Annotated in this window: 54 protein-coding genes (2 of these 54 only partly in view); 26 read left to right on the forward strand and 28 right to left on the reverse strand. The window is 66.0% G+C overall.

Annotation, left to right across the window (positions count from 1 at the left end; all coding sequences use genetic code 11):
* The 3 genes in view from ACYVG8_RS12070 to ACYVG8_RS12080 are tightly spaced (each overlapping or abutting the next) and all read left to right on the forward strand, a layout consistent with a single transcriptional unit that may run on beyond the window.
* Positions 1-1328 carry the 3' portion of a dipeptide ABC transporter ATP-binding protein gene (locus ACYVG8_RS12070; protein ID WP_460745890.1) on the forward strand. Its footprint begins 316 nt before the window's first position, so 1328 of the gene's 1644 nt are visible here — the last part of the coding sequence; the start codon falls outside the window, past its left edge; it ends in the stop codon at positions 1326-1328.
* Positions 1325-1951: a CMD domain protein gene (locus ACYVG8_RS12075; RefSeq protein WP_460745892.1), complete on the forward strand. Its 627-nt coding sequence runs from the start codon at positions 1325-1327 to the stop codon at positions 1949-1951. The genes ACYVG8_RS12070 and ACYVG8_RS12075 overlap by 4 nt, the downstream gene beginning before the upstream one ends.
* Positions 1948-2556 carry an alkylhydroperoxidase domain protein gene (locus tag ACYVG8_RS12080; RefSeq protein ID WP_112691972.1) on the forward strand — a complete coding sequence of 203 codons (609 nt, stop codon included), beginning with the start codon at positions 1948-1950 and terminating at the stop codon, positions 2554-2556. The genes ACYVG8_RS12075 and ACYVG8_RS12080 overlap by 4 nt, the downstream gene beginning before the upstream one ends.
* A 76-nt stretch (positions 2557-2632) precedes the next feature.
* Here ACYVG8_RS12080 and ACYVG8_RS12085 read toward each other — a convergent pair whose 3' ends face one another.
* Entirely contained in the window at positions 2633-4135 is a 1503-nt protein-coding gene (locus tag ACYVG8_RS12085) for a SidA/IucD/PvdA family monooxygenase (protein WP_112691971.1), read from the reverse strand.
* 182 nt (positions 4136-4317) lie between these two features.
* On the opposite strand from ACYVG8_RS12085, the gene ACYVG8_RS12090 reads away from it, so the two are divergent.
* Positions 4318-4638: a hypothetical protein gene (locus tag ACYVG8_RS12090; RefSeq protein WP_028498544.1), complete on the forward strand. Its 321-nt coding sequence runs from the start codon at positions 4318-4320 to the stop codon at positions 4636-4638.
* 9 nt (positions 4639-4647) lie between these two features.
* Here ACYVG8_RS12090 and ACYVG8_RS12095 read toward each other — a convergent pair whose 3' ends face one another.
* Positions 4648-5544: a LysR family transcriptional regulator gene (locus tag ACYVG8_RS12095; RefSeq protein WP_028498543.1), complete on the reverse strand. Its 897-nt coding sequence runs from the start codon at positions 5542-5544 to the stop codon at positions 4648-4650.
* A 101-nt stretch (positions 5545-5645) separates the two neighbouring features.
* Here ACYVG8_RS12095 and ACYVG8_RS12100 point away from each other — a divergent pair, with 101 nt between their 5' ends.
* Positions 5646-6287: an NAD(P)-dependent oxidoreductase gene (locus tag ACYVG8_RS12100; protein WP_331638703.1), complete on the forward strand. Its 642-nt coding sequence runs from the start codon at positions 5646-5648 to the stop codon at positions 6285-6287.
* On the opposite strand, the gene ACYVG8_RS12105 is transcribed toward ACYVG8_RS12100, so the two are convergent.
* Positions 6281-6877, reverse strand: coding sequence for a TetR/AcrR family transcriptional regulator (locus ACYVG8_RS12105; RefSeq protein WP_028498541.1), 597 nt, complete (start codon positions 6875-6877; stop codon positions 6281-6283). The two genes, ACYVG8_RS12100 and ACYVG8_RS12105, sit on opposite strands and share 7 nt — an antisense overlap.
* Before the next feature lie 67 nt (positions 6878-6944).
* On the opposite strand from ACYVG8_RS12105, the gene ACYVG8_RS12110 reads away from it, so the two are divergent.
* Positions 6945-7400 (forward strand): acyl-CoA thioesterase, encoded by a 456-nt coding sequence (locus ACYVG8_RS12110; protein ID WP_028498540.1) that lies wholly within the window; start codon positions 6945-6947, stop codon positions 7398-7400.
* Here the strand turns inward: ACYVG8_RS12110 and ACYVG8_RS12115 are convergent.
* Positions 7390-8337, reverse strand: a complete 948-nt coding sequence (locus ACYVG8_RS12115; protein WP_460745895.1) for a hypothetical protein — start codon at positions 8335-8337, stop codon at positions 7390-7392. The genes ACYVG8_RS12110 and ACYVG8_RS12115 overlap by 11 nt on opposite strands.
* Positions 8338-8420: 83 nt before the next feature.
* A complete protein-coding gene (locus ACYVG8_RS12120) occupies positions 8421-8720 on the reverse strand; it encodes an Rdx family protein (protein ID WP_028498538.1) in 300 nt (99 codons plus the stop codon).
* 131 nt (positions 8721-8851) lie between these two features.
* Here ACYVG8_RS12120 and ACYVG8_RS12125 point away from each other — a divergent pair, with 131 nt between their 5' ends.
* A complete protein-coding gene (locus ACYVG8_RS12125; RefSeq protein WP_028498537.1) occupies positions 8852-9406 on the forward strand; it encodes a YaeQ family protein in 555 nt (184 codons plus the stop codon).
* A gap of 33 nt (positions 9407-9439) precedes the next feature.
* Positions 9440-10078, forward strand: coding sequence for an alanyl-tRNA editing protein (locus ACYVG8_RS12130; protein WP_107888883.1), 639 nt, complete (start codon positions 9440-9442; stop codon positions 10076-10078).
* Positions 10079-10108: 30 nt separating this feature from the next.
* Here the strand turns inward: ACYVG8_RS12130 and ACYVG8_RS12135 are convergent, their stop codons facing one another.
* Positions 10109-13972 (reverse strand): DUF3683 domain-containing protein, encoded by a 3864-nt coding sequence (locus ACYVG8_RS12135; RefSeq protein ID WP_028498535.1) that lies wholly within the window; start codon positions 13970-13972, stop codon positions 10109-10111.
* A 225-nt stretch (positions 13973-14197) separates the two neighbouring features.
* Here ACYVG8_RS12135 and hemA point away from each other — a divergent pair, with 225 nt between their 5' ends.
* From hemA to prfA, 3 genes are all read left to right on the forward strand, one after another.
* On the forward strand, positions 14198-15448 hold the full coding sequence (hemA, locus tag ACYVG8_RS12140; protein ID WP_107888881.1) for a glutamyl-tRNA reductase: 1251 nt from the start codon (positions 14198-14200) through the stop codon (positions 15446-15448).
* 18 nt (positions 15449-15466) lie between these two features.
* Entirely contained in the window at positions 15467-16630 is a 1164-nt protein-coding gene (locus tag ACYVG8_RS12145) for a hypothetical protein (RefSeq protein WP_107888880.1), read from the forward strand.
* A gap of 97 nt (positions 16631-16727) precedes the next feature.
* Positions 16728-17804: a peptide chain release factor 1 gene (gene prfA / locus ACYVG8_RS12150; protein WP_107888879.1), complete on the forward strand. Its 1077-nt coding sequence runs from the start codon at positions 16728-16730 to the stop codon at positions 17802-17804.
* Positions 17805-17806: 2 nt separating this feature from the next.
* Here prfA and ACYVG8_RS12155 read toward each other — a convergent pair whose 3' ends face one another.
* The gene (locus ACYVG8_RS12155; RefSeq protein WP_199905570.1) at positions 17807-18211 is read right to left on the reverse strand and encodes a YbaN family protein; all 405 of its coding nucleotides are present in this window, start codon (positions 18209-18211) and stop codon (positions 17807-17809) included.
* Positions 18212-18345: 134 nt separating this feature from the next.
* Here ACYVG8_RS12155 and ACYVG8_RS12160 point away from each other — a divergent pair, with 134 nt between their 5' ends.
* The gene (locus tag ACYVG8_RS12160; RefSeq protein ID WP_107888878.1) at positions 18346-19179 is read left to right on the forward strand and encodes a dienelactone hydrolase family protein; all 834 of its coding nucleotides are present in this window, start codon (positions 18346-18348) and stop codon (positions 19177-19179) included.
* Position 19180: 1 nt separating this feature from the next.
* Here ACYVG8_RS12160 and ACYVG8_RS12165 read toward each other — a convergent pair whose 3' ends face one another.
* Positions 19181-20383: a class I SAM-dependent methyltransferase gene (locus ACYVG8_RS12165; protein WP_460745897.1), complete on the reverse strand. Its 1203-nt coding sequence runs from the start codon at positions 20381-20383 to the stop codon at positions 19181-19183.
* Positions 20384-20730: 347 nt separating this feature from the next.
* Here ACYVG8_RS12165 and ACYVG8_RS12170 point away from each other — a divergent pair, with 347 nt between their 5' ends.
* Complete coding sequence (locus ACYVG8_RS12170) at positions 20731-21219, forward strand: universal stress protein (RefSeq protein WP_028498529.1); 489 nt, start codon at positions 20731-20733, stop codon at positions 21217-21219.
* A gap of 59 nt (positions 21220-21278) precedes the next feature.
* Here the strand turns inward: ACYVG8_RS12170 and ACYVG8_RS12175 are convergent, their stop codons facing one another.
* Positions 21279-22067: a DeoR/GlpR family DNA-binding transcription regulator gene (locus tag ACYVG8_RS12175; protein WP_028498528.1), complete on the reverse strand. Its 789-nt coding sequence runs from the start codon at positions 22065-22067 to the stop codon at positions 21279-21281.
* A 229-nt stretch (positions 22068-22296) separates the two neighbouring features.
* Between ACYVG8_RS12175 and glpK the strand changes: the two genes are divergently transcribed.
* Entirely contained in the window at positions 22297-23769 is a 1473-nt protein-coding gene (gene glpK / locus ACYVG8_RS12180; protein WP_460745899.1) for a glycerol kinase GlpK, read from the forward strand.
* Between the two features lie 62 nt (positions 23770-23831).
* On the opposite strand, the gene ACYVG8_RS12185 is transcribed toward glpK, so the two are convergent.
* From ACYVG8_RS12185 to ACYVG8_RS12200, 4 genes are all read right to left on the reverse strand, one after another.
* Positions 23832-25034 (reverse strand): heme biosynthesis HemY N-terminal domain-containing protein, encoded by a 1203-nt coding sequence (locus ACYVG8_RS12185; protein WP_107888875.1) that lies wholly within the window; start codon positions 25032-25034, stop codon positions 23832-23834.
* Positions 25031-26080, reverse strand: a complete 1050-nt coding sequence (locus ACYVG8_RS12190; RefSeq protein WP_051528716.1) for a uroporphyrinogen-III C-methyltransferase — start codon at positions 26078-26080, stop codon at positions 25031-25033. Before ACYVG8_RS12190 ends, ACYVG8_RS12185 begins: the two co-directional genes overlap by 4 nt.
* The gene (locus ACYVG8_RS12195) at positions 26073-26819 is read right to left on the reverse strand and encodes a uroporphyrinogen-III synthase (protein ID WP_028498525.1); all 747 of its coding nucleotides are present in this window, start codon (positions 26817-26819) and stop codon (positions 26073-26075) included. Before ACYVG8_RS12195 ends, ACYVG8_RS12190 begins: the two co-directional genes overlap by 8 nt.
* Positions 26820-26887: 68 nt before the next feature.
* Positions 26888-28618, reverse strand: a complete 1731-nt coding sequence (locus ACYVG8_RS12200; protein ID WP_084299889.1) for a DEAD/DEAH box helicase — start codon at positions 28616-28618, stop codon at positions 26888-26890.
* Positions 28619-28996: 378 nt separating this feature from the next.
* On the opposite strand from ACYVG8_RS12200, the gene ACYVG8_RS12205 reads away from it, so the two are divergent.
* From ACYVG8_RS12205 to ACYVG8_RS12220, 4 genes are read left to right on the forward strand one after another with little or no spacing between them, the layout of a single operon-like run.
* Positions 28997-29953, forward strand: a complete 957-nt coding sequence (locus tag ACYVG8_RS12205; RefSeq protein WP_315382482.1) for a CsgG/HfaB family protein — start codon at positions 28997-28999, stop codon at positions 29951-29953.
* A 22-nt stretch (positions 29954-29975) separates the two neighbouring features.
* A complete protein-coding gene (locus ACYVG8_RS12210) occupies positions 29976-30284 on the forward strand; it encodes a hypothetical protein (RefSeq protein ID WP_028498523.1) in 309 nt (102 codons plus the stop codon).
* On the forward strand, positions 30281-30658 hold the full coding sequence (locus ACYVG8_RS12215) for a DUF4810 domain-containing protein (RefSeq protein WP_107888874.1): 378 nt from the start codon (positions 30281-30283) through the stop codon (positions 30656-30658). Before ACYVG8_RS12210 ends, ACYVG8_RS12215 begins: the two co-directional genes overlap by 4 nt.
* Positions 30655-31311: a DUF799 domain-containing protein gene (locus ACYVG8_RS12220; RefSeq protein WP_036385461.1), complete on the forward strand. Its 657-nt coding sequence runs from the start codon at positions 30655-30657 to the stop codon at positions 31309-31311. The genes ACYVG8_RS12215 and ACYVG8_RS12220 overlap by 4 nt, the downstream gene beginning before the upstream one ends.
* 68 nt (positions 31312-31379) lie before the next feature.
* Here the strand turns inward: ACYVG8_RS12220 and ACYVG8_RS12225 are convergent, their stop codons facing one another.
* The 5 genes from ACYVG8_RS12225 to ACYVG8_RS12245 all read right to left on the reverse strand — a co-directional run bounded on the left by ACYVG8_RS12225 (position 31380) and on the right by ACYVG8_RS12245 (position 36567).
* Positions 31380-32921 (reverse strand): DHA2 family efflux MFS transporter permease subunit, encoded by a 1542-nt coding sequence (locus tag ACYVG8_RS12225; protein ID WP_028498521.1) that lies wholly within the window; start codon positions 32919-32921, stop codon positions 31380-31382.
* A 12-nt stretch (positions 32922-32933) separates the two neighbouring features.
* A complete protein-coding gene (locus tag ACYVG8_RS12230) occupies positions 32934-34079 on the reverse strand; it encodes an HlyD family secretion protein (protein WP_112691963.1) in 1146 nt (381 codons plus the stop codon).
* Between the two features lie 84 nt (positions 34080-34163).
* Complete coding sequence (locus ACYVG8_RS12235) at positions 34164-35627, reverse strand: efflux transporter outer membrane subunit (RefSeq protein WP_460745901.1); 1464 nt, start codon at positions 35625-35627, stop codon at positions 34164-34166.
* 90 nt (positions 35628-35717) lie between these two features.
* The gene (locus ACYVG8_RS12240; protein WP_028498519.1) at positions 35718-36212 is read right to left on the reverse strand and encodes a MarR family transcriptional regulator; all 495 of its coding nucleotides are present in this window, start codon (positions 36210-36212) and stop codon (positions 35718-35720) included.
* Positions 36213-36327: 115 nt separating this feature from the next.
* Complete coding sequence (locus tag ACYVG8_RS12245; RefSeq protein ID WP_028498518.1) at positions 36328-36567, reverse strand: DUF2061 domain-containing protein; 240 nt, start codon at positions 36565-36567, stop codon at positions 36328-36330.
* 195 nt (positions 36568-36762) lie between these two features.
* On the opposite strand from ACYVG8_RS12245, the gene yedA reads away from it, so the two are divergent.
* Entirely contained in the window at positions 36763-37668 is a 906-nt protein-coding gene (yedA, locus tag ACYVG8_RS12250; RefSeq protein WP_460745903.1) for a drug/metabolite exporter YedA, read from the forward strand.
* Positions 37669-37774: 106 nt separating this feature from the next.
* Here the strand turns inward: yedA and ACYVG8_RS12255 are convergent, their stop codons facing one another.
* From ACYVG8_RS12255 to ACYVG8_RS12275, 5 genes are all read right to left on the reverse strand, one after another.
* Positions 37775-38653, reverse strand: a complete 879-nt coding sequence (locus tag ACYVG8_RS12255) for a phosphoribosylaminoimidazolesuccinocarboxamide synthase (RefSeq protein WP_107888872.1) — start codon at positions 38651-38653, stop codon at positions 37775-37777.
* A gap of 63 nt (positions 38654-38716) precedes the next feature.
* A complete protein-coding gene (locus ACYVG8_RS12260) occupies positions 38717-39394 on the reverse strand; it encodes an NYN domain-containing protein (protein ID WP_028498515.1) in 678 nt (225 codons plus the stop codon).
* Positions 39395-39549: 155 nt separating this feature from the next.
* Positions 39550-40680 (reverse strand): 5-(carboxyamino)imidazole ribonucleotide synthase, encoded by a 1131-nt coding sequence (locus ACYVG8_RS12265; RefSeq protein ID WP_460745906.1) that lies wholly within the window; start codon positions 40678-40680, stop codon positions 39550-39552.
* Positions 40677-41168, reverse strand: coding sequence for a 5-(carboxyamino)imidazole ribonucleotide mutase (purE, locus tag ACYVG8_RS12270; protein ID WP_028498513.1), 492 nt, complete (start codon positions 41166-41168; stop codon positions 40677-40679). The genes ACYVG8_RS12265 and purE overlap by 4 nt, the downstream gene beginning before the upstream one ends.
* 94 nt (positions 41169-41262) lie before the next feature.
* Positions 41263-41748, reverse strand: a complete 486-nt coding sequence (locus tag ACYVG8_RS12275; RefSeq protein WP_028498512.1) for a TlpA family protein disulfide reductase — start codon at positions 41746-41748, stop codon at positions 41263-41265.
* 69 nt (positions 41749-41817) lie between these two features.
* Between ACYVG8_RS12275 and ACYVG8_RS12280 the strand changes: the two genes are divergently transcribed.
* The 4 genes from ACYVG8_RS12280 (at position 41818) to ACYVG8_RS12295 (ending at position 46178) form a co-directional block, all read left to right on the forward strand.
* The gene (locus tag ACYVG8_RS12280) at positions 41818-42762 is read left to right on the forward strand and encodes a carbohydrate kinase family protein (RefSeq protein WP_107888870.1); all 945 of its coding nucleotides are present in this window, start codon (positions 41818-41820) and stop codon (positions 42760-42762) included.
* 83 nt (positions 42763-42845) lie between these two features.
* Entirely contained in the window at positions 42846-44129 is a 1284-nt protein-coding gene (gene gshA / locus ACYVG8_RS12285; protein WP_112691960.1) for a glutamate--cysteine ligase, read from the forward strand.
* A 28-nt stretch (positions 44130-44157) separates the two neighbouring features.
* The gene (gshB, locus tag ACYVG8_RS12290) at positions 44158-45105 is read left to right on the forward strand and encodes a glutathione synthase (RefSeq protein ID WP_028498509.1); all 948 of its coding nucleotides are present in this window, start codon (positions 44158-44160) and stop codon (positions 45103-45105) included.
* Positions 45090-46178 carry an FAD:protein FMN transferase gene (locus ACYVG8_RS12295; protein ID WP_460745908.1) on the forward strand — a complete coding sequence of 363 codons (1089 nt, stop codon included), beginning with the start codon at positions 45090-45092 and terminating at the stop codon, positions 46176-46178. The genes gshB and ACYVG8_RS12295 overlap by 16 nt, the downstream gene beginning before the upstream one ends.
* A gap of 253 nt (positions 46179-46431) precedes the next feature.
* On the opposite strand, the gene yihA is transcribed toward ACYVG8_RS12295, so the two are convergent.
* Positions 46432-47079 carry a ribosome biogenesis GTP-binding protein YihA/YsxC gene (gene yihA / locus ACYVG8_RS12300; RefSeq protein ID WP_028498508.1) on the reverse strand — a complete coding sequence of 216 codons (648 nt, stop codon included), beginning with the start codon at positions 47077-47079 and terminating at the stop codon, positions 46432-46434.
* Between the two features lie 93 nt (positions 47080-47172).
* Between yihA and ACYVG8_RS12305 the strand changes: the two genes are divergently transcribed.
* From ACYVG8_RS12305 to ccsB, 3 genes are all read left to right on the forward strand, one after another.
* Positions 47173-47793 (forward strand): c-type cytochrome, encoded by a 621-nt coding sequence (locus tag ACYVG8_RS12305; RefSeq protein WP_028498507.1) that lies wholly within the window; start codon positions 47173-47175, stop codon positions 47791-47793.
* Positions 47794-47894: 101 nt separating this feature from the next.
* Entirely contained in the window at positions 47895-49907 is a 2013-nt protein-coding gene (locus ACYVG8_RS12310) for a cytochrome c biogenesis protein ResB (protein ID WP_112691959.1), read from the forward strand.
* Positions 49908-49930: 23 nt separating this feature from the next.
* Complete coding sequence (ccsB, locus tag ACYVG8_RS12315) at positions 49931-51076, forward strand: c-type cytochrome biogenesis protein CcsB (RefSeq protein ID WP_028498505.1); 1146 nt, start codon at positions 49931-49933, stop codon at positions 51074-51076.
* A 441-nt stretch (positions 51077-51517) separates the two neighbouring features.
* Here ccsB and ACYVG8_RS12320 read toward each other — a convergent pair whose 3' ends face one another.
* The 4 genes from ACYVG8_RS12320 to mrdA all read right to left on the reverse strand — a co-directional run.
* Entirely contained in the window at positions 51518-52177 is a 660-nt protein-coding gene (locus ACYVG8_RS12320; RefSeq protein WP_028498504.1) for an amino acid ABC transporter permease, read from the reverse strand.
* A gap of 61 nt (positions 52178-52238) precedes the next feature.
* Positions 52239-53021, reverse strand: coding sequence for a transporter substrate-binding domain-containing protein (locus tag ACYVG8_RS12325; protein ID WP_107888869.1), 783 nt, complete (start codon positions 53019-53021; stop codon positions 52239-52241).
* Between the two features lie 90 nt (positions 53022-53111).
* Positions 53112-54224, reverse strand: coding sequence for a rod shape-determining protein RodA (gene rodA / locus ACYVG8_RS12330; RefSeq protein WP_107888868.1), 1113 nt, complete (start codon positions 54222-54224; stop codon positions 53112-53114).
* Position 54225: 1 nt separating this feature from the next.
* Positions 54226-55033, reverse strand: partial view of a penicillin-binding protein 2 gene (gene mrdA / locus ACYVG8_RS12335; protein ID WP_051528714.1) — the end only. 1250 nt of this gene lie beyond the right edge of the window; the window shows 808 of its 2058 coding nt (coding positions 1251-2058); its start codon lies off the right edge, out of view — the gene reads right to left on this strand; the stop codon is at positions 54226-54228.

The following is a 55033-nucleotide window of genomic DNA, read 5'->3' on the forward strand; positions in this document are numbered from 1 at the left end:
CGGTACTGACCATCGGCGAGCAGGTGGCGGAAATCCTGCGCATTCACCGTCACGGCGACCGCAAGGCGATCGCCGCCCGGGTCATTGAACTGCTGGCCCACGTCGGCCTGCCACAGCCGGAGCGACGTGCCCGCCAGTACCCGCACCAGTTGTCCGGCGGCATGAAGCAGCGGGTGCTGATCGCGATTGCCATTGCGCTGCGGCCGGCGCTGATCATTGCCGACGAGCCGACCAGCGCACTGGATGTGACGGTGCAGCGGCGCATCCTCGACCTGATCGACTCCCTGCGCCGCGAGCAGGGCACCGCCGTACTGCTGGTGACCCATGACCTCGGCGTGGCGGCCGACCGCGCCGACCGGCTGGTGGTGATGCAGAACGGTCGCATCCAGGAACAGGGCCCGACGGCCGCACTGCTGCGCAATCCGCAAAGCGCCTATGCCCGCAAGCTGCTGGCCGATGCCCCGTCGTTGTCGACGACGGCGTTCCGGCCCGCCGTGTCCGGTGATGACGACGATATCGCCATCGAGGTCGATGAACTGGTGCACGAATTCGCGTCGGACGGTCGCCATGACCGCTTCCGTGCGGTCGACCGGGTGTCGTTCCGTGTCCGCCGTGGCACGACCCACGCCATTGTCGGCGAGTCCGGCTCCGGCAAGACCACCACCCTGCGCAATGTGACCGGCTTCCTGCGCCCGACATCGGGCCGGGTGCGGATCGACGGCATCGATCCGGCCACCCTGCGCGGTGAGGCGCTGCGGCAATTCCGCCGCCGGATCCAGCTGGTCTACCAGAACCCGTTTACCTCGCTCGATCCGCGTCAGACCGTGTTCCGCATTATCGAGGAGCCGCTGCTCAATTTCGAACCACTGCCGCGCGCCGTACGCGAACGCAAGGTGCGCGACATGCTGGCGCGGGTCGGCCTGCCGCCGGCGGTGCTGGCGCGCTATCCGCATGCACTGTCCGGCGGCCAGCGCCAGCGGGTGGCCATTGCCCGTGCACTGGTGCTGGACCCCCGGGTGCTGGTGCTGGACGAGGCGGTGTCGGCGCTCGATGTCACGGTGCAGGCGCAGATCCTCGACCTGCTGGAGACCCTGCAGCGCGACCTCGGCCTGACCTATCTGTTCATTTCCCACGACCTGGCAGTGGTCAGGCAGATCGCCGACACGGTGTCGGTGCTGCATGGCGGCCGCCAGGTCGACTGCGGCCGGGTCGAGGACGTGTTCCTCCGCCCCGGCAGCGACTGCACCCGCGAGCTGCTGGCCGCCATTCCCGGTCAGGGCCATCCGCGCCCTGTCCTTCATCCTTCACCTTGCCTGGAAGCCGCATGACCTTATCTCCCCCTTCCGATGTCATTGACCAGCTGGCCGGCGTCCTGCCGGGCGACGCCATCGACCGATTGCGCTCGCAGCGCCCGCAGGCGCGACTGCACGCGCAGCAGAGTTATCTGGCGCTGTTCGCGCCGGCCGCGCCGGTGCCCGGCCAGGTTGATGCCGATGAACGTTTTGCCATTGCCGCCTTTGTCGCCGCCCTGCATCGTCAGGGCGATGCTGCCCGCTTTTACGCCGACGCCCTGGCGCAACGGGATGCCGGGCTGGCGGTCGCTGTCGCGGCCATCGCGGCGCAGGCGGCAGGCCAGGGCCCGTACGGGCACTATCCGGCCGGTCCGCTGAGCGTCGAGGATGTCGACGGGCCGCGCTGGCGGGCCGACCCGGCGCAGTGCCTGCTGCTGGGCGAGCGCCTGGCGGCGGGTTTCGGGCATGCGCACCTGCTGGTGTTCCATCCGCGTGACGCGGCAGCGGCCGATCTGCAGGCACTGCTCGACACCGGCTGGTCGGCGACCGACATCGTCATCCTGGCGCAGATCGTGGCCTTCCTGGCCTTCCAGATCCGCGTCGTTTCCGGCCTGCAGGTCCTGGCCGCCCACCTTTCCCCGCAGCGAGCCCTGGCATGACCGACACCCTGCTGACCCATCCGGACAACCGGCCGCCGCTGGCCTTTACCCGTGAGCAACTGGAATGGCTGCCGTGGCTGGAGCCGCTGCCGGAAGCGGAACTGACCGATCGTCACCGCGCCGGGCTGGTCGATGCCGCCCGGGCCAGGTCGGCGTACTTCCGCCTGCTGGCGCGCGACCCGGACACCCTTGGCGCGCGCACCCGGACCGACAAGGACATTTTCTACAACCCGGATGCCGGCCTGCCGCGCGCCGAGCGCGAACTGTCGGCCGCGGCGACATCGCGCTACAACGGCTGCCTGTACTGCGCGTCGGTCCATGCGCGCTTCGCCGCCCATTTCTCGCACCGTGACGACGACGTGCAGCGTCTGCTCGATGACGGCGTGAGGGCGGATCTGGGGGAACGCTGGAACGCCATCGTCGCCGCATCGATCGCGCTGTCGGCCACCCCGTCGACCTTCGGTGCGGCGGAGACCGCACGGCTGCGCGCGGCCGGGCTGGACGACCTGGCCATTGCCGACGTCATCCATGGCGCCGCATTCTTCAACTGGGCCAACCGGCTGATGCTGAGCCTGGGCGAGCCGGAGGCGCCGGCCGTCGTCTGAGTACTGCGGCATTCACACCAATGGCCAGGCCCGCATCACCGGATGCGGGCCTGGCCATTTTTCATGCTGCGTGCGGTTACGACACCAGCTCGCTGTCGTCCTCGTAGGCCGGGAAGGTGGCCGGCGCCCATTCATTGCCGAGCAGCTCCGGATCGTCATAGTGCTGCAGCGCGGCGAAGTGCAGCGGCGCATCTTCCAGCAGCAGACTGGCGGCCAGCCCCTCGGCCAGGCGCTGGGCGCCGACACTGATCTGAGGGATGTCGCCGGCACCGGCGCCCTGGGACAGGGCGGCCGGGTAGCAGAAGGCATGGATGCGTTCCAGACCGGGGCAGGCGCCATCGGTCTTCTGCCGGAACTCGAACAGGCTGCCCACGTCCGGCGAACCGGCCAGCTCGGCGTCTTCCAGCCCGGCCGGTGGCTGGTAGCGGTCCTGCCACAGTCGCACATGCGGCGCGATGGCGGCGTATTCCGGCCGCTGCTGCCAGTCGGTGCGGAAGCCGGTGCAGAAAATCACGAAGTCGGTCGCCAGCGGTCCCCGGGCGGTGTCCAGCCGCAGGGCGCCGTCGGCCCGCTGTGACGCCGAGCGCACCGGTGTGCCGAAATGGAAATGGGCATTGGCATGGCGCGACACGCGCAGCGTGCTGTTGTGCGGTGGCGGAATCTGCTGCTCGTTGATGTAGTGACGCCAGCGCCATTTCCACTCGTCGGCCAGTTGCCAGTAGCCGTGCAGCATGCCCGGGCTGCCGGCACCCTTGCTTTTGTTGATGCGCGGCAGGTCATCGCGGCGGATCAGCAGATCGACGCGCGCGGCACCGGCTTCCAGCGCGGTGGCGGCGCTGTCCATGGCCGAGGCGCCGCCGCCGATGACCACCACCCGCCGGCCGCGCAGTGCGGCGACGTCGTAGTCGTCCGAGGAATGGGCCCGGCGGTCGCGCGGCAATTGTGCGGCCCAGTCCGGCAGCCAGGGGCCGCCGAGGCCGTCATGGCCGGTGGCCAGCACCACATGCCGGGCCAGTACTTCATACGGCCGGTCCTGCTGCTGCTCGTCGCGCAGCTGCAGCGAGACCAGCTTGCCGTCCGCGCGCGGTCGCACGTCGACCACCCGCTGGCGGTTGCGTACGTCCAGCTCCAGCACGCGGCGATACCAGCGCAGGTAATCCATCCACTGCAGGCGCGGAATCTTGTCCAGGGCCTGCCAGGCCGCCAGTCCGAACTGCGCTTCGTACCAGGCGCGGAAGGTCAGGGCCGGCAGACCGAGCGCCGGGCCGGTCAGTTCCTTTGGCGAGCGCAGGGTTTCCATGCGCGCCGTGGTTGCCCACGGCCCCTCTAAACCCTGCGGCGCACGGTCGAAGGCAATCGCCTGGATGCCCTGGTGCTTGAGCGCGGCGGCCAGCGTCAGCCCGGCCATGCCGCCACCGATGATGGCCACGTCGAGCACGCCGCGTCCGCGGGACGGTACCCAGGCTTTTGCCGGGCGGCACAGCCAGTCGAGATCCTGTCGCAGCCGGGCTTCCAGTGCGTCGAGGGAGGGGGGGTGTGGCCACGACGATGGCGTGGCGGCGGGGGAAATCGGGGTCATGACGCGTTCGGTCCGGATGCAGAATTCAGGTCCGTGATCATTCGCTGCCCCCCGGCAAACGACAAACATTTAAAAATGCTGTGCAAATGAAGGAAATGCACAAGCCGGTGGCGGCCGGGGCTGCCGATTTGTCTGCCGGCGGGGTTCTGCTACAGTGATTCCTCTTTCTCCAGGGCCCCGCCATGATCCAGAAACTTTGCCTCGCCGGACTGCTGGCCGGCGCCACGCTGGCCGTCCATGCGGCCAATCCGCCGATTGAAGACCAGATCTATCGTGCCCAGGTCGTGTTCCAGCAGGCACGCGACGGCATGAGCAATGCCGAGCGTCGCCTGCAGACCGCCACCACGGCCAAGGACACCGCCGACAAACGGCTGATCGATGCGCAGAATGCGCAACAGACGGCGCAGAACGAATTGTCCGCGGCGCAACTGCAAATGGAGCAGGCGCGCCGCAACTATGACGCGGCCTCGCAGCAAGTGAACACGCTCTGGCAGCAGCGCTGAGCGCTGGCGTCAGCCTGCCTGCCGGGCGAAATAGTCCTGCAGCGCGGCGATGGCGTGGCGGACCTTGGCCGGCTGTGCGTCCCGGCGCGGCGTGACCGCGTAGATGCCCATCTGCGGCAGGCTCCAGCCCGGCAGCACGCGCACCAGTTCGCCGCGCGCCAGCTCGTTGCGGATCTCCGTTTCCGGCTGCACCGACAGCCCGAGCCCGGCACAGGTGAAGGAACGTACCTGCAGGATATTGTTGCTGCGGACCCGGGGTTCGACCCGCAGGGTGAAGGTCTGGCCATCCGGACCGCTGAAGCCGGGCATCTGTGCGCCCTGACCGACATCCAGCAGCAGCCAGGTGTGCCGGACCAGCTGTTCCGGCGTCAGCAAGGGCGGATGGCGTGCCAGGTAGGCCGGTGAGGCCACCAGCAGGCTGTCGCAGCGCGCCAGCTGGCGGGCGATCAGGGTCGAGTCTTCCAGTTGCCCGACCCGCAGTGCGAGATCGATGCGCTCGCCGATCAGGTCGATGCGTTCATCGCTGACGATCAGGGTCAGGGTCAGGCCGGGGTTGGCCGCCAGCAGCGGCGCCAGCGCGTCGCTGATCATCCGGCCGACAAAACCGACCGGGGCAGTCATGCGCAGCTCGCCGTTCAGCGTGTCGCGCAGCTCGGCCAGCCGCGTCCGGGCCCGCCGTGCCGCCGCCAGCATGTCGGCGCAGCCGTCGTAGAACATCTGCCCGGCCTCGGTCAGGGTCAGCTTGCGCGTGGTGCGGTACAGCAGGGTGACCGCACAATCGCGCTCCAGCTGGGCGATCTGCTGACTGACTGCCGACGGCGTGATGCCGAGCACGCGCGCGGCGGCACGCATCGATCCCTGCTCGACCACGGTGGCGAAGATCGCCATGCTGCGCAGCGCGTCCATTGTTAAGTCCTGCTAAACAGATAAAGCGAATGTCGACGGCTAATCAGCCCGGTGTCAAGGGTCTACCATGCATCATCACCTGGAACTTACCGGAGACATTCATGAAAATCGCCCTGATCGGCGCCACCGGCTTTGTCGGCACCGCGCTGCTGACCGAATTGCTGCAACGTGGCCATCAGGTGACGGCCCTGGTCCGTCACCCGGAAAAGCTGCCGCAACACCCACAACTGCATGCCGTCCGTGCCGATGCGCAGGATGCGGCGCAGGTCGCCGCCGCCGTGGCCGGCCACGACGCCGTGCTCAGTGCCTTCAATCCTGGCTGGGGCAACCCGGATATCTACGCCCAGTTCGTCTCCGGTTCGCGCGCCATCGCCGCCGGCGTCAAACAGGCTGGCGTCGCGCGTTACCTGGTGGTCGGCGGCGCCGGCAGTCTGGAAATCGCCCCGGGCGTGCAACTGGTCGATACCGACGATTTTCCGGCCGAATGGAAGCAGGGTGCGCTCGGTGCGCGCGACGTGCTGACCGAATTGCGTCAGGAAAGCGTGCTCGACTGGGTGTTCCTGTCGCCGCCGGTGTTTCTGGAACCGGGCGCGCGCACCGGCCAGTACCGCGTGGGGGGCGACCAGGTGCTGATGGGCGAAGCCGGTCCGGCACGAATCAGCGTGGCCGATCTGGCAGTGGCACTGGTCGACGAGGCGGAAACGCCGCGTCACCATCGTCAGCGCTTTACCGTCGGCTACTGATCGCCAGGCCGGGCGGCGATCACTCGCTCGAAGCCGCGCTGCGCCAGGTCGATGCCGCGCGGGTCATTGAGCAGGCGCAGGTCGTGATGCGCCGCATACAGCAGCCCGCGCAGCTCGAAGGCGGCCTGCACACAGTCGAAAGCCGGCGGCAGCTCGCCGCTGGCGATCGCCAGCTCCAGGGCGCGGATCAGTGCATCACGCTGCCAGATCTGGCCGTCGACCAGTGCGGTGCGGATCGGCCCCGGCTGGTCGTCGAACTCGGAGGCGGCAGCCAGCAGCGGGCAACTGCCGGCAAACGGGCCGTGCGCAATCCACTGCAGCCAGCCATCGAACAGCGCGCGCAGGCGCACCAGACCGCGCGGATGCGCCAGTGCCGGGCGCACGATATCGTCGACAAAGCGCGCCTGCACGGCGCGGACGGTGGCCAGTTGCAGCTCTTCCTTGGACCCGAAGTGGGCGAACAGGCCGCTTTTCGACAGGCCGCTGCGTTCGGCCAGCGCACCCAGCGTCAGACCGGAGATGCCGACTTCGCTGGCCAGATCGCTGGCCTGGCGCAGAATCAGCGCCCGGGTGTCATCGCCCTTGCTCATAAATGGCTTGCCCTTTCGTTCCGTCTCACATAAAAATAGCACGACCGTTCTTTTTTGGAGGCCGTTCATGTCCCGATACCACAAACAGGTCGAGATCCGCTGGTCGGATATCGATGCCAACCAGCACATGCGGCATACCGCCTACGCCGATCTGTGCACCCATACCCGCCTGGAGTGGCTGCAGGATGCCGGCTTCGGTGCGGACCGCTTTTTCCAGCTTGGATTCGGTCCGGTCATTTTCAAGGAAACGACCGAATATCTGCGCGAAGTGAAACTCGGCATGCGACTGGATATCGACGTGGTGCTGGTGGCCTCGTCAGCGGACCATCAGCGCTGGGTGCTGCGTCAGCAGATGGTGCGCGACGACGGCAAGCTGGCGGCGCACTACGAAGTCGCCGGCGCGTGGCTGGACCTGTCGACGCGCAAGCTGACCACCCCGCCGGCCGAGCTGCAGGCCATCTTCGATGACATGCCGCGCAGCGAGGATTATCACGAACTGCCGCTGTCGCGCGTCAAGCCTTGATATTGATGCTGATGCCGGCGCCGGACATCGACTCGTTCAGCGAGGCGAGGATCTTGTCGGCATCGCGCGCCGAAGCGTCGTTCGGCGCGGCGCGGCGCACATCCTTGACCATATTGCGCAGCATCTGCATGACTTCGCGGATCTTGGCCGCATCTTCCGGCGACAGGTTCAGCTTCTTTTCACTGGACGGCGACAGCGAAATCCGCGAGGTCTGATCAGTGCCGGCGGCGCGGTTCGCGTCCTGCTCGGCCTGGGTGGCGGTGGCGCCGGCGGTGCCTGCCGCAGCCGCAGTGGCGGCTTCCTTGCCGGTGTTGTCGCCGCTGCTGCCGTCTTCCTCGCCGCCCTCGTCGCTGGTGGCGGCAGCCGGCTCGCTGTCGACCGGCACCTCGGCGGCGGCCTGCGCGGCAGCCTCATCGCCTGCGCCGGCGGACTCGCCACCGGTCTCGGCCGCTGCGGCGGCTGAGGCCGCGCCGGAGGCATCGGCACTGGCGCTGGCCGACGCCCCGCCATCGCTGCTGCCACCGGACACGCTGCCACTGCTGGCCGACGACGAGTCCCCGCTCGACTGGCCGAGCTGCTGGGCAATCTGCTTGAGCTCGCGCGCCATTTCCTTCAATTGCGGCGCCATGGCCTTCTTCTGTGCCGGCGTCATGCCGATCATCAACTGGCGCATCAGGCGCACGCGTTCCTTCAACTGCTCGAGCCGCTGGCGTGCCATGGCCTTGGACTGCTCGCTGGCCTGACTCCTGGTGGTGCGACTCAGCGTGTTCAGCGACAGACTGGCCTTGCGTGCCTCGTTGCTCAGCGTGACACGCACATCCTCGACCAGCGGCGCCAGCACACTCTGGCGTTGCGCCTGCGCCGATGCCGTCGCGTCGGTTTTGGCACTGGCGCTCTGGGCGGCGGTCGTCTGGGCGGTGTTGGTGTTGATCAGCATGGCATTCTCTAGCTGTTTCCAATATCCGCTATATCGACCACATGGCACCATTCTTGGGCGTCAACTGCTGGCCGGTCCCGATTTCAGTCGGCTTCGGCCTTGCCGGGCCGGTCGCTGTGGCCGAGCGGGCGGTCCGGAAACAGGCGGTCGCGCACGCGCTGCTTGATGGTCTTGATATCCGGAAAGCCGTCTTCTTCCTTGCGATCCCATAGCTGCTCGCCATCGAGCAGAATGCGGAACAGCCCGCCGCGCGCGGGAATCAGCGCGACTTCTGCCAGTTCGCCGTCGCTGAAGGTGGTCAGCAGTTCCTGCGCCATCCAGCCGGCGCGCAGCAGCCAGCGGCACTGGGTGCAATAGTGGATTTCCAGTCTGGGGGATGGCATGGCGGCTCCGGAATGACAATATCAGGGTGGCAAACCCTGCCACGGAAGCCGGGAACGCGCCAGCATGGCACACAAGACAAGGCGGCAAGCCGCGCGGACCGGTAAACTCGATCTTTTGCCCGGAAGTCCCCATGGCGCTCAAAGCCACCATTTTCAAAGCCGATCTCGATATTTCCGACATGGATCGGGGCTATTACGCCAGCCACAGCCTGACGCTGGCCCGTCATCCGTCGGAAACCGACGAACGGATGATGTTGCGACTGGCCGTGTTCGCGCTGCACGCCAGCGAGCGGCTGGCCTTTACCAAGGGCCTGATCGCCGATGACGAGCCCGAGTTGTGGCAGAAGAACTACGGCGACGAGATCGAACTGTGGATCGATCTGGGCGAGCCGGACGAGAAGCGGCTGAAAAAAGCCTGCGCCCGCGCCGACCGGGTCTGGCTGTACTGCTATGGCGGGCGTGCCGCCGACGTCTGGTGGCAGGGCATGCAGAGCAAGGTCAGCCGGCTGGAGAACCTGACCGTGATCAGCATCCCGCCGGACACGCTGGCCCAGCTGACCACGCTGACCCAGCGCGGGATGCAGTTGCAGGCGACAATCCAGGACGGGCAGTTGTGGCTGGCCGGCCCGGCGCATTCGGTACTGGTGGAAGGCGAAGTCTGGCAGGGCGACGCCGAACGACGATAGGAAAAAGCGGGCACAGGCCCGGCAGGAGCGAGCATGACCGTAAAGGCATTCTGGCAGGACCCGTACTGCACCGGGCTCGACACCCGCGTGGCGACGGTAAACGGCAACGAGGTGACCGTCGAGGCGACGATCTTCTACGCGGAGTCGGGCGGGCAGGAAAGCGACAGCGGCACACTGGCCGGGCTGCCGGTGCTGGCGGCACGCAAGGCCGGGCGCGACATCGTGTATACGCTGGCGGACGGGCACGGGCTGAACGCCGGCGACCCGGCCCGGATCGAGATCGACTGGGACCGGCGTTACCGGCTGATGCGACTGCATTTCGCTGCCGAGATCGTGCTGGAGCTGGTCAGCGCCCGGGTGCCGGGCATCGGCAAGATCGGCGCTCACATTGCCGCCGACAAGGCGCGCATCGACTTTCTGCATGACAGCAATATCAGCGTGCTGTTCGCCGCGCTGGAACCGGCCCTGGCGAGCCTGGTCGCGGCCGATCAGCCGATCGTCAGCGCCTTCAGCGACGAAGCGGCCGAGCGGCGCTACTGGGAAATCGCCGGCGTCGGCCGGGTGCCCTGTGGCGGCACCCACCTGCGCCGTACCGGCGAAATCGGCCGGATCACGCTGAAACGCAAAAACGTCGGCAAAGGCAAGGAACGGATCGAGATCTTCGTCGATTGAGTGGCCCGGAGGCCACCCGATCGCACCGGTCTACAGCAGCACCCGTTCCACGCCGCCATCGCGGGCCCGGGCGACATAGTCGGCCATCCAGTTGTCACCGAGCACCGCCTTGGCCATTTCCACCACGATATAGTCGGCTTCAATGCCGGTGCTGTCCTGATAGCGCGACAGCCCCTGCAGGCAGGACGGGCAACTGGTCAGGATCTTGACCTGTTGCGCCGCTTCGCCGGCCTTTTCCGCCGCGATATCGCGCGCCCGGTTGATCTCCTCTTCCTTGCGGAAGCGGAGCTGGGTCGACACGTCGGGGCGCGACACCGCCAGGGTGCCGGACTCGCCGCAGCAGCGCTCGCTCTGCACCACGCCGCCACCGAGCAGACCGTTGACGGTCTTGATCGGCTGCTGGGTCTTCATCGGCGTATGGCACGGGTCGTGGTACAGATACTGCACCCCGGCCAGTCCCTCAATGTGGACGCCCTTCTCCAGCAGGTATTCATGGATGTCGATGATGCGGCAGCCGGGGAAGATCTTGTCGAACTGGTACTTGTCGAGCTGGTCGTAGCAGGTGCCGCAGCTGACCACCACCGTCTTGATGTCGAGGTAGTTCAGCGTATTGGCGACGCGGTGGAACAGCACGCGGTTTTCCGTCGTGATGACGTCGGCCTTGTCGCCGTTGCCGGTCGCGTTCTGCGGATAGCCGCAGCACAGATAGCCGGGCGGCAGCACGGTCTGGGCGCCGACATGCCACAGCATGGCCTGGGTGGCGAGGCCGACCTGGCTGAACAGCCGCTCGGAGCCACAGCCGGGGAAGTAGAACACCGCCTCGCTGTCCTCGGCCGCCTGCTGCGGATTGCGGATCACCGGCACCACGGCCGGGTCCTCGATGTCGAGCAGCGCGCGGCTGGTCTTCTTCGGCAGATTGCCGGGCATCGGCTTGGTAAAGAAGTGCACCACCTGCGCCTTGACGTCGGGGCGGCCGACCGTGGCCGGCGGCGCCTCGATAACCGAGCGGGTCAGCCCCAGCGAACCGGCAACCTTCACGCCCAGCCGCTGCGCCTTGTAACCGAAGCCGATCATCGAACGGCGCAGGGTCTTGATCGTCGCCGGGTCCTTGGCGTTCAGGAAGGCCATGGCGGCGAAGGTGCCGGGATTGAACTTCTTCTTGCCGGTGCGGCGCAGGAAGTTGCGCATGGCGATGGTGACATCGCCGAAGTCGATCTTGACCGGACAGGGGTTCGCGCACTTGTGGCAGACGGTGCAGTGGTCGGCCACGTCGGACAGCTCGTCGAAATGCTTGAAGCTGACACCGCGCCGGGTCTGTTCCTCGTACAGGAACGCCTCGGTCAGCAGGCCGACACCGAGAATCTTGTTGCGCGGCGAGTACAGCAGATTGGCGCGCGGCACATGAGTTGCGCACACCGGCTTGCATTTGCCGCAGCGCAGACAGTCCTTGACCATGTCCGAGATCGAGCCGAGCTCGGACTGTTCGAGAATCAGGCTTTCCGCGCCGAGCAGTTCGAACGACGGCGTATAGGCGTTCTTCAGGTCGGCGCCGGGCAGCAGCTTGCCCTTGTTGAAGCGGCCGTGCGGGTCAACCCGCTGCTTGTACTCGACGAACGGGCGGATTTCCTCGTCGGACAGGAACTCCAGCTTGGTGATGCCGATGCCGTGTTCGCCGGAAATGACACCGTTCAGCCCGCGCGCCAGTGCCATGATGCGTTCGACGGCGCGATGGGCGGTCTGCAGCATCTGGTAGTCGTCGGAGTTGACTGGCAGGTTGGTGTGCACATTGCCGTCGCCGGCGTGCATGTGCAGCGCGACGAACACCCGGCCACGCAGGATGCGGGCGTGGATGGCGCGGATCGCGGCGAGAATGGACGCATCGGTGTTGCCGCCGAAATGCGCCTCGAACTCGGCCAGCAGTTCGCGCTTGAAGCTGACGCGCAGCAGGAAGTCGCGCATCGCGTGGAATACCGTATGCGGCGGTTCCGGCGGGGTGACCGGCTCCAGCGGCGCCTGCGGATAGCGCTGGCGGTAGTCGTCGAACGGGGCATCGAGATGGTCGAGGACCCACTGCCAGCGGGCGCGGGTCTCGGCAATCAGCGCCAGCGCGGTTTCACGCCGATCGCCGATCAGTTCCAGGCTCGGCAGATCGGTGCCGAGCTTGTCGACCGGCAGCCGGCTGTGGAAATACTCGGTCAGTTCGTCGAGCAGGCGCAGCTTGTTGCTCAGCGACAGCTCGATATTGATGCGTTCGATGCCGTCCGAATAATCACCGAGACGCGGCAGCGGGATCACCACGTCCTCGTTGATCTTGAAGGCATTGGTATGGCGGGCGATCGCGGCCGTGCGCGAGCGGTCGAGCCAGAATTTCTTGCGCGCTTCCGGCGTGACGGCGATGAAGCCCTCGCCGACGCGGGCATTGGCGATGCGCACGATGCGGCTGGCCATGTCGCCGACCGCGTTCTCGTCGTCGGACACGATGTCGGCCAGCAGCACCATTTTCGGCCGGCCACGACTCTTGGCCTTGGTCGCATAGCCGACGGCGCGCACATAGCGCCAGTCCAGATGTTCGAGACCGGCCAGCTTCACGCCGGCAGCGTCGCCTTCATGGCCCGGCTTGAACAGGTCGGTGATCTCGACGATGGCCGGCGTCGCCTGGGCCACGGTGCCGAAGAACTCCAGGCAGACGGTGCGGGTGTGCGCCGGCATCCGGTGCAGGATAAAGCGGGCCGAGGTGATGATGCCGTCGGTGCCTTCCTTCTGCACGCCGGGCAGGCCGGCCAGGAACTTGTCGGTCACGTCCTTGCCGAGCCCGACCTTGCGGAAGGCCTGGCCCGGGATGTCCAGTTGCTGTTCCGACAGCAACTGCTTGCCGTCCGGCGTATGGCGGGTCAGGCGGAAGCTGGCCATTTCGGCATCGTGGATCTTGCCGAGGTTGTGGCCGATACGTTCGACCAGCAGCCAGTTGCCGTCCGGGTCGACCATGCGCCACGACGCCAGGTTGTCCAGCGTGGTGCCCCACAGCACGGCCTTCTTGCCGCCGGCGTTCATCGCCACGTTGCCGCCGATACAGGACGCCTCGATCGAGGTCGGGTCGACCGCAAACACCAGCCCGGCGGCGTCGGCCGCCTCGGCCACCCGCTTGGTGACCACGCCGGCACCGCACTGAATGGTGGCGACCGGCTGGTCCAGCCCGGGCAGGGTCAGGTACTCGACGCCCTGATGGCGGTCGAGCTTCTCGGTATTGATCACTGCCGCGAACGGCGTCAGCGGAATGGCGCCGCCGGTGTAACAGGTGCCACCCCCGCGCGGGATGATGGTCAGCTCCAGCTCGATACAGGCGGCGACCAGGCGGGCGATTTCTTCCTCGCTGTCCGGATTCAGCACCACGAACGGGAATTCGACCCGCCAGTCGGTGGCGTCGGTCGCGTGCGACACGCGGGCGAGGCCATCGAAACAGATGTTGTCCTTGCGGGTGATGCCGGCCATGCGCTTCAGGATCTTGCGGCGCAGTGCGTCGGCCTGGTCGAAACCGGACTCGAACGCATCGACGGCGGCCTCGGTGCCGGTCAGCAGGCGGCCGACCTTCTCGTTGCCGGCGCGGCGCTTGGACACTTCGGCCAGCCGGTGGCGCATGGCCTCGACCAGCAGCGTCAGGCGCTGGCGGTTTTCCAGCAGGTCATCCTGCAGGTACGGGTTGCGCTGTACCACCCAGATGTCGCCGAGCACTTCGAACAGCATGCGCGCGGAACGGCCGGTGCGGCGTTCGCTGCGCAGTTCGTCGAGGATGTGCCAGCCCTCCTCGCCCAGCAGTCGGGCAACAATCTCGCGATCGGAGAACGAGGTGTAGTTGTAAGGTATTTCGCGCAATCGGTGGACTTCGGGGGCAGTCATCGGCGGGGGGGCGGCGTGGCGTGAAAAATGGGCACGATTCTAACCGATTGTTGCAGCGCGAAAAACTGCATGTGAAAAGCGGTTTCTCCGGCAACGATCAGCGACCGGGTCGATAATGACGTCAGCGCCGGCTGCCGCTGCGCGCTTCGACCGGCATAACCGGCGTGCTTACGCTAGAATGTTTGCCCTTACCCATTCGTCTTCATTCACTCAAGACCAGCGTACATGTCGCTCGTAGCCTTCGGCCTCAATCACCAGACCGCGCCTCTCGCCATCCGCGAGCAGCTCGCCTTCCCGGCCGAGCGGCTGCGGGACGCGCTGTCGGGCATGGTGGGCGCGCACGCAGCGAACGAAGTGGCGATCCTGTCCACCTGTAACCGCACCGAGATCTACTGTAACGCGCCGGATGTGCGCGATACGCTGGCCTGGGTGGCGAACTACCACCAGCTGCCGGTGGACCGGCTGGAGCCGTACCTGTACGTGTACAACACCGAGGCCGCAGCCCGGCACGCGTTCCGCGTGGCGAGCGGGCTGGACTCGATGGTGCTGGGTGAAACGCAGATTCTCGGCCAGATGAAGGACGCCGTGCGCGCGGCGGAAACCGCCGGCAGCCTCGGCACCCTGCTGAACCAGCTGTTCCAGCGTACCTTCGCCGTGGCCAAGGAAGTCCGCAGCCAGACGGCGATCGGGGCGAACTCGGTGTCGATGGCCGCCGCCGCCGTGCGGCTGGCCGAGCAGATTTTCGGCTCGATCCGCGACCTGAACGTACTGTTCATCGGCGCCGGGGAGATGATCGAACTGGTCGCGACCCACTTCGCCGCACACACGCCGCGCGGCATGACCATCGCCAACCGGACGCTGGAGCGCGGCGAAAAACTCGCACGCCAGTTCGGCGCCCGTGCCGTGGTGCTGAACGACCTGCCGGACATTCTCGCCAATCACGATGTGATCGTGACCTCGACCGCGTCGCCGCTGCCGATTCTCGGCAAGGGCCTGGCCGAGCGCGCGATCAAGCTGCGCCGCCACCGGCCGATGTTCATGCTCGATCTGGCGGTGCCGCGCGACGTCGAGGCCGAAGTCGGCGAGCTGGCGGACATTTTCCTCTATACCGTCGACGACATTGCCCAGGTGGTCGAGTCCGGTCGCGAGGAGCGGCGGATGGCAGCGGAAGCCGCCGAGGCCATCATTACCGAGAAAACCCGCGAATTCGTCAGCTGGATCGACAGTCGTCGCGCCGTCCCGGTGGTGCGCGCGCTGCGCGACCATGGCGAGCGGGTCCGCCGGCATGCGCTGGACGCGGCAATGAAGCGGCTGGCCAGGGGTGAATCGCCGGAAGCCGTGCTGGAAGCCCTGTCCAGTCAGCTGGCCAACAAGTTGCTGCATGCCCCGACCACGGCCCTGACCCAGGCCAGCGGCGGCGAGCGTGACCATCTGATCGACACCGTGTCGCGTCTTTACGATCTGCACGCCGACTAGCCCAACCGGTTTCCGCCCATGCCCAAGATTCGCTCGCTCTGGCTTCTCTGCCTGCTGCCCCTGCTGCACGCTCCGGCCATCGCCGCGCCGCTGCTGCTGGAAGGCCGCGTCGGCGATGCGCCAGTGCTGATGGAACTGGACTGGAACGCCCAGAACGAAGTCGAGGGGCGCTATTTCTATCGCAAGTTCCGCAAGGACATCGTGCTGGCCGGCCAGCGCAACGAGGCCAGCGGCGAGCTGAAACTGGTCGAGCAGGCCGGCCGCGAGGCCAGCCGCCGCCAGCCGGCGCTGGTGCTGCATCCGGCCGGCGGCAACCGCTTCCAGGGCCGCTGGCAGGACCATGGCAAGACGCACAAGGTCACGCTGGCACCGGCACGGCTGCCGGACGGCGACCGCGACAGCCCCTATCTGCACCGGCTGCGGGTCCGTTCGCCGTATGACTTCCTGCGCCTGGCCGACCACCAGTTCAACCGGGGCAGCCACGAGCGTTTCATGGGCTACGGCCTGCAGTGGTGGAAGGACCCGTGGAGCGGCAGCAGCATGTTCCAGCTGACTGACGGCTGGTCCGAAGGCGACCGCAAGCGGATCAACCGCCTGCTGATGAACCGGTTGTGGCAGAGTGTCGGCAATTATTACGAATGCCAGCTTGGCGGCGCGCGCAGCCACGGTGGCGAGATGACGCAGAAGGTCACGCCCCGCTTCATCAATCCGGCCGTGCTGAGCCTCAGCGTGTTCAGCCGGTATGATTGCGGCGGCGCGCATCCGGATTTCGCCGACAATCCGATGACGCTCGACGTCGCCAGCGGTCGCGAGCTGGATCTCGAGGACATCCTCTGGCTCGGTCGTGGCAAGCCGGTACGCTATCTGCGTGGCGGCAACGGCCATACCCGCGATTTCGATGCGTTCTCCCGCTACCGGGACAAGCAGTTCGCGCCATGGGTGGTCGACCACTTCAAGAGCCTGTATCCGAAAATGATGATGCCGACGGCGAAGGACGACGAATGCAACTACGCCGACCCGTCGGTGTGGCAGTTCGTTTCGTGGTACCTGACGCCGAAGGGCGTGTACCTCGGTCCGTCCTTCCCGCGTGTCGCCCGTGCCTGCGAGTACCCGGACTGGTCCGTTGTGCCGTACCGGCTGGTAAACCGGCATCGTGGTCCCGCCAGGGTCCGCCTGCCCTGAGCCCCCGTTTTCTTCATTCACCTGCCCGATGCCCGCATCGGGCGACGGTCCGCCGCCGGCGGGTCGTCTTTTGCGTTCACTCGCAGCAAACGCCCACATGAAACCTTCCATTGCCGCCAGACTGGCACAGCTTGCCGACCGACTCGATGAAGTGACCGGTCTGCTGGGCGAGCCGTCCGTGACCGACGACATCGACAACTACCGCAAGCTGACGCGCGAACACGCCGAGCTGACCCCGGTGGTTGAGCAGTACCTGGCCTTCCGCCAGGCCGAATCCGACATTGCCACCGCGCGCGAGCTGCTGTCCGACCCGGACATGCGCGAACTGGCCGAAGCCGAGCTGGCCGATGCCGACGCGCGGATCGATGCGCTGGAGCGCGAACTGCAACGGCTGCTGCTGCCGAAAGACCCGAACGACGAACGCAACATCTTCCTCGAAGTGCGCGCCGGCACCGGTGGCGACGAGGCCGCCCTGTTTGCCGCCGACCTGTTCCGCATGTACTCGCGCTATGCCGAACGCAACCGCTGGCAGGTCGAAATCGTCAGCGCCAGCGAGAACGACCTTGGCGGCTACAAGGAAGTCATCGCCCGCATTGCCGGTTTCGGCGCCTACTCGCGGCTGAAATTCGAGTCCGGCGGCCACCGCGTGCAGCGGGTGCCGAGCACCGAGACCCAGGGGCGCATCCACACCTCGGCCTGCACGGTGGCGGTGATTCCGGAAGCCGACGAGCTGGAAGAGGTGAACCTGAATCCGGCCGATCTGCGCATCGATACCTATCGCGCCAGCGGCGCCGGCGGTCAGCACATCAACAAGACCGACTCCGCCGTTCGCGTCACCCACTTGCCGACCGGCATCGTCGCCGAGTGCCAGGACGACCGGTCGCAGCACAAGAACAAGGCACGGGCGCTGGCCGTGCTGGCCGCCCGCATCGCCGACGTGCAGCGGCGCGCGCAACAGCAGAAGGAAGCCGCCGAGCGCAAGAGCCTGATCGGCTCCGGCGATCGCAGCGAACGCATTCGCACCTACAACTTCCCGCAGGGCCGGGTGACCGACCACCGCATCAACCTGACGCTGTACAAGCTCGATCAGGTAATGGATGGCGATCTGTCCGAACTGACCGACGCGCTGACCGCCGAGCACCAGGCTGAACTGCTGGCCGCACTGGGCGAATGACGTCAGTCATCCCGCCCGACGGCGGCGCCGGCCTGTGCCGGCGCCGCCGTCGTTTCCGGCAGGCGCCATAGCCAGCCACCGACCACGAGCCAGGTGAGCAGCAGCATCAGTACCAGCCACGGGCGCTGCTGGACGATCCACATCGACGTCCACATCGATGCCGTCATCAGCAGCAGGCCCAGCCGCTTGGCGCGGCGCGGTAGCGCGCGCCGGGTTTCCCAGGCGATGACGATCGGGCCGAAAGTGCGGTGACCGAGCAGCCAGCGATGGAAACGCGGCGAGGCACGCGCCCAGCAGGCAGCGGTCAGCAGCACGAACGGCGTGGTCGGCAGCAGCGGCAGGAAAATGCCGAGGATGCCGAGGGCGAGGCTCAGCCCGCCCGCAAGCATCAGCAGTGGGCGCAGCAGGTGTCGGGATGAAACGGGAAGCGGTCGCACGCCGTCTTTCTACCTTGGCCGGTGCGGACCGGCAAGCCGGGCTTGACGTACGCCGGCCGGAAGGCGATACCGGAAACATTGCCTGCCGCCGTGGAGTGCCCGTCATGCCCCCCTTTTCCCGTCGTGATTTCCTGACCACGCTGGCTGCCGGCGGTTTTGCGCTGGCCGTGCAGCCGGTTGCGCAGGCCACGGTCATCACCACACCGTCGGACGGACTGGTTGCCGGGCTGGTCACGATACCGGCGGCCGATGGCGTCGCGCTGCCGGCCTACCGCGCCATGCCGACCGGACCCGGTCCGTGGCCGGTCGTGCTGGTAGTACAGGAAATTTTCGGCATTCACGCCCATATCCAGGATATCTGCCGTCGGCTGGCCCGGCTCGGCTACTGCGCAGTGGCACCGGCACTGTATTTTCGCCAGGGAGACGTGTCGCGGATCAGTGACATCGCGACCATCATGGACACGGTGGTGAGCCGGGTGCCGGATGCGCAGGTGCTGTCCGACCTCGACGCGGCACTGGCCTGGGCCGCGGCCCACAGCCATGGCGATACCGGGCGTGCGGCCATTACCGGGTTCTGCTGGGGCGGGCGCATCGCCTGGCTGTACGCGGCGCACCGGCCGACGCTGAAGGCCGCTGCCGCCTGGTATGGCCGGCTGGTCGGTGAGCACACGGCGCTGACGCCGCAGCAACCGGTCGATATCGGCGCCGGGCTCAGGGTGCCGGTGCTTGGCCTGTATGGCGGGGCCGACAGCGGGATTCCGCTCGATACTGTCGAGCGCATGCGTGCGGAAATCGGTGCCAGCGGCAGCGAAATCGTCATCTATGCCGATGCGCCGCATGCCTTTTTTGCCGACTATCGGGCCAGTTACCGGGAAGGCGCCGCCACGGATGGCTGGCGCCGCATGCTGGAGTGGTTCCGTCGCCATGGCGTGGCCTGAGCTACCACAGCACCGGCTCCCCGCCGCTGTACAGGTGCGCCTGATGGCGCGGCGGATGTGCGGCCAGTCCGCGCGAGAACAGGAATTGGCCCAGATCCAGCCCGCCACCACGGAATGACGCCTCGCTGCCGCGCAGGTACAGCGTCCACATGCGCACGAAGCGTTCATCGAAACGGGCACGGACCGCATCCAGATGACGGTCGAAATTGGCGCGCCAGTGCGCCAGGGTGGCGGCGTAGTGCAGGCGCAGGCTTTCCTGCGTCAGCAGGAAGAAGCCGGTTTTTGCGGCGGTATCGGCCAGCCGCGGCAGGTACGGGATCTCGCCACCGGGAAAAATGTACTTCTCGACCCAGCGGTTGGTGTTGCCATCGTCGGTATGGCCGACGATGGTATGCAGCAGAAACAGGCCGCCCGGTTCGAGCACATCGGCGACACGGGCGAAATAGCGGGCGGCATGCCGTTCACCGACATGCTCGTACATGCCGACGCTGACCGCCTTGTCGAAACGGTCGCTGGCACCGGACAGGTCGAGGTAATCCATCTGCCGGATCTCGATCCGGTCCGACAGACCGGCTTTGGCAAGGCGTGCGCGGCCGGCGTCGGCCTGTTCCGCAGACAGGGTCAGGCCGACGCCGCAGATGCCGTGGCGCTGGGCCGCGCGGATCAGCAGGGCGCCCCAGCCGCAGCCGACGTCCAGCAGTCGTTCGCCCGGTTTCAGACACAGTTTGGCGAGGATATGGTCGATCTTGGCCTGCTGTGCCTGCTCCAGCGTCATGTCCGCTGTGGCGAAATACGCACACGAGTAGTTCATGTCCGGATCGAGCCACATGCGGTAGAAATCGTTGCCGATATCGTAATGATGGGCGATGTTTTCCTTCTGCCTCGCCCGCAGCCGCAACCGGTCGAGTGTGCGTGCCACACCGGCCACCCGCGCCAGCGGGCCGTCCAGTATCTGCCGGTTGCTGTTGATCAGCCCCAGCATGGCATCCCAGTCACCATCGAAGTCGAGCACGCCATCCATATAGGCTTCGCCCAGCGATACCATGGGATCTTCGGCGTTGAAGGCCGGTTCGGCATGGAAATTCAGGCCGAACGCAGGCTCGTCCCCGCCGTAGCGGCGGACATCACCGTCCCACCATTTCACCTGGAAGCCGGGGCCGGTCAGCCGTGCCAGAACGGCTGCGAGTGTGGACTTGGTCAACATGGCAGTCTCCTTTTCCTGCTCAAGCCGGAGGACAACGATTCGATGGTCACTTGAGCATAGTCACGGTTGGCGCTTGCTTCACGTCAAATCGTTTGCCGAATATGACAGCTGCCGTCGCGGCGGGCCGGGGGATTGCGTTATCCTCATTGCCATCATTCCCGCACGTATCGGTTTCCCTGCCGTTAATGAACCGGCCGTGACAGCGGTTGCCGGGCCCGGTCGGCCGGCAGGGGGAGAGAAGGTGTTTTCGCCTGCGGCCGGTGCAGCCCCATCATGGGAAAATGATGTGGAGACAGGGCATCGGGCCGTGCCGGCGTCCAGTCATCGTGAAAATCCAAGGAGTCCTCATGTACCAGCACATCGTTGCGTCGATCGACGAGAGCAACAACGCGTCGCAAGCGCTCGAACAGGCCATCGCAGTGGCGAAACTGGCAGGTGCGCAACTGCACCTGGTGCATATCGTCAATCTGTTCGAACTGGCACTGGAAGAAGTGGTGCTGGCTGACAAGGCCAAGCTGGCCGAACTGGCTCACCGCCACGGCGAGGCGCGGCTGGAAGGGGCCGCTGCGCAGGCTCGCGCCGCCGGTCTGGAACCGTCGCTGTTCATCGCCGAGTGCTGGGGCGGTGGCGATGAAATCGCCGACGGGCTGCTGAACTATGCGCGCAGCGTGCCGGCCGATCTGCTGGTGCTGGGCACGCATGGCCGCAGCGGACTGATGCACATGATGCTCGGCAGTGTGGCCGAGTCGGTCATGCGTCAGGCCGACATGCCGCTGCTGGTGGTGCGTTCGGAAACCAGCGAGCACACGCCGGGCAAGCGCCGTCCGGTGCTGTAAGCGGATAGCAGAACGCCGGGCATGGCCCGGCGTTCTGCTGTCCGCAATGCGCGGGGGACTTATCCGCGCACGGGAGCCGGCTGACCTTCGACCACGAACAGGCGCACGCTGTTCTCGTTCAGATGCGGCATCAGCTCGGCCGGCGGCTCGTCGTCGGTGAACAGTGCGTTCATCTCGCCGATATGGCATACCTTCATCATCGCGTTGCGGCCGAACTTGCTCGAGTCGACGACCAGGAAGCGCTGACGGGCATTGTTCATCATGGCCTTGGTTGCGCGGACTTCGCGGTAGTCGTAGTCGAGCAGCGTGCCGTCGTTGTCGATGCCGTTGGCACCCATGATCACGTAGTCGACCTTGAACTGCTCGATCATGTCGACCGGCGCCATGCCGGTCAGCCCGCCATCCTTGCTGCGCACCACGCCACCGGTAATGATGACTTCGAAGTCGGGGCGGCGGGTAATGATGGTGGCGATATTCAGGTTGTTGGTGATGACGCGCAGGTGCTGGTGATTGATGATCAGCTCGCGTGCGACAGCCTCTATCGTGGTGCCGATGCTCATGAACAGTGAACAGTCGTCCGGCACGTGCTCGGCGACCAGCTTGGCGATCCGGGTCTTTTCGGCCTGGTTCTTGACCTTGCGGGTCGCGTATTCCTCGTTTTCGACGCTGGGTCCGAGGGCGGCACCACCGTGGAAACGGCGCAGCAGGTTTTCTTCGGACAGGGTATTGATGTCGCGGCGGATGGTTTGCGGCGTGACATCGAGCAGACGGGCGAGTTCCTCGATCGGCATGAACCCGCTGGCCCGTACCAGCTTCAGGATCTGTTCATGACGCGGCAGGCGATTCATCTGGCAGGGATCTTGTGTTGCGTTTGGATCACATGTTTTTAGCATGATTGACAGGGGTGCGCAAACGAAAGCATCCGCACCATTGCCCTGCGTTCCGGTTCGGAATCGAAACAGGGCACCAGGAAAAAACCGACAGACGGCGGCAATGGCGAGGTTTGACATAAAATGACCGGCGTCCATTTCTCCACCCGGATCGGGCCTTCGCCCATCCCTGCCTGCGGCCCGAAAAATGCCTGAATACCTGCTGGCCATCGACCAGGGCACGACCAGTTCGCGTGCCATTGCCTTCACCCGCGACGGCCACGCCGCTGCCAGCAGCGGGCGGGAGCTGCCGCAGATCTATCCGGCCTCAGGCTGGGTCGAACACGACCCGGAGCGGATCTGGGACGATGTGCGCCACTGCGTGCGCGAAACCCTGTCGCAACTGGAGGACGGCAGCCGCATTGCCGCCATCGGCGTGACCAATCAGCGCGAAACCACCGTACTGTGGGATCGCCGCAGCGGCCGTCCGCTGCACAACGCCATCGTCTGGCAGGACCGGCGCACCGCCGCCGACTGCGAGGCGCTGGCCGATCACGAGGACTGGATCGCCGGGCGCACCGGTCTGCTGCTCGACCCGTATTTTTCCGCGACCAAGCTGGCATGGCTGCTGAAAACCGTGCCCGGCGCCCGTGCGGCGGCCGAGGCCGGCGAACTGGCGTTCGGCACCATCGACAGCTTTCTGCTGTGGCGGCTGACCGAGGGCCGCGTTCACGCGACCGACGCCAGCAATGCCGCCCGTACCCTGCTGTTCAATATCCATACCCAGCAGTGGGACGACGAACTGCTGGCGCTGTTCGACATCCCGCGCTCGCTGCTGCCCGAGGTGCGCGATTCGGCAACCGATTTCGGCCAGACGCGGCTGTTTGGCGACCTGATGCCGATTACCGGCATGGCCGGCGACCAGCAGGCCGCCACGGTCGGCCAGGCGTGCTTCGAGCCGGGCATGGTCAAGTCCACCTACGGCACCGGCTGCTTCATGGTGATGAATACCGGCAGCCTGGCCCTGCGTTCCCGCCACCGGCTGCTGACCACCGTGGCCTACCGGCTGGACGGCGTGCCGACCTACGCGGTCGAGGGCAGCATCTTTATTGCCGGGGCGGCGGTGCAATGGCTGCGCGATGCGCTGAAGCTGATCGAGCACGCCGGCGATACCGAAGGCCTGGCGCGGCAGGTCGACTCGACCGGCGGCGTCTATCTGGTGCCGGCCTTCACCGGCCTCGGCGCGCCGTACTGGGACCCGCTGGCGCGTGGCGCCATTACCGGCCTGACGCGGGATTCCGGCATCAGCCATATCGTGCGTGCGGCGCTGGAATCGGTCTGCTACCAGAGTCGCGACCTGCTCGATGCGATGCGCGCCGATGGCGCCTGCCCGGCATCGATCCGCGTCGATGGCGGCATGGTCGCCAATGACTGGCTGATGCAGTTTCTGGCCGACATGCTCGGCGTGGATGTCGAACGCCCGGGTACCAGCGAAACCACGGCCCTGGGCGCTGCGTGGCTGGCCGGGCTCGGCTGCGGCTGGTACCGCGACCTGGCCGAGCTGTCGGCGCTGTGGCGGCGCCAGGCCCGCTTCGTTCCGGCCATGGCCGAGGACCGGCGCGCGACGCTGTACGCCGGCTGGCTGAAGGCGGTGGCGAAGACGCGGGATACGGATGGTTGACGCCTGAAAATGAGAACAGGCCGGCATATGCCGGCCTGTTCTCATTCAGACGTGTTCCCGGCTCAGCCGGCTTGTGCCAGTGCCAGTCGCACGCATTCGTCGAAGTGGCGACGGGCCTCTTCATCGCGGTCGAGGCGCTTGAACAGCTTGGCCAGTTCGGCATGTGTCGCCAGGGCCGGGTCCAGCGTGGCGCTGGCTTCCAGATAGCCCTGTGCCTTGCCCCAGAGCTTCTGGGCGACGGCCAGCCGGCCCAGCGTCAGCAGCAGGCGCGGATCGCGGCGTTCGGTTTCCAGCCACTTCTCTGCCCGCTTGGCCAGCGCCAGACGACCCTCGTCGTCGAGGTCGGCAACGTAGCGGCCCAGTTCCCCGGCCAGTTCGCTGGAATAGCTGGCATCCAGGCGCCGGGTCAGGAAATCGACCGCCATCGGCGTGTCGCCGAGTTCATGCGCGTGCTGGGCGGCGGCGATGCGCAACTCGTCATTCTCGCGCTCCTGCGCCGGAATCTTGCTCCACCAGCGCTTGAGTTCCTCGGCGTCGATCAGGCCACCCATCTGCTGGCGCCAGGCGGCCAGCCGGTAGCGGCGTGCCTGTTCCGGGCTGATGGCCTCGGCCTTCAGCAGTTTCTCGGTCAGGGCCAGCACGGCATCCGGCGCGCCCTGGGCCAGGCTCAGCCGCAGTTCGAGCCGCAATGCGGCGGTCAGGTTCGGCGACAGCTGGCGCGCGCGGTCGATGACGGCGCGAGCCGCGACGTACTGCTTGTCCTCCAGCAGGAATTCGGCGGCGCTGACGCAGCGGGCCAGTTCGGCCGCCTCGCCCTCGTTCTCCAGCCGGACCAGATAGCTGTCGCGCTTGCCGGCATCCTTGACCGCATGGGCGGCACGGGCCGCGACCAGCAGGGCAATGGCGCGATTCTGCGCGTCGCTCTCGTTGTCGACCGACTTGATCGCCTCGCGTTCGGCCTTCTGGTAGCGGCCTTCGAACAGCGACAGCGTCGCATCGCGCAGCGCGTGGCGCGCCGCGTCGAGTTTTTTCTGGCGCTGGAAGCGCTTGACCCGTTCCGGCAGCGACAGCGCAATGCTCAGCGCACGCAGGATCAGGTAGGTTGCGATCACTGCCGCCAGCAGCAGGACCACCATCAGGTTCAGCGACAGCTCCACCCGGTACGGCGGCAGGATCAGGATCGCGTAACCCTTACTGACTTCAGCGAACAGCGCAAAGCCGACAGCGACGGCAAACAGGCCGACCAGCCACAACACCCACTTCATGACGCGCTCCCCGGCTTGGCCAGCGGCGTCAGCAGCGCCCGTGCCGCCTTCAGGCTGGCATCAAGACTGGGAATATCGGTGCTGACCGGGCTGCTGGCGACATTGTCGAGCAGTTGCAGCCATTGCGCCGTCTGCTGGGTCTGGGTGTCGAAGTAGCGGCGCGCGTAGTCCTGCGCCTGGCCCAGATCGGTCGTGTAGCCCTGCGAGTCACGCTGCAGCAGGGCCAGACGGGCATCGAGCAGGCGCAGCTTGAGGTTTTCGCGCAGGAAGAACGCCTGTTCGGGCGACAGCAGCAGCGCATCCGGCTTGTCCATGTTCTGGATGCGGATCAGACCGGTAAAGCCGTTCCACAGCTCGCGGGTGATTTCACGCCAGCGGCTGGTGGCCGGTGCCGTCGCGGGCGGCGTGGCGGCCTTGCCGTTCGCCGCCGTTTCCACCACGCGGTGGCCGTCGACGACCAGCGGCAGGGTGTCGACGCCGGAGACCAGCCGGTCCAGCTTGACCGACAGGCCGACCACGTCGACATACGGCAGCGCCTTCAGCGCTTCCAGATCGTGGCCGATGCCGCGGCGCAGCGCGATGTATTGCGGCTTGTCCTGGTTGGCCAGACGGGCGTCGATGTTTTCCAGCGCGGCGATGGCGGCCGGCACATTGCCGGCCAGTTCGAGCTGCTGGCTGGCGATGGTCAGTGCGTGTTCGATTTCAGCCTGCTGCCAGTCTTCCCGGTTCTTGGTCAGCTCGGCGTACATCGACTGCAGCGTCGCGTACTGGCCGGCGGACTCGGCGACGCGCGCTTCGGTCTGGTTCAGGCGGGTGGCGAGCTGGTCGATGGCCTGCTGGCTCTGCGATTGCGCGGCCCGCGCGGAGACGCTCAGGCCGGAGGTTTCCGCCAGCCGTTTGGCCAGGTCGAGCTCGGCGCGATCGAGAACGCGCCGGGTCTCATACCATTGCCAGCCGGAAACCCCGAGCGCGATGAGGGCGACGATCAGCGCGAGGCTGATGCGGCGCGGCGTACGGGTGACGACAGGTACAGAAGATTCAGTCATGCGTGGCAAACCATTCGATCAGCGCGGCGACGATGCCGTCGTCTCCGGCCGAAGTTGTCAGGACATCATGCACGCCAAGCTGGCGCAGGCGGTCGGCCACCCGCTCATGCGGCACGATATGCACGATTGATTGTAACGACGCCCATAGGGCCTCGCCAACCGCGTCGCGCAAGGCATTAGCGATTTCACGGCTGGTCACCACCGCGCCAGCGCGCGGATGGGCCGCGAGCGCGGCCGCCAGCGCGGCGCGATCGACCGGCCGGGGCCGGCGTTCATAAGCGTCAATAGATACCACGCGCGCACCGCGCGCAGCCAGTGTTTCCGTCAGCAGGGGACGTCCGCCACGGCCCTTGACGACAAGAAAGCGCCGATCGTGAAGATCGGCGAGTTCCGGACAGGCGAGCAGGGCTTCGCTGTCATTGCCGTGGGTCGGGAACAGCACCGGCCGGCCGGTCAGTGCCGACAGCGCGCGGGCAGTGCCGGCACCGACGGCAGCCAGTTTCAGCGCCGGTGGCAGTGTCTGCAGCACATCGGCACACACCGAGACGGCCGACGGACTGACGGCGACCAGCCAGTCACAGCCGGCCAGCTCACCGGCCAGCCGGTCAAGCCGGGCCGGGTCGGGCACGATGTCGATGACCGGCAGCGCCAGCGGGACCAGGCCCGCCTGCGCCAGCCGGTCGGTCAGCGCGGCGGACACGGTGTCCGGACGGGTCACGAGTACGAGCGGAGCGGACATGGATTCCGTTCAGAAAGAGACAACGGCCATTCTACCCCGGCGGCATCGCTCCCCGCCCTTGTCTGCGCTCAGCGACCCCGGTTCTTGTTGCCGTGACCGCCGAGCAGCGCGGCGACCGGCTTGCGTGGCGGCTTGCGGTTGCCGCCGTTGTTCAGCACATGGCTCAACAGCACCGGCTGACCGCTGTAGACCGACGGATCGCTTTCCATCGAGTTGCCGGGGGCGGCACGGTCGTTGCGCGACTGCTTGTTGCCGTTGGCTTCGCCACGATTGCTGTCCTGCGGACGGTTGTCGCGCGGCTGGGCATCGCGGTCACGCGGTTGCGCGTCGCGGTCACGCGGCTTGCCACCCTTGCCGCCATTGCGGTTGCCCGGTTGCGACGAACGGCCCTCGTGCGGCTTGCCCGGTGCACGCGGCGGGCGGGCGCTGGCTGTTGCCTGGACTTCCGGCTGCTGGCCTGCGGCCTGCTCGCCGGCCGGCTTCTTGGTGCGGCGGCGCTTCTTCCGGGCGGCGCCATCGGCGGATTCGCGCGCGGCGCTGTCCTGGCGGTCGCCTGCGGCCGGGCGTGGCTGGCGCGGCGACGCATTGTGGCGCGGTTGCTGCTGGCGGCCGCGGTTGCCACCCATCGGGATCGGTTCCGGCGGCACGCTCAGGTCGGCCTCGAAACCTTCGATGGTGAAGCGCGGGATCGACTGGCGGGTCAGCTTTTCGATATCGGCCAGGAACTTGATCTCGTCCACGCAGACCAGCGACACGGCGCAGCCGGGGCTGCCGGCGCGGCCGGTACGACCGATGCGGTGCACATAGTCTTCCGGCACGTTCGGCAGTTCGAAGTTGACGACCTGCGGCAACTGGTCGATGTCGAGACCGCGCGCGGCGATATCAGTGGCCACCAGCACCTGCAGCGAGCCGTCCTTGAATTCGGACAGCGCACGGGTACGGGCGCCCTGGCTCTTGTTGCCGTGGATCGCGGCGGCGCGGACGCCATGCTTGTCCAGCGTTTCCGCCAGGCGGTTGGCACCGTGCTTGGTACGGGTGAACACCAGCACCTGCTCCCAGTGACGTTCGCGGATCAGGTGTTCGAGCAGCTCGCGCTTCTTGTCACGGTCGACCAGGTGCACGCTCTGTTCCACCAGCTCGGTGGTGGTGTTCGGCGGCGAGACCTCGATCAGCTTCGGCGACTGCAGCAGGGTATCCGCCAGACGCTTGATCTCGTCGGAGAAGGTTGCCGAGAACAGCAGGTTCTGGCGATGGGCCGGCAGCAGCGCGAGCACCTTGCGGATGTCGCGGATAAAGCCCATGTCCAGCATGCGGTCGGCTTCGTCCAGCACCAGGATTTCGATGCCGGACAGATCGACCGCGCGTTGCGAAATCAGGTCCAGCAGCCGGCCCGGCGTTGCCACCAGGATGTCGACGCGCTTTTTCAGCGCGCTGATCTGCGGATTGATGCCGACACCGCCGAAAATCACCAGCGAGGTCAGGGGCAGGTATTTGCCATAAGTGGCCACCGATTCCTCGACCTGGGCGGCGAGTTCGCGCGTCGGGGTCAGGACCAGCGCGCGCGGCCTGCCGGGCGGGTGCGAGTTGGCGTGGGTGGACGCCAGCAGTTGCAGCAGGGGCAGCGTGAAACCGGCGGTCTTGCCGGTGCCGGTTTGCGCGGCCGCCATCAGGTCTCCGCCTGCGAGCACCTGTGGAATGGCCTCGCGCTGGATCGGGGTGGGTTCGGTATAGCCCTGGTCGGCAACGGCACGCAATAGCGGCTCGGCCAGACGCAGGTCTGCAAACGTCGTTTGGCTCATAGACTTTCCTGCATCCACACCATCAACGCGAGCGCGTGATGCCAATCCGGTGCAGATGTTGTCGGATTTCAGCCGGAGCAGGACGCTCCTGGCAGGGTCTTTTCTAGAAGGATTCCAGCCCGCGGGGACTGGCTCGACGCGGGCTGGCGGATTTTAGCGGTTGTTGGCCCGCCCGTGTAGTGATTCCTGCACGAATTGACCAATGACGGCTTCCCGCCTGTCGGATCATGCCCGTGTTTCACCTCTCTGTGCACGTATTCACAAGCTAATTTGCCCTGTCGCAAAATGCCGACATTCTGACGGCATGGGTTTCACGGGGTCCTGCATGTCATGCCAATATGGCTGCCGTTTTACCTTTTTTCACGAAAAATTTTCCCGATGACCAAAATCCACCTGGCCGTACTGGCTGCCCTGCTGGCAGGGTGCGCCACGCAGAACCCTGTTCCCAAGTCGGTCGAGTTGCCGGTGTCGCCGGTTCGCCAGGCAGAGGCCCAGGCCACCGCTGCCCAGCCGCAGCAGAAGACGCTGAAGCGCAAGCTCGCCATCGGTCGCTTCACCAATGAAACCCGCTACGGCCGCACCTTCGTCACTGACGACAACCTCGATCCGATCGGCAAGCAGGCCTCGGACATGCTGGCCAACCGGCTGGTGGCGTCCAACCGCTTCCTGGTGTTCGAGCGCCAGGACCTGAACAGGATCAAGGCCGAGCAGGCCATCCTGCAGCAGGCCGACCTGGTCGGCGTCGACACGCTGATCCTCGGCTCGGTGACCGAGTTCGGTCGCAGCACCACCGGCAAGTCCGGCTTCCTCAGCGCCACCAAGATCCAGACCGCACGGGCCAAGGTCGAAATCCGCCTGGTCGATGCCCGTACCGGGCATGTGTTCTTCTCGGCCAATGGTGCCGGCGAGGCCAGCACCGAGTCCGGCCAGGTCGCCGGTTTCGGCAGCAAGGCCGATTACGACGGCTCGCTGAATGATCGCGCAATCGGCGCCGCGCTGTCCGATGTGCAGACCGCGCTGATGAACAAGCTCGATGCGCGGCCATGGCGCACCGACATCCTGAAGGTCAGCGGTCGCCAGCTGTATATCAGCGGCGGCGAGCGGCAGGGTCTGCGCGTCGGCGACATGCTCGACGTGATGCATGAGGGCGAGAAGGTCAAGAGCGGCCAGACCGGCTTCCGCATCGCCCTGCCGGGCACGCAGGTGGCCCGGGTCCGCGTGGTGCAGCTGTTCGGCGACAACGACAGCAACGAAGGCGCCGTCGTCGAACTGGTGTCCGGCTCGCTCGGCAAGGCCAGAACCTCGGACCTGTACATCGCTGAATCGCGTCACTGATCCCCGACCTGAAGGAACCCGCATGAAACGGCTTTCCCTGGTGGCCCTGCTGGCGTTGACCGCCTGCGCGCTGCCGCATACCGATGTCCGCACCGCCACGCTTCGTCCGACGCTGAGCGTCGTGGGCGCGCCGGCCCGGGCCCAGTTGTTCGTCGACGGCATCGCTGCCGGCGATGCGTCGCAATACGATGGTGTCCGGCAGACGCTGACGGTCGAGGAAGGACCGCACCAGCTGCGCGTCGCGGCCGACGGCCAGGACCTGTACCGGCAGCAGGTGCTGCTGACCAATGGTGAGCGCCACGTGATCCGGCTGGGAGAGGCTGCCAGATGATCCATCGCCACCTCCTGCTGCCGCTGCTGGCCGCGCTGATGCTGGCCGGCTGCGCCGCCCAGCGCGACAAGTACACGTGGGGCGAGTATGAAAGCTCGCTGTACAGCTACTACAAGAACCCGGAAAACGCCGCCGCCCTGACACTGGCGCTGCAGAAAACCATCGAAGGCGCAGAAAAGGGCAAGCTGCCGCCGGCGCCCGGCCTGTATGCCGAATACGGCTACCTGCTGATGCAGCAGGGCAAGAAGCAGGAAGCCATTGCCGCATTCGAGAAGGAAAAGCAGCGCTGGCCCGAGTCCGGCAAGCTGATGGACAACATGATCAAGGCGGCTTCGGCCGGCAAGAAACCCGCCAGCCAGGAGAGTGCATCATGATCGCGCGCCGGATCGGAACCGTGCTGGTCGGCCTGATGCTGGCCGTCTCCAGCCTCGCGGCAAGGGCGGAGGACGCCGACAAGCCGTCGGCGGAAAAACTGCGCGAGGCCAACCTGCGCTCGGTGCTGGTGGTGCCGGTGGTCAACCGCAGCGTGGACGTGGATGCGCAGGACTACTTCCTGACCACCATTTCCCGCCCGCTGGCCGAACGCGGCTACTACGTTTTTCCGGTGCATCTGGTCAAGCGGATGATGGAGGACGAGGGCATGGCCGATGCCGACATGGTGCACGGGGCCGACCCGCGCCAGCTGGCCGGCCTGTTTGGCGCCGACAGCGTGCTGTACATCTCGATCGAGCGCTGGGATGCGCGCTATATCGTGCTGTCGACCACGGTCACCGTGGCGCTGGACTATACGCTGAAGAGCGGCCTGACCGGCGAGACGCTGTGGAAGAGCCACCAGCAGCTTGCCTATTCGCCGCAGAACAACAACAGCTCCGGCAATCCGCTGGTGGATCTGGTCGCCATGGCAGTGACTGCAGCCATCGCCAAGGCCTCGCCGAACTACATGCCGCTGGCGCAGCGCGCCAATCAGCAGGCGGTGTATACCGGCGGCCTGCTGCCGGGGCCGTACGACCTGCCGGCAGAAAAGTAGTCATTCAGCAGCAGTAAAAAAAGAACGCTCCGTTTCCGGAGCGTTCTCTGTTTCCGCATACTGGCTGACTAGTGGGCGCCACCGCCGTCGGACGCACTGCCACCGGATGGCCGGCTGGCGAACCAGATGGTGCCGGTCAGGATCAGGAACAGCCCGCCAGCGGCCCAGAAGATCTCGTTCGCACCGATCACGTAACCCTGGCGCACGATTTCGCGCAGCGTGACCCCCAGTGCCTGGCCGTCGGTCAGCCCGGCCAGATGGTAGTCACCCAGCGCTGCATGCCAGGCCGGGTTGTAGGTCGACACGTTCGCGCTCAGGTCGACGTGGTGGACGGCTTCGCGCCGCTCCCAGATCGACGTGATCAGCGAGGTGCCGATCGCGCCGGCCTGCACCCGCATGAAGTTCGACAGCGCCGAGGCGCCGGCGATCTGGTTCGGCTTGAGCCCGGACAGGGTGATGGCGGTCAGCGGCATGAAGAAGCATGCGATGCCGATGCCCTGGACGAACTGTGGCCAGACCACATCGGAGAAGGCCATGCCGGGCTCGAAAGTCAGCGCACGCCAGATAAAGGTGAAGGCGAACACCACGAAGCTCAGCGTGGCCAGCCAGCGGAAGTCGATCCGGTTGGAGAACTTGCCGATGATCGGTGACAGGATGACCGGCAGGATGCCGATCGGCGCTGCCGCCAGACCGGCCTGGGTCGCGGTATAGCCGAGGTGTTCCTGCAGCAGCAGCGGCAGCAGCACGATCGAGCCGAAGTACAGCATGTAGCCCAGTGCGGTCGAGACCGAACCGACCAGGAAGTTGCGCTGCCTGAACAGCGACACGTCGACCACCGGGTGGGCGTCGGTCAGCTCCCAGATCACCAGTGCGATCAGCGCCAGCCCGGACACGATGGCCAGGGTGACGATCTCGGTCGAGGCGAACCAGTCGAGATCCTTGCCCTGGTCGAGCATCACCTGCAGCGCGCCGATGCCGAGTGCGAGCAGGATCAGGCCCATGCGGTCGATCGGGATCTCGAAGCGGGCAGTTTCGCGCTCGCGCAGGATCGGCCAGGCCATCCAGCAGGCCAGAATGCCGATCGGCACGTTGATGAAGAAGATCCACGACCAGTGAATGTTGTCCGAGATCCAGCCGCCGAGAATCGGGCCGAAAATCGGCGCGACAATCACCGTCATCGACCACAGCGCCAGCGCCATGCCCTTTTTCTCGTTCGGATAGCAGGACAGCAGCAGGCTCTGCGACAAGGGGATCAGCGGACCGGCCACCGCGCCCTGCAGCACGCGGAAGAAAATCAGCAGTTCCAGGCTCGGCGCGATGCCGCACAGCGCCGAGGTGATGATGAAGCCGATATTGGCCAGCATGAACAGCCGGACTTCACCGAAACGCTTGGCCAGGAAGCCGGTGATCGGAATCGAGATGGCGTTCGCCACCCCGAACGAGGTGATCACCCAGGTCCCCTGGCTGGTGGACGCCCCGAGGTTGCCGGCGATGGTCGGGATCGCCACGTTGGCGATCGTGCTGTCGAGCACCTGCATGAAGGTCGCCAGAGACAGGGCAATGGTGATCAGCCAGCGGGTGCTGCCTTCCAGCGGCGGATGCGGGGTCATGTGACCGCTCCCTTACTTGCCGGCGTTGGCGGCGATGACATCGGCCACCAGCGCGTCGGCATCGGCCAGGTCCTGGGCATAGACCCCGGTGTGCGAGGCCGGACGGGCCGGCGGGGCGTCGGCCAGGATGCGGCCCGATTCGTCACGGGTGTCGATATTCACCGTCATCGACAGGCCGACACGCAGCGGATGCGTTTCCAGTTGCTTCGGGTCCAGCGTCACCCGCACCGGCAGGCGCTGCACGACCTTGATCCAGTTGCCGGTTGCATTCTGCGCCGGCAGCAGCGAGAAGGCGCTGCCGGTGCCGGCCGAGACGCCGGCCACCTTGCCGGTGTATTCGATCTTGCCGCCGTACAGGTCGGCTTCGAGTTTGACCGGCTGGCCGATGCGCACGCGGTCGAGCTGCACTTCCTTGTAGTTGGCATCGACCCAGACGTCACGCAGCGGCACCACGGCCATCATCGGCGTACCGGCGGCCACGCGCTGGCCGACCTGCACCGAGCGGCGGGCGACATAGCCGTCGACCGGCGCCACCACGGTATTGCGCTTGCGCGCCAGGTAGGCTTCCTTCAGCGCAGCGGCAGCCTGGGCCACCTTCGGCTGTTCGGCGATCGGCGAGTCCAGCACCTGGGCGCGGGCCGTGGACCGGTTGCGGTTGGCGACATCGAGGGCGGCGCGGGCGGCGGCGACCGCGTCGCGGGCATGGGCGAGGTCTTCCGGCGTCACCGCGTCGGTGCCGACCAGTTTTTCGCGCCGGGCCAGATCGCCTTCGGCCTTCTGCAGGTCGATTTCGCGGGCGGCAACCTGGGCGGCCGCGCTGTCGGCGCTGAAGGTCGCGCCACGGGTCGAGCGCACGGCATCGGCCAGGGCGGCACGGGCGCGCTGGTAGGCGAGTTCGGCATCGGCCGGATCGAGCTTGACCAGTACCTGGCCGGTCTTGACGAAGTCGGTGTCGTCGACCATGACCGTGCTGACCGTACCGCCGGTCAGCGGGGTGATGGCGACCATGTGACCGGCGACATAGGCATCATCGGTTTCGATGTGATAGCGGCCATGCAGTCCCCAGTAGGCACCATAGGCAACGCCGGCGACGACAACAGCGGCGGCCAGCAGGGTCAGGGCCTGCTTGCGGGACTTCGGTCTGGCTTGTGCGTTCATTTTTCTTTATCTCCGGGCCGGCGTCAGGGACGCCGGCACGCTCGTGTCATTGGGTAGGGTATAGCTGTGGGGGTGTGATCGGGGTCAGGCGCCGAGTGCGCGGGCAGCATCCATGCGTGCCAGCCATTCCTGTGCCAGCGCGTGGCGGGCGCTGCGCTCGCCCTGCAGGCGGGCCAGTTCGGCTTCCAGCGCGTTGCGGACCGGTGCGATGCCGCCGGCGGCACGCGCCCTGGCAATGCTGGCGGCGCGGGCGTTTTCGCCGAGCACGGCATCGGCCTGGCGGCGGGCATCGCTGCTGGCCTGCACCGTCACCATGGCATCGGCGCCATCACGGGCAGCGTTGATCAGGGTGCGGGTGTACTCGGCATTGGCCAGATCGAAACGGGCGGCGCGGCTGCCGAGCTGGGCGCGCAGAGCGCCACCGTCGAAGATCGGCAGCGAGATGGCCGGCATGATGTCGTAGGTGCCGCTGGCTTTTTTCAGCAGATCACTGACATGGCCGGCGGACACGCCGGCAAAGCCGGTCAGCGACACGGTCGGATAGAAGGCGGCGCGAGCCGATTTCACCCCTTCGGCCGCCGCCGTCACGCTGTCGCGGGCGGCCTGCACATCCGGGCGGGCTGCCAGGTGGGCCAGTGTCGGCTGGGCCGGCAGGGTCACTGCGCTGGCGGCGGGCAGCGCGGCCGGCGTCAGTGCGGCAAAGGCATCCGGTCCCTTGCCGGCCAGCGCGGCCAGCGCATGGCGCGCCTTGGCAACGCTCTGGTCGAGACTGGCGATCTCCGCCTTCTTCTGGTCGCGCTGGGCATTGATATTGGCCGCCAGATCGGCCGGCGCGATGCCGGCCGTCACCTGCTGCCGGGTCAGCGCCGCGCGGCGTTCCAGCGCCGCCAGTTCGGCACGGGCCAGATCACGCTGGGTGATGGCGTCGCCAAGCGTCACATACTGTGCGGCCAGGGTATGGGCCAGCAGCCGGTCGGCATCGCGGGCCTCGGCGCGCGCCACTTCGACCTGCGCCTGTGCCGCGCGTTCTTCGGCGGCGAATTGTCCCCACCAGTCGAACACATACTGCACCGACAGGCCGGTCCGGTAGAGCGGGTACCACTCGCCACCGAGCGGAGCCGGGAACATCGGGTTGTTCAGCGAGATGCGCTGGCGGTCATAGGCCAGTTGCAGGTCGACATTCGGCCCCTGGGCCGCTTCGGCCAGGCCGGCGGCGGCCATGGCCGAGCGCACGCGGGCGGCGGCGGCGGTCAGTGACGGGCTGGCGGCGCGGGCCTCGGCCAGTGCGGCGGCGAACTGCGGGTCGCGCTGCGCCAGCGCGAGCCAGCCATCCGCTACCGGCGCGGCCTCGACGCCGGCCGGACGGGCCAGCTGCATTTGCGCCGGGTCCGGCGTGGTGGTCTGCGGCGCAATGCCGTGCGGTGATGCGCAGCCGGCCAGAATCAGCGCCGCGACCAGCGCGGCCAGGGGCGAAGCGGACCGGGCCGGCTGTCCGTGCCGGGTCCGGGCGTCGCAATGCGGTCGGCCCGCAAGCTGGGATGCACTCATGTGTTCTTTATGTCCTGTGAAGTCTCGCAGGCAGGAAGTCGATACTTCCCATGCGATTAATTTCATTTGTAATTATATTTGTGACAAATTTCAGCCGCCCAGCGTGGCCAGCAGCTTCCGCATCAGGCCTTCCATGGCCACTTTCTCGGTCTCGGAAAACGAGCCCCACAGCGAGCGGTGCATGACGCGGATTTCCGGCAGCAACTGTTCGACCATCTTCAGCCCTTCCGGTGTCAGTTTCAGGTACAGCCGGCGGCGGTCCTCGCTGCAGGTTTCGCGCGACACCCAGCCGTTGCGGACCAGCTCGTCGGCCACGCGGGTGATGTTGGTCCGCGACGAGTCGAGTACATCGGACAGGTGGGACGGGCCAATGGCGTGGTTCTCGGCCGAGAAGATCGACATCAGGGCCAGGTACAGCGTCTCGTTGAGGCCGTACTGCCTGAGGCCGTCATTGAAGAAATTGTTCAGGCGCGGAATGATGTGATAGTAGAGCCGGGTCAGCAGGATTTCCTGCCGCGGCGAGCCGGGGTAGCGTGCACCGGCCCGGTCGATGGCCTGCTCGAACTGCTTGAAGGATTCGTTCATTGCTCTGGGTCAAATGGTCAGCACTGAAATTGTAACGTGCGTGACTACTTAGTCAAGAAGAAAGTCCATTATCGGACCTTTCTTTAAGCGCTGTCTAAGATTTCGGCGGCGGATTTCAGATGCCGGCACCGGCGACCGCCTGTGACTGGCGCCGTGCGCGGCCGAGCGCGTTCCAGGCCTTTTCATGGAAGAAGTAGGCCACGGTATTGCACAGCGGTTCGACCATGGCCAGCAGGCTGGCGATGCCGAGGCTGCCGGTCAGCAGATAGGCGACAGTAAAGGCCACGGTGAAGTGGACGGCGGCGAAAGTCAGCGTCTTCAGCAGCGGCGAGTTCGGGGCGGGATGGAAGTGCATGGCGGGCTCCGGCGGGGTCGGCGTGATAACGATGTCTGCAGATTACCCATCACCGGGCCAGAGATGAATTTGATTGTAAAAACCAGTTTGATTGTCAATCGCTATCGTTGACAGGTGTCAGCCGTCTGCCTGACCCTGAAGCCCATAGAATGAGCCGCTGCCGGCCCCTGTCCCGCTTTTTCCGAAAGACCTTCCATGCAAGCCCCTGCTCCAGCCGACCGACTGCGGCTGATCGCCTCTTTTTTTGCCCTCTACGTGATCTGGGGCTCGACCTATCTGGCGATCCGCTTCGGCGTGGAAAGCTGGCCGCCGCTGATGATGGCCGGCGTCCGCTTCCTGATTGCCGGCAGCCTGATGTACGTCTGGCTGCGCCGGCATGGCGCGCCGGCGCCGACCCGTGCCGAGTGGAAGGGGGCGGCCCTCGTCGGCGCCCTGCTGCTGGCCGGCGGCAATGGCGGCGTGACCGTGGCCGAGCAGTGGGTGGCTTCCGGGGTTGCTGCCCTGGGCGTTGCCACGGTGCCACTGTTCACCCTGGTTTTCGCCCAGCTGTGGGGCCAGCGCAATACCCGCCGCGAATGGCTGGGTATCGGACTCGGACTGTTCGGCATGCTGCTGCTGAATATGGGCGGCAATCTGCAGGCCAGTCCGGTCGGCGCCGTGCTGATCCTGCTGGCGGCGGCGTCGTGGGCGCTGGGCTCGGTCTGGGGCAAGCGCCTGTCACTGCCGGCCGGTGCGATGGCCCCGGCGGCGGAGATGCTGGCCGGCGGCGCGGTGCTGATGGTGGCCAGTCAGCTGGCTGGCGAGCGCATGCACGCCCTGCCGACGGCGACGGGCTGGGCCGTGCTCGCCTATCTGGTGGTGTTCGGCTCGCTGATCGCGTTTTCTGCCTACCAGTACCTGCTGCGGCATGTACGGCCGGCTGCGGCAACCAGTTATGCGTATGTGAACCCGGTGGTGGCCGTGCTGCTCGGCATGCTGTTCGCCGGTGAGCATATCGGTGCGGCCGAATGGATGGCGATGGGCGTGATTGTCTGCGCGGTGATGCTGATCGGCCTGCCGAAGCGGGGGTCGCGCCTCGCTGCGCGAAACCGCCGGCACTGACATTCGTGGACGGGGTTTGCAAGCATCTGGCCGGCCCGTTGCCGGGCCGGCCAGATGCTTGTGGTGGTGCGCACCGGCGCGACTGCAATTGCCGGTGCTGTCTGACTCAGGCCGTCAGCCGGGTCAGCGCCTCACGGTACTTGTCGGCGGTCTTCTGCGCGACGTCGGCCGGAATGGCCGGGGCCGGCGGCTGCTTGTTCCAGCCGACGCTTTCCAGCCAGTCGCGCACGAACTGCTTGTCATACGACGGCGGGTTGCTGCCGGGCTGGTACTGGTCGGCCGGCCAGAAACGGCTCGAATCCGGGGTCAGCGCCTCGTCCATCAGCGTCAGCGTGCCGTTTTCGTCCAGGCCGAATTCGAACTTGGTATCGGCAATCAGGATGCCGCGGGTGGCGGCGAAGGCAGCGGCGGCCTGGTACAGGCGGATGGCGGTGTCGCGCACTTCGGCGGCACGGTCGGCGCCGATCAGGTCGGCGCACTGGGCGAACGAGATCGGTTCGTCATGGTCGCCGACGGCAGCCTTGGTCGACGGGGTGAAGATCGGTTCCGGCAGCTTGTCCGCTTCGCGCAGCCCGGCCGGCAGCCTGATGCCGCTGACTTCGCCGCTCTGGCGGTAATCCTTCCAGCCGCCACCGGCCAGGTAGCCGCGCACCACGGCTTCGACCGGAATCGGCGTCAGTCGCCGGCAGACCACGGCGCGGCCTTCGACCTGTGCGCGGTCTTCGGCGGACACCACGTCTTCCGGACGATCGCCGGTCAGGTGGCTGGGCACCAGGTCCTTGAAGCGTTCAAACCAGAAATTGGAAATGGCGGTCAGGATCTTGCCTTTTTCCGGGATCGGTTCGTCGAGGATGACGTCGAACGCCGACAGGCGGTCGGTGGCGATCATCAGCATGCGGGTGTCGTCGATCTGGTACAGGTCGCGAACTTTCCCGGAGTAGATTTTCTTCAGGCTTTTGAGGTCGGTGGTGGTCAGGCCGCTCATGGCTATCTTTCGGATCAGGAAAAAGGCGCGGGACGATGCGGGGTGGCATCGTCCGCAGTCGATTCAGACGTTGCCGCTGATTTCGCGCACCGGGCGCGGACAGGTGGAACGCAGGCCGTCGATATGGTTGAACAACTCGGAGGCGACCGGCTTCCACATCGGATCGAGCACCAGGTCGATGCCTTCCGGGCGCACCAGCTTGGCCAGCGGCACGAAGTCGGCGTCGGCGGAGAACAGCACGATCTGGTCGACCTGCTTCTTGTACACCAGTCCGGCGACATCGAGGGCCATCAGTGTGTCGATGCCGCCCTGGCGCACGTCATAGGCGAAGTCTTCGTCGCGCAGTTCGTCGACGGCGCGCTCGTGCTTGACCAGCGCGCGCTGGACCATCGGTTTCAGGTTCCACTGGCCGAAATCGGCCAGCTGGCCGTAGCGCAGCACCAGCTTGCGCTTGCGCGACAGCGCTTCATGCAGGCCGGTGCGGAAGCGGGCCTCGGCCGATTCGCCAAAATCGCGCAGATTGCCGGAAACCGGCATGTGGACTTTCTTCGCCAGCGGCGGACAGTCATAGAAGAAAATGCGGTACAGGTCGCGGCGTTCGTCCTGCTGGTTCAGGTGGGCGAGCGACCAGCGGACCAGGGTATCGGCCACGTCTTCAGGGGTGTGCGTTGCGGCGTCGGATACCAGCGAACGGTAGCGGTGCAGGAAAAAGGCACCGTCGATGAGGATGGCTGTTGCCATGTTGGGATGAACCTCGGTTAAAACGATAAAACGCTTGTGGGGTCGGCCGGCCGGCAATGGGGATCGGACGGGCTTACTGCCAGAAGCGGTAGGGGGCGAACAACACAGTAAAAAAGTAAAAAGGCCCCGGAGGCGGGTCCGGGGCGATGTGATGGTTACAGCGTTTCCTGCAGGGCCCTGGTCTGCTCGATCAGGTTGTCGACATCGCTGCCGACCACGGTGAAGTGCCCCATCTTCCGGCCCTTGCGGGCGGTGTCCTTGCCATACAGGTGCAGTTTGGCATTCGGGGTGTCCATCAGCACGGCCCAGTACGGTGCCGAGCCGTCGGCCTTCCAGCGGTCGCCGAGCAGATTGGCCATCACGACCGGGGTCAGCAGGTCGGCGCGACCCGGCGCCAGGCCGCACAGTGCGCGGACCTGTTGCTGGAACTGGTCGGTATTGCAGGCATCCAGCGTGTAGTGACCGGAATTGTGCGGACGCGGGGCGATCTCGTTGATGACCAGCGAGTCGTCGGCAAGGACGAAGAACTCGACGGCCAGCACGCCGACGTAGTCGAGCTCGTGCGCCAGGCGGATGGCCATCTCGCGGGCGCGGGCGGCCAGCGCATCGCCAATGCGCGCCGGCACGATCGACAGCTCCAGAATGCCGTCGACGTGTTCGTTTTCGGATACCGGGAAGCTGTTGACCAGCGCGTCGGACACGCGGGTGACGATGACCGAGATCTCGCGCTGCAGCGGCAGGCGCTTCTCCAGCACACAGGCCTGGCCACCAAGGTTGGCATAGGCGGCGCGCGCGGCTTCCGGCGTGTCGACCCGGACCTGGCCCTTGCCGTCGTAACCGAGGCGGGCGGTCTTCAGGATGCCTGGCAGCCACGGCGACAGGTCACAGGCCAGCTCTTCCACCGATTCGATGGCGAGGTACGGCGCGGTATCCAGCCCGGCGCGGCGAATCCAGGATTTTTCGGCGATGCGGTCCTGGGCGATGGCGACGCAGTCGGCCGACGGGCTGACGCGGATGGTCTGGGCGAGCCAGCGCATCGAGTCGGCATTGACGTTCTCGAATTCGGTGGTCACGGCGGCACAGGTATCGGCCAGCGTCTTCAGCGCATCGCGGTCGTCATAGGCGCGGCACAGGTGGACGTCGGCGAACGCGGCGGCCGGGGCCCTGGCGTCCGGGTCGAGCACGGTGACGCGGTAACCGAGCGTGCGGGCGGCGATCGTGAACATGCGGCCGAGCTGACCACCGCCGAGAATGCCGAGCATGGCCGGCGGAAGGATGGGGGTCATTCGGCGCTGATCTCCGGCAGGACCATGTCCAGCACGGTCTGCTTCTGTTTTTCGCGGAAGGCCTTCAGCTGCGTCGCCAGCGCCGGATCGGCATTCGCCAGCATGGCGACGGCGAACAGTCCGGCATTGGCCGCGCCGGCTTCGCCGATGGCGAAGGTCGCGACCGGGATGCCCTTCGGCATCTGGACGATGGACAGCAGCGAGTCCTCGCCGCGCAGGTAGCGCGACGGCACCGGCACGCCAAGCACCGGCACATGGGTCTTGGCGGCCAGCATGCCCGGCAGGTGGGCCGCGCCACCGGCGCCGGCGATGATGGCTGCCAGTCCGCGCTGTTCGGCCGTTTCCGCGTACTCGAACAACAGGTCCGGGGTCCGGTGGGCGGAGACGACCCGGGTTTCAAAGTCGACGCCGAAATCCCTGAGGACGCGGGCGGCGTGTTCCATCACGGGCCAGTCGCTCTGACTCCCCATCACAATACCGATTTTCATGCGATGCAGTTGTTGTTCAACGGAAAGCGCGATCTTACCTGAAAACCGGGTGGATTCAGCGTTTGGCTGTCGCCCGGGCATGCTTTTCAGGGCCTTACAGGCGCGGGCGGACTGCGGCTTCAAGCTGGGCTTCATTGAGCCGGCCGGTCAGGCTGGCGACCTGGCGGCCGCTGCGGTCGAGCACGGCGGTGAATGGCAGCGCACCGACCTTGTTGCCGGCGGCGCGCAGCAGATTCATGGCGCTCTGGTCGCCGATCAGCACCGGATAGGTGATGCCGAACTGATTGACGAAGTTGCGTACCGACACCTTGTCGTCGATGGCGACGCCGACCACGGTCACGCCATGCGGGCCCCATTTCTGGCTGAACGTGTTCAGCATCGGCATTTCCTCGCGACACGGCGCACACCAGGTCGCCCAGAAGTTCACCACCACCACCCGCCCGCGCCACGCTTCAAAGCCGTGCGGCTTGCCCTGCAGGTCCGCATAGCTGATGCCGTCGAACGGCGGCGCGGCCAGGCTGACGGCCGGCGCGGCGCCGAACAGCAGCGCGGAGAGCAGAAGGAGGGAGGATTTTTTCATTGCGGGCCTTTCAGGGGGGAGCGCGAACCATCTTAGAATGGGCGGATTACGACATACAGGAGCCGGCCCATGTCCGTGCTGGTCTGCGGTTCCATTGCTTATGACACCTTGCTGACGTTCCAGGATTCGTTCAGCAAGCATATTCTGCCCGATCAACTGCACAAGCTGTCGGTGTGTTTCATGGTGCCGCACTTGCGGCGCGAGTTCGGCGGATGCGCCGGCAATATCGCCTACAACCTGAAAATGCTGGGTGGCGACCCGGTCATCCTGTCGTCGGCCGGTGACGATTTCGGCCCGTATCGCCAGCATCTGCAACGACAGGGACTGCGTACCGACGGCATTCGCGAGATTGCCGACTGTTATACCGCGCAGTGTTTCATCACCTCGGATCGCGACGACAACCAGATCACCGCCTTCCATCCGGGTGCCACCGATTTCGCGACGCTGAACCATGCCGGGCAGATGCCCGGCATCGAGCTTGCCATCGTCGCCCCGAGCGGCCACCAGGCCGATCTGCAGCATGCGCGCGAGCTGTCCGCTGCCGGCGTGCCGTATTTTTTCGACCCGGGCCAGGAACTGCCGCTGCTGTCGGACGCCGAACTGCAGGAAATGATCGAGCGGGCGACCTATCTGGCGCTGAACGACTACGAGGCCGAGATGATGCAGGCGCGCACCGGTCTGACGCTGTCGCAACTGGCCGGACGGGTCGAGGCACTGGTGGTGACCCGTGGTGCACAGGGTTCGGACATCTATGCCGACCGGCATTATCGTATCGAGGGCGTGCCGGCGGAGCGGGTCGTGGACCCGACCGGTTGCGGCGATGCGTATCGTGCCGGTCTGCTGTACGGCATCAGTCATGGACTGGGCTGGCTGGCGTCGGGCCGGCTGGCGTCGATGCTGGGCGCCATCAAGATTGCCAGCCGCGGCGGACAGAACCATGTATTCGACTGGCCGGGCCTGGCGCGGCAGTACCAGACGCATTTCGGCGACGCGTGGCCAGGGCAGCTGCCTTGACTAATTTCGCCGGCTACTCTTGAAAAATGACCCGGCGATCGCCATCAACGCCGTTTGTATACAAACCTCCCCAAGGGGACACCATGCCCGTCACGTCGCTTGCTTCTTGTCAGACCGCACCGCTCATCGAACTCGAGCGACGCCTGCTCGCCGGACAACCGCAGATCGAACACTGGTTCCGTCGTCAGTTCGCCGAGCATGCGCCGCCGTTCTATGGCTCGGTCGACTTGCGCAACAGCGGTTTCAAGCTGGCGCCGGTGGACATGAACCTGTTCCCGGGCGGCTTCAACAATCTGGGACGCGATGCGCAGCCGCTGGCGGTGCAGGCCGTCACCCATGCGGTGGAGCGGGCCTGCAACGACGCCAAGAGCATCCTGCTGATTCCGGAAAACCACACCCGCAACACTTTCTATCTGAAAAATGTTGCGGCACTGGCGCGCATCCTGTCGCAGGCCGGCTTCCGGGTCCGCATCGGCAGCCTGCTGGCGGAAATCACCGCACCGACGGTGTTCGACCTGCCGGACGGCGACACGCTGACGCTGGAACCGATCGTGCGACGCGGCAACCGGCTGGTGCTGGCCGACGGCTTCAATCCGTGCCTGATCCTGCTGAACAACGACCTGTCGGCCGGCGCGCCGGCGCTGCTGCGCGATCTCGAACAGAACGTGCTGCCGCCGCTGCATGCCGGCTGGGACGTGCGCCGCAAGACCCACCACTTTGCCGCCTATGACAGCGTGGCCAACGAGTTCGGCGAACTGCTGTCGATCGACCCGTGGTTCGTCAATCCGTACTTTGCCGCCTGCGGCGGGCTGGATTTCCACGAGCGCCAGGGCGAGCAGGTACTGGCCGACGCGGTCAGCGACCAGCTGGCGCGGATCGGTGCCAAATATCGCGAACACGGCATCAGCGAAACGCCGTTCGTGATCGTCAAGGCCGATGCCGGCACCTACGGCATGGGCGTGATGACCGCCAAGAGCCCGGACGACGTGGTCGGGCTGAACCGCAAGCAGCGCAACAAGATGTCGGTGATCAAGGAAGGCCAGCAGGTCAGCGAAGTCATCGTCCAGGAAGGGGTCTATACCTTCGAGACGGTGGCTGATGCGGTGGCCGAGCCGGTCATCTACATGATCGACCGCCATGTGGTCGGTGGCTTCTACCGGGTGCACGAGGGCCGCGGCGTGGACGAGAACCTCAATGCGCCGGGCATGCATTTCACGCCGATGACCTTCGATGCGGCCTGCCTGCCGGACATGACCTGCGGGCCGGAATGCTCGACCAACCGGCTGTACGCCTATGGCGTCGTTGCGCGGCTGGCGCTGCTGGCGGCATCGCGCGAACTCGAAGCCACTGATCCGGCTCAAGGCTGAACCGGCGCGGACCCAGGAAAATATTCCCATGAAAATTGCCTTCATCGCTGACCCGCTCGCCAGCTTCAAGACCTACAAGGACTCCACCTTCGCCATGATGGAGGCGGCAGCCGCACGCGGTCACACGCTGTATGCGCTGGAACCCCGGCAGCTGTTCGCCCGCGACGGGCGGGTGCTGGCCGAGGCCACCGCAATCGGACTGACCGGTCAGCGCGATGACTGGTATGTGCCCGGCGATACCGCCGTGCACGACCTGGCCGCGTTCGACGCGGTAGTGATGCGCAAGGACCCGCCGTTCGACGACGAGTACCTGTACGCGACCCACCTGATGAGTCTGGCCGAGCGGCATGGTGCGCGCTGCTTCAACCGGGGCCAGGCGATCCGCGATCACAATGAAAAGCTCGCCATCCTCCAGTACCCGGATTTCATTGCCCCGACCCTGGTCAGCCGTGACATGGCCGCGCTGCGCGCCTTCGTGACCGAACATGGCGATGCGATCCTCAAACCGCTGGACAGCATGGGGGGCGACGGCATTTTCCGGCTGACGCCGACCGACCCGAACCTGGGTTCGGTGCTGGAAGTCATGACCGGGCGCGGCACGCGCACGCTGATGGTCCAGCGCTATCTGCCGGAGATCGTCGATGGCGACAAGCGCATCCTGCTGATCGACGGCGTGCCGGTCGATTACTGCCTGGCGCGCATTCCGCTGGCCGGCGAGACGCGCGGCAACCTGGCCGCCGGTGGCCGCGGCGTGGCCCGTCCGCTTACGGCGAACGATCGCCGGATCGCCGAGGCCATCGGCCCGCGCCTGGCCGCCCAGGGTCTGCTGCTGGTCGGACTGGACGTGATCGGCGACTGCATGACGGAAATCAACGTCACCAGCCCGACCTGCTTCCGCGAAATCATGGACCAGACCGGGCTGGACGTGGCCGGGATGTTCATCGCCGCCATCGAGAAGCATTGTCTGGCCAGCTGACGGCCGGCGGCTGGCGGCGGTGGCTGCTCGCTGCCGTCGCGCTGCTGGCGGTGACCGCCTGCGCCGACCGGCCCGAGCCGTACCGGCAGGAAAGCTATGTATTCGGCACCCGGGTCGAAGTCAGTGTTGCCAATCTGCCACAGGCGCAGGCAGCACCCGCCGTCACTGCTGCACTGGCCGAACTGGACCGGATGCACAACAAGCTGCATGCCTGGCAGGCCGGCAGCGACGTGGTGCGGCTGAACCAGGCGTTCGCGGCCGGCCGTGCCGCGCCGGTCGATGCCGAACTGGCCGGCCTGATCCGGCTGGCGCAGGACGGCGAGAGAAACAGCGACGGGCTGTTCAATCCGGCCATCGGCCGGCTGGTTGAACTCTGGGGTTTTCACGCCGACCGCTTTGCGCCGGTCGCCCCGCCGACAGCAGCCCTTCGCGCCGTGCTCGCCCTGCATCCGTCCACCCTCGACATCACGGTCGCCGACGGCATGGCCCGCAGCCGCAACCCCGATGTGGCACTGGATTTCGGCGGGCTGGCCAAGGGCTGGGCGCTGGACCGGGTCGCCGATATCCTGCATCGGCACGGGGTACGCGATGCGCTGATCAATATCGGCGGCAATGTGCTGGCGCTGGGGGAGAAGGCGCCCGGCGTGCGCTGGAAGGTCGGCATCCAGCATCCGCGCGACCCGCGCGCGATGGCGGTGGTCGCCTTGCAGCCGGGCGAGGCCATGGGCACCTCGGGTGACTACCAGCGCTTTTTCATGCTCGACGGCCAGCGCTACTGTCACCTGATCGACCCGCGCGACGGCAACGCCCGCTGCCGGGTACAGGCAGTGACGGTGCTGGTGGAACGTGGCACCGACCGGGGACTGCGTTCCGATGTGGCCAGCAAGCCGGTGTATTTTGCCGGTGCGGCAGGGGCGCTGCGTGCGGCTGGACGTTTTGGCATCCAGTCGGTGCTGCTGGTGGACGGAGAGGGCGGAATTCATGTCAGCCCGGCGATGGCGGCCCGGCTGGAGTGGCTGATCGAGCCGGTGCACAAGTCGGTGCTGGTGGCGAGGGCGCAAGAAAAGCCCTGAGCGACAGGGGTGCGACTCAGGGCTGAATGCCTGGCCTGGAGGCCGGGCTCCCGCTCAGGGAGGAGAAGCGGGAGGTGTTCGCACTTCCGGGCGCAACCGTCTGCGTTCGGGGGCGGCGATGTTGCCGCTTCCCTTTTATCCGCCGCAGCGGCGCAGGTTGCTGCGCGTCATCCATGCCGGACACTCCGACTTCGGCCGCGCGGGCAGGGGAAAAGTTCCCGGCACTGCCCGCCGTCCGTCGCGCAGGCGGCGTTTATTCGTCGCGGTCCGGCTCCTCGTCCAGCAGCACGTCGTCATGCGGCGGCTGGCGATCGGCAAACCATGCCGACACCACGGCCTCGACCTCGGCCACGCCGGTTTTCTTCGAGCTGGAGAACAGCTGGACACTGACGCCCGGGTAGTCGTCCAGTGCATGGCGGACGGCGGCCAGGGTCTTCTGCTGGTCCTGGCGGCTCAGCTTGTCGGCCTTGGACAGCAGGATGTGGACCGGGCGATTGGTCACGCGGAAGAAATTCAGCATTCGCACATCCAGGTCTTTCAGCGGATGGCGCGAATCCATGATCATCAGCAGGCCGATCAGGCTTTCCCGGGTTTGCAGGTAGCGGCCAAGCAGTTCGACCCAGTGGGTGCGGATCGCTTCGGGCACTTCGGCATAGCCGTAGCCCGGGAGGTCGACCAGGTAGTCCTCGCCGCCGGTGTCCAGCTTGAAAAAGTTGATATGCTGGGTGCGACCCGGCGTCTTCGAGACGAAGGCCAGCCGGGTGCGGTTGGCGAGGGTGTTCAACGCGCTGGATTTGCCGGCGTTCGAGCGGCCAACGAAGGCGACTTCGGCCGCCGTATCGGGCAGATCCTTGATATGGTTGACGGTGGTAAAGAAAGTTGCATTCTGGAACAACGGCATCGGTAGTCTGCTTAAAATCATTTGGTATAGAATAAGTGGTTTGAAAATACTACGTCCGCCAAGGATTTGCGACTTCTTTCGCTAGGAGAACCCATGAAAATCAACATGCTGTTGGCGGTTGCCGGCCTCTCCCTGGTCACGGGCGCGCTGGCAAACCCGGCCCCTGCCGTCCCCAAGGCCGACCCGGCAAAAGGCAAAGTGATCGCCGAACAAGTGTGTGCGGCGTGTCACGGCGCCGACGGCAACAGCGTGGCGGCGGCCAATCCGTCCCTCGCCAGTCAGCACGCCGAGTACATTGCCAAGCAACTGCACGAGTTCAAATCGGGCAAGCGCCAGAACGCCATCATGCTGGGGATGGCGTCCACGCTGTCCGAAGATGACATGCGCAATGTGGCTGCCTACTTCAACGAGCAGAAGCTGAAGCCGCGCGAAGCCGCCGACAAGACCACCATCAAGGCGGGAGCCACGATCTACCGTGGTGGCGTTGCCGATCGGAAAGTGCCGGCCTGTATGGCCTGTCACGGTCCCGCCGGCGCCGGCATCCCCGGCCAGTACCCGCATCTGGGCGCACAGCACGCAGGCTACGTCGAGGCGCAGATGCTTGCGTTCAAGAAGGGCGAGCGCGCGAACAACAAGGTGATGTCCGACATCGCCGCGCGTCTGTCCGACACCGAAATCAAGGCGGTGTCCAACTACGTGTCCGGCCTGCGCTGAGGCCGGGCATGAAACGGCCTGATTCGGATTAAGTCGGCTTTCATCCGGCCGTGATACACAGGGGGAGGTCAATGCCTCCCCCTCTTTACATTGTGTGGTCCATGACGTCCAAACGCCGCCAGACTGGCTTTGCCGCCAGCCTCTACGAATTGCTCAGCTCGATGCGTTTCGCCATCGGGCTCCTTACCATCCTCGCCATCGCCTCGGTGATCGGCACGGTCCTCAAGCAGAACGAGCCGTACTCGAACTATGCATTCGAGTTCGGCTCGTTCTGGTTCGAGGTCTACCGCACGCTCGGCCTGTTCGACGTCTACCACTCCGGCTGGTTCCTGCTGATCCTGGTGTTCCTGGTCACCTCGACCACGCTGTGCATCTGGCGCAATGCGCCGGGCTTCATCAAGGACATGAAGGCCTTCCGCGAACGCGCGACCAGCCAGTCGCTGGCCGCCATGACCCACAGCGCCCGCATCGAGCGCGCGCTGCCGGCTGACAAGGTCGAGGCCTACCTGAAAGCGCAGGGCTTCAGCGTGCGCAGCCTGCAGCGCGACGACGGCCTGATGCTGGCGGCCAAGAAGGGCGCGGCCAACAGGCTCGGCTACTTCCTGGCCCACATCGCGATGGTGGTGATCTGTATCGGCGGCCTGATCGACGGCAACGTGCCGTTGAAACTGGCCGAACTGTTCGGCCGCGCCAGCGCGGAAGTCCGCGACGTGCCGCAAAGCCAGGTGCCGGAAAAGAGCCGGCTCGGCGATGGCAACCTGTCGTTCCGCGGCAATGTCACGCTGCCGGAAAACCAGTCGGCCGACGTGGTGTTCCTGAATGCCGGCAACGGCTACTTCGTGCAGGAACTGCCGTTCATCGTCACGCTGAAAAAATTCCATGTTGACTACTACACGAACGGGATGCCGAAGCGTTTCGCCAGCGATGTGGTGGTGACCGACAAGCAGAACGGCAAGGAAACCACTGCCACCATCGAGGTCAATCACCCGCTGACCATCGATGGCGTGTCGATCTACCAGGCCAGCTTCGGCGATGGCGGCTCCGGGCTCGAATTTGCCGCCTGGGACCTGAATCGTCCGCTGGACAAGCCGGTCACACTGCGCGGCAAGTCGATGAACGGTCAGCCGCTGGTCATCGACGGCAAGCGCTATACGCTGGAATTCGGCGATTTCCGGCCGTTCAACGTCGAGTCGGTCGCCGACAACTCGGCGATGGGCGTGAAGAAGAACCTGCAGGGACTGCTGGCCGACGCCAGCCGGGTCAACCATGACAAGCAGGTGAAGAACCTCGGCCCGAGCATCCAGTTCAAGCTGCGCGATGCGCAGGGTCAGGCGCTCGAGTACATGACCTACATGGCGCCGATCCAGCTCGAAGGTCACAGCTATATCGTCAGCGGCGTGCGTACCCAGGTTGGTGGCCCGATGTCGTTCCTGCGTTATCCGCTGGATGCCGAGGGCAAGCTGGACAGCTTCATGCGGCTGAAGAATGCGCTGCAGAACCCTGCCCTGTACGGCGAAGTGGCGCGCCGCGCGGCCGCCAAGGCGGAAGCCGGCGGCGCGATCGACGCGTCGCTTGCCCGCCAGTTTGCCGGCAGCGTCGAATGGGTGCTGGCGCGCTTCTCGCAGCAGGGTTTCGCCGGGCTGGAAAACTTCCTCGACCAGAAGGTGCCGGAAGAGAAAAGACAAGCCGTGGCACAGACTTATGTGAAAATCCTGCAGGGCGCGATCATCGACCTGCAGGACGTGGCCCGTCGCCAGGCGCAACTGGAACCGCTGCCGCTGAATGAAAACAGCTACCGCTTCCTGCTCGACAGTCTGGTTGCCTACAGCGCCAGCCGCGACTATGGCTCGCCGCTGTTCCTGCAGCTGACCGGCTTTGACGAGGTCAAGGCCTCCGGGTTGCAGATGACGCGCTCGCCGGGCAAGAACGTGGTCTATCTCGGCTCGCTGCTGCTGGTGGCCGGCATCCTGTTCATGTTCTATGTGCGCGAGCTGCGGCTGTGGGTGCTGATCCAGCCTGAGGGCAACAGCCGGATGGCCATGGCCTCCAACCGCAAGACCAGCGATCTCGACCGCGATTTCGATCGCCATCGCGACGCCATCGAACACCTGTAATCCCCTGCTGAGGAGCGTTTCCGATGGAACTCGTAGCCAAGAACCGGCCTGACAGCCCCCCGCTGCGGACCGGCCTGATCAAGGACGTACTGTACGCGCTGGTCATCATCGCCGCCGCCGGCATCGCCGTCGCGCAGTACGGTGCCTATATGGACGTCTACGAACACGCGATTCTGGCCGGTTGTACCGTCGGCCTGATCGCGCTGGGCGTGTTCTGGAAGCCGTGGCGCTGGTTCTTCCCGCTGAGCGGCGCCCTGGCCGTGGCGGCCATCGCGCTGTATGACGGCGACCTGGCCAATGGCCAGAAGCTTTTCCTGCTCAAGTACATGCTGTCCAGCCAGTCGGCGATCATGTGGATGTGCGTGCTGTTCTTCCTGGCCACGCTGGTGTACTGGGTCGGCGTGCTGGCACGCAGCGAGTTCGGCACCCGGGTCGGCAGCGGGCTGACCTGGGCCGGCGCGGTCATGGGCCTGACCGGCCTGTTCGTGCGCTGGGACGAGAGCTATCTGATCAGCCCGGATATCGGTCACATTCCGGTATCCAATCTGTATGAAGTATTCATCCTGTTCTGTCTGGTGACCGCACTGATGTACCTGTACTACGAGGCCCGCTATCAGGCCCGGCAGATGGGTGCATTCGTGCTGATGGTGATCTCGGCCGCGGTCGGCTTCATCCTCTGGTATGCCTTCAGCCGCGGCGCGCATGAAATCCAGCCGCTGATTCCGGCGCTGCAGTCGTGGTGGATGAAGATCCATGTCCCGGCGAACTTCATCGGCTATGGTGCGTTCTCGCTGTCGGCCATGCTCGGCATCGCCGAGCGGCTGTCGGCGAAGGGCGTGCTCAGCGGTCGCCTGCCGAAGCCGGAAGTGCTCGACGAAGTCATGTACCGTGCCATTGCCGTCGGCTTCCTGTTCTTCACCATCGCCACCATCCTTGGCGCGATGTGGGCGGCGGATGCCTGGGGTGGCTACTGGAGCTGGGACCCGAAGGAAACCTGGGCGCTGATCGTCTGGCTGAACTACGCGGCGTGGCTCCATGTCCGTCTGGTCAAGGGCTGGCGCGGTGCCGTGCTGTCGTGGTGGGCCATCATCGGCCTGCTGGTGACCACGTTCGCCTTTATCGGCGTGAACATGTTCCTGACCGGCCTGCATTCCTACGGCGGGCTGTAGTCGGGCGGGCCAGCATCACTTTACGACGCCAGCATTCATTGCTGGCGTTTTTCATTTGCCATGCATTGGCGGAGAGGCCGGAAGCGGGCTACAAACACAGTGCAGGGCGGTGCAGGCCGTCGTTGCATGATGGTGAGTCCCGTAGCCAGTCAGGGCGGAAACCGACCCGCGCCACTGCGCCCAGCGCGCACGGGGTCCCCAGCCGCCGTACACGCGATATCGATGCGCGACCACGGGGAAACAGAGGGGCCGGCCCGTAACGCCGGCATGTTTGAAACCGCGTCATGGACAGACAGCGTTCTTTAACACGTTCATCCACCCTCGCCAACGAGCCGCTCAATGCGGCTCGTTTCAATTTGGGCCTGCTGGTCTGCTCTGGGCAGATGAGGGGGCTACGCTGGCGAGGTCGGAGCTGGCCTGACGCCAGCGGCACGTACCGGCTCAGTGCCGGTGCGCGACGGCGAGGCGGGTTTCCACCCGTTTCTGTACCCGCTCGAACAGAAAACTCAGCAGCCAGTAGATACCGGCTGCGGCCAGGTACAGCGGCAGTGGCTGGAAGGTCTGTGCGATCACGTCCTTGGTGGCCAGCATCAGCTCGCCCACGGTGATGACCGAGACCAGCGACGTGTCCTTGATCAGCGAGATCAGGCTGTTGGCGAGGCTGGGCACGGCCAGGCGCAGCGCCTGCGGCGCGATGATGTAGCGCATGCTCTGCCACCAGGTGAAGCCCAGCGACAGCCCGGCATCCCATTGCCCGCGCTCGACGCCGGCCAGTGCGCCGCGCATCGATTCCGACAGGTAGGCGGCGACATTCAGCGTCAGCGCCAGAATGCCGGCCGGCACCGGCGAGAACTCGATGCCGACGCTCGGCAGCCCGTAGTAGATGACGAAAATCTGCACCAGCAGCGGCGTGCCGCGCATCAGGCTGACATAGGTGGCGGCAATCGGGGCCAGCACCGGCACCCGGGCGACGCGCAGCAGCGCCACGGCGAAGCCCAGCGCCAGTCCCAGCACCATGCTGGTCACGGCAAACATCAAGGTGTAGCCGGCCCCGGCCAGCATGACCGGCAGCGCGGTCTGCAGCAGTTCCATCCAGTTCATTTCTTCTCCCGAAAAAGCGACACCGCCCGACCGGGCGGTGTCGCTCATGCGTACCCGCTAGTTACTTCTTGTGCGCCGGCGCCTTCGAGACGTCGATGCCGAACCACTTGACCGACAGCGTCCTGAACGTGCCGTCCTTCTTCATGCCGTTCAGTGCGGCGTCGACGGCGGTCTTGAATTTCGGATTGCCCCTGGCGAACGGCACCGCCATGGTGGTCAGGTCGCCGACCGGCGCGCCGGCCTTGACCGGCAGGCGCGATTCCTTGATCGAGAACGGAATCATCAGGCTGTCGTTCAGCGCGGCATCGATGCGGCCGGTGGCCAGATCCTGCAGGTATTCCGGCGCACCCGGGTAAGTCTTGACCTCGACGCCGTCGACCTTCTTCGCCATGTCGGCGTAGTTGCTGCCCTGGCCGACGCCGAGCTTCTTGCCCTTCAGATCGTCCAGCGAGCGGAAGACGCGGGTTTCATTCTTGCGCACCACCAGCTGGGCGCTGGAAATCGTGTACGGCACGCTGAAGTCGAAGATCTGCTGACGCTGCGGCGTCACCGACACCTGGTTCAGCGCAATGTCGTACTTGCCGGCCTGCAGACCGGCCAGCATGCCGCTCCACTCGCTCTGCACGAACTCCGGTTTGACCTTCAGGCGCCTGGCGATCTCGCGGCCGATCTCGACATCGAAGCCGGTCAGTTGCTGCTGCTTGTCCTTGAACGAGAACGGCGGGTAGGTGCCTTCGGTGGCGATTTTCAGCGTGCCGCGGGCCTGCACCGTATCGAGCAGGTCGGCAGCCAGGGTGGTGGTGCTCAGGCCGGCGAGTGCCAGCACAGCAAGGAATTTACGCATTTTCATATAACCTTTTGTTCTGTTTGCGCCAAGCAAAATAACGGATGAACATTATCACCGCCCGGCGTGCCTGAACAGTCCTGTCGGCGCTCAGCGCTTGATCAGTGGCCTGTGTTTCTGGATCGACATCAGCATGCCGAAACCGACCAGGATCGACACCATGGCGGTGCCGCCGTAGCTGACCAGCGGCAACGGCACACCGACCACGGGCAGGATGCCGGACACCATGCCCATGTTGACGAAAGCATAGGTGAAAAACGACAGCGTCAGCGAGCCCGCCATCAGGCGGCCGAACAGATTGGTGGACTTGGCCGCGATCATCAGCCCGCGGCCGATGACCAGCAGGTACAGCACCAGCAGGATGCCGTTGCCGAGCAGGCCGAATTCCTCGGCATAGACGGCGAAAATGAAGTCGGTGGTCCGTTCCGGGATGAACTCCAGGTGAGTCTGGGTACCGGCCAGCCAGCCCTTGCCGAGCGGGCCGCCGGAGCCGATGGCGATCATCGACTGGATGATGTGGTAGCCGGCGCCGAGCGGGTCCTGGGTCGGGTCCAGCAGCGTCAGCACGCGCTGGCGCTGGTAGTCGTGCATCATGTTCCAGATCACCGGCAGCGTGGCGCCAAAGCCCAGCAGGCCGATCAGCAGCACGCGCCACGGCAGGCCGGCGAGGAAGATCACGTAGAAGCCGGCGGCGGCGATCAGCGATGCCGTACCGAGATCGGGCTGCTTGAGCACGAAGGCGACCGGCACGGCGATGATCAGCGCCCCGATCACGAAGTGATACCAGCGCAGGCTGCTTTCGTTTTTCTGGAAGAACCACGCCAGCACCATCGGCACCATGATCTTGAGGATTTCTGATGGCTGGATGCGGGTGACGCCGATGTCGAGCCAGCGCCGCGAGCCATTGACCACCTCGCCGAACAGCGCCACACCGACCAGCAGCAGGACGCCGATCAGGTAGCCGGGCAGCGCGAGCTGCATCAGCTGCTCCGGCTTGATGTTGGCAATCGCCCACATCACGCCGAGGGCGATGGCCATGAACGCCATCTTGTTCAGCACCTTGTCCAGATTCTGGTTCGAGGCGCTGTACAGCACCACCAGGCTGACGATGAAGATCAGGATGGTGAACAGGAACAGCCAGCCGTCCACCGGCGCCTTGATGCGCTCGAAGATGCGGCCGATCAGGTTGCTGGATTGCGACATGTTATTCCTCGGGTACCTCTTCGACACCGCGCGGCGGTGCGGCGGCCGGTTTCCCTGCCGGTGCGCCGGGCTTGCGCGATGGTTTGGCCGGCGTGGCGGCCGCCGCTTCGGCATCGGGCGCAGGTACCTCGTCACCGGGGTGGATCAACGGGGTCTTGCCATTGTCGAGCAGGTAGAAATCGACCAGCTGGCGGACGATCGGCGCAGCGGCGGCGGCGCCCCAGCCACCGTTCTCGACGATGACGGCGACCGCGATTTTCGGCTGATCGACCGGTGCGAAGGCGATGAACCACGAGTGGTCGCGGTGCTGCTCGGCCAGGGCTGCGGCGTTGTACTTGGCCCCCTGCTTGATCTGCACCACTTGCGCGGTGCCGGTCTTGCCGGCCATGTCGTACTGCAGGCCGGCGCCGATGCGGGCCCCGGTACCGCCAGGCTTCAGCACCGCCGCCATGGCTTCCTTGACGAAATTGACGTTCTTCGGATTGAAATGGTTGTCGCGAATCGGCAGTGCCGATACCCGGGTCGGCGCATGCGTGGCCGGGTCGATGATTTCCTGCACCACATGCGGTTTGAACACCTTGCCACCGTTGGCGAGAATCGCGGTTGCATTGGCCATCTGCAGCGGTGTGTAGGTGTTGTAGCCCTGGCCGATGCCGATCGGCACCACGTCGGCCGGCATCCAGCGACGCACGTTTTCCGGGTAGCGGGCGAAGCGCCTGGCCTTCCATTCCCGCGACGGCAGCACGCCGCGCGCCTCGTGGTCGAGGTCGATGCCGGTCTGGGTGCCGAGGCCGAACTTGGCCAGCTGC

This window comes from Microvirgula curvata, from assembly GCF_054781615.1.

Bases quoted from the DNA above. Each gene is read 5' to 3' on its own strand.
- ACYVG8_RS12160 (WP_107888878.1), top strand. From the start codon at position 18,346: ATGCCCCCCTTTTCCCGTCGTGATTTCCTGACCACGCTGGCTGCCGGC.
- ACYVG8_RS12190 (WP_051528716.1), bottom strand. From the start codon at position 26,080: ATGACTGAATCTTCTGTACCTGTCGTCACCCGTACGCCGCGCCGCATC.
- ACYVG8_RS12205 (WP_315382482.1), top strand. From the start codon at position 28,997: ATGACCAAAATCCACCTGGCCGTACTGGCTGCCCTGCTGGCAGGGTGC.
- ACYVG8_RS12115 (WP_460745895.1), bottom strand. From the start codon at position 8,337: ATGCTGATCAACACCAACACCGCCCAGACGACCGCCGCCCAGAGCGCC.
- ACYVG8_RS12320 (WP_028498504.1), bottom strand. From the start codon at position 52,177: ATGAACTGGATGGAACTGCTGCAGACCGCGCTGCCGGTCATGCTGGCC.
- ACYVG8_RS12185 (WP_107888875.1), bottom strand. From the start codon at position 25,034: ATGAAGTGGGTGTTGTGGCTGGTCGGCCTGTTTGCCGTCGCTGTCGGC.
- ACYVG8_RS12200 (WP_084299889.1), bottom strand. From the start codon at position 28,618: ATGAGCCAAACGACGTTTGCAGACCTGCGTCTGGCCGAGCCGCTATTG.
- yihA (WP_028498508.1), bottom strand. From the start codon at position 47,079: ATGCCGTTGTTCCAGAATGCAACTTTCTTTACCACCGTCAACCATATC.
- ACYVG8_RS12230 (WP_112691963.1), bottom strand. From the start codon at position 34,079: ATGAACGCACAAGCCAGACCGAAGTCCCGCAAGCAGGCCCTGACCCTG.
- ACYVG8_RS12235 (WP_460745901.1), bottom strand. From the start codon at position 35,627: ATGAGTGCATCCCAGCTTGCGGGCCGACCGCATTGCGACGCCCGGACC.
- ACYVG8_RS12085 (WP_112691971.1), bottom strand. From the start codon at position 4,135: ATGACCCCGATTTCCCCCGCCGCCACGCCATCGTCGTGGCCACACCCC.
- ACYVG8_RS12245 (WP_028498518.1), bottom strand. From the start codon at position 36,567: ATGCACTTCCATCCCGCCCCGAACTCGCCGCTGCTGAAGACGCTGACT.
- ACYVG8_RS12275 (WP_028498512.1), bottom strand. From the start codon at position 41,748: ATGAAAAAATCCTCCCTCCTTCTGCTCTCCGCGCTGCTGTTCGGCGCC.
- purE (WP_028498513.1), bottom strand. From the start codon at position 41,168: ATGAAAATCGGTATTGTGATGGGGAGTCAGAGCGACTGGCCCGTGATG.
- ACYVG8_RS12225 (WP_028498521.1), bottom strand. From the start codon at position 32,921: ATGACCCCGCATCCGCCGCTGGAAGGCAGCACCCGCTGGCTGATCACC.
- gshA (WP_112691960.1), top strand. From the start codon at position 42,846: ATGCCCGTCACGTCGCTTGCTTCTTGTCAGACCGCACCGCTCATCGAA.
- ACYVG8_RS12080 (WP_112691972.1), top strand. From the start codon at position 1,948: ATGACCGACACCCTGCTGACCCATCCGGACAACCGGCCGCCGCTGGCC.
- ACYVG8_RS12135 (WP_028498535.1), bottom strand. From the start codon at position 13,972: ATGACTGCCCCCGAAGTCCACCGATTGCGCGAAATACCTTACAACTAC.
- ACYVG8_RS12215 (WP_107888874.1), top strand. From the start codon at position 30,281: ATGATCCATCGCCACCTCCTGCTGCCGCTGCTGGCCGCGCTGATGCTG.
- ACYVG8_RS12255 (WP_107888872.1), bottom strand. From the start codon at position 38,653: ATGAGCGGCCTGACCACCACCGACCTCAAAAGCCTGAAGAAAATCTAC.
- ACYVG8_RS12195 (WP_028498525.1), bottom strand. From the start codon at position 26,819: ATGTCCGCTCCGCTCGTACTCGTGACCCGTCCGGACACCGTGTCCGCC.
- ACYVG8_RS12210 (WP_028498523.1), top strand. From the start codon at position 29,976: ATGAAACGGCTTTCCCTGGTGGCCCTGCTGGCGTTGACCGCCTGCGCG.
- ACYVG8_RS12170 (WP_028498529.1), top strand. From the start codon at position 20,731: ATGTACCAGCACATCGTTGCGTCGATCGACGAGAGCAACAACGCGTCG.
- ACYVG8_RS12165 (WP_460745897.1), bottom strand. From the start codon at position 20,383: ATGTTGACCAAGTCCACACTCGCAGCCGTTCTGGCACGGCTGACCGGC.
- ACYVG8_RS12265 (WP_460745906.1), bottom strand. From the start codon at position 40,680: ATGACCCCCATCCTTCCGCCGGCCATGCTCGGCATTCTCGGCGGTGGT.
- ACYVG8_RS12175 (WP_028498528.1), bottom strand. From the start codon at position 22,067: ATGAATCGCCTGCCGCGTCATGAACAGATCCTGAAGCTGGTACGGGCC.
- yedA (WP_460745903.1), top strand. From the start codon at position 36,763: ATGCAAGCCCCTGCTCCAGCCGACCGACTGCGGCTGATCGCCTCTTTT.
- ACYVG8_RS12100 (WP_331638703.1), top strand. From the start codon at position 5,646: ATGAAAATCGCCCTGATCGGCGCCACCGGCTTTGTCGGCACCGCGCTG.
- prfA (WP_107888879.1), top strand. From the start codon at position 16,728: ATGAAACCTTCCATTGCCGCCAGACTGGCACAGCTTGCCGACCGACTC.
- rodA (WP_107888868.1), bottom strand. From the start codon at position 54,224: ATGTCGCAATCCAGCAACCTGATCGGCCGCATCTTCGAGCGCATCAAG.
- ACYVG8_RS12120 (WP_028498538.1), bottom strand. From the start codon at position 8,720: ATGCCATCCCCCAGACTGGAAATCCACTATTGCACCCAGTGCCGCTGG.
- ACYVG8_RS12220 (WP_036385461.1), top strand. From the start codon at position 30,655: ATGATCGCGCGCCGGATCGGAACCGTGCTGGTCGGCCTGATGCTGGCC.
- ACYVG8_RS12280 (WP_107888870.1), top strand. From the start codon at position 41,818: ATGTCCGTGCTGGTCTGCGGTTCCATTGCTTATGACACCTTGCTGACG.
- ACYVG8_RS12260 (WP_028498515.1), bottom strand. From the start codon at position 39,394: ATGGCAACAGCCATCCTCATCGACGGTGCCTTTTTCCTGCACCGCTAC.
- ACYVG8_RS12125 (WP_028498537.1), top strand. From the start codon at position 8,852: ATGGCGCTCAAAGCCACCATTTTCAAAGCCGATCTCGATATTTCCGAC.
- ccsB (WP_028498505.1), top strand. From the start codon at position 49,931: ATGGAACTCGTAGCCAAGAACCGGCCTGACAGCCCCCCGCTGCGGACC.
- ACYVG8_RS12090 (WP_028498544.1), top strand. From the start codon at position 4,318: ATGATCCAGAAACTTTGCCTCGCCGGACTGCTGGCCGGCGCCACGCTG.
- ACYVG8_RS12325 (WP_107888869.1), bottom strand. From the start codon at position 53,021: ATGCGTAAATTCCTTGCTGTGCTGGCACTCGCCGGCCTGAGCACCACC.
- ACYVG8_RS12240 (WP_028498519.1), bottom strand. From the start codon at position 36,212: ATGAACGAATCCTTCAAGCAGTTCGAGCAGGCCATCGACCGGGCCGGT.
- ACYVG8_RS12095 (WP_028498543.1), bottom strand. From the start codon at position 5,544: ATGGACGCGCTGCGCAGCATGGCGATCTTCGCCACCGTGGTCGAGCAG.
- ACYVG8_RS12305 (WP_028498507.1), top strand. From the start codon at position 47,173: ATGAAAATCAACATGCTGTTGGCGGTTGCCGGCCTCTCCCTGGTCACG.
- ACYVG8_RS12105 (WP_028498541.1), bottom strand. From the start codon at position 6,877: ATGAGCAAGGGCGATGACACCCGGGCGCTGATTCTGCGCCAGGCCAGC.
- hemA (WP_107888881.1), top strand. From the start codon at position 14,198: ATGTCGCTCGTAGCCTTCGGCCTCAATCACCAGACCGCGCCTCTCGCC.
- glpK (WP_460745899.1), top strand. From the start codon at position 22,297: ATGCCTGAATACCTGCTGGCCATCGACCAGGGCACGACCAGTTCGCGT.
- ACYVG8_RS12110 (WP_028498540.1), top strand. From the start codon at position 6,945: ATGTCCCGATACCACAAACAGGTCGAGATCCGCTGGTCGGATATCGAT.
- ACYVG8_RS12130 (WP_107888883.1), top strand. From the start codon at position 9,440: ATGACCGTAAAGGCATTCTGGCAGGACCCGTACTGCACCGGGCTCGAC.
- ACYVG8_RS12075 (WP_460745892.1), top strand. From the start codon at position 1,325: ATGACCTTATCTCCCCCTTCCGATGTCATTGACCAGCTGGCCGGCGTC.
- ACYVG8_RS12145 (WP_107888880.1), top strand. From the start codon at position 15,467: ATGCCCAAGATTCGCTCGCTCTGGCTTCTCTGCCTGCTGCCCCTGCTG.
- gshB (WP_028498509.1), top strand. From the start codon at position 44,158: ATGAAAATTGCCTTCATCGCTGACCCGCTCGCCAGCTTCAAGACCTAC.
- ACYVG8_RS12310 (WP_112691959.1), top strand. From the start codon at position 47,895: ATGACGTCCAAACGCCGCCAGACTGGCTTTGCCGCCAGCCTCTACGAA.